Origin of the sequence: Geobacter sp. DSM 9736, assembly GCF_900187405.1 — a bacterium.
Classification (GTDB): Bacteria; Desulfobacterota; Desulfuromonadia; order Geobacterales; family Geobacteraceae; genus DSM-9736.
Window position 1 is genome coordinate 1,782,565 of the sequence record NZ_LT896716.1, and the last position, 57,671, is coordinate 1,840,235.

General features: G+C 57.2%; 49 protein-coding genes and 1 pseudogene (1 of these 50 running past the window's edge). 24 read left to right on the forward strand and 26 right to left on the reverse strand.

The features are described 5' to 3' along the window. From CFB04_RS08060 to CFB04_RS08075, 4 genes are all read left to right on the forward strand, one after another. A protein-coding gene (locus CFB04_RS08060; RefSeq protein WP_088534798.1) for a glycogen/starch/alpha-glucan phosphorylase crosses the window boundary here: on the forward strand, positions 1-2,126 show its 3' portion. It extends 394 nt beyond the left edge of the window; the window shows 2,126 of its 2,520 coding nt (coding positions 395-2,520); the start codon falls outside the window, past its left edge; it ends in the stop codon at positions 2,124-2,126. An 8-nt stretch (positions 2,127-2,134) separates the two neighbouring features. Beyond that, positions 2,135-3,451, forward strand: a complete 1,317-nt coding sequence (locus tag CFB04_RS08065) for a replication-associated recombination protein A (protein ID WP_088534799.1) — start codon at positions 2,135-2,137, stop codon at positions 3,449-3,451. 104 nt (positions 3,452-3,555) lie between these two features. Then, the gene (pfkA, locus tag CFB04_RS08070; protein ID WP_088534800.1) at positions 3,556-4,515 is read left to right on the forward strand and encodes a 6-phosphofructokinase; all 960 of its coding nucleotides are present in this window, start codon (positions 3,556-3,558) and stop codon (positions 4,513-4,515) included. Between the two features lie 302 nt (positions 4,516-4,817). Beyond that, the gene (locus tag CFB04_RS08075) at positions 4,818-5,072 is read left to right on the forward strand and encodes a hypothetical protein (protein ID WP_088534801.1); all 255 of its coding nucleotides are present in this window, start codon (positions 4,818-4,820) and stop codon (positions 5,070-5,072) included. A gap of 35 nt (positions 5,073-5,107) precedes the next feature. Here the strand turns inward: CFB04_RS08075 and CFB04_RS08080 are convergent, their stop codons facing one another. Then, positions 5,108-6,997, reverse strand: a complete 1,890-nt coding sequence (locus CFB04_RS08080; protein ID WP_088534802.1) for an ATP-binding protein — start codon at positions 6,995-6,997, stop codon at positions 5,108-5,110. 18 nt (positions 6,998-7,015) lie between these two features. Then, complete coding sequence (locus CFB04_RS08085; RefSeq protein WP_088534803.1) at positions 7,016-8,008, reverse strand: ABC transporter substrate-binding protein; 993 nt, start codon at positions 8,006-8,008, stop codon at positions 7,016-7,018. 229 nt (positions 8,009-8,237) lie between these two features. Between CFB04_RS08085 and CFB04_RS08090 the strand changes: the two genes are divergently transcribed. After that, the gene (locus CFB04_RS08090; RefSeq protein ID WP_088534804.1) at positions 8,238-8,594 is read left to right on the forward strand and encodes a hypothetical protein; all 357 of its coding nucleotides are present in this window, start codon (positions 8,238-8,240) and stop codon (positions 8,592-8,594) included. Positions 8,595-8,624: 30 nt separating this feature from the next. Here CFB04_RS08090 and CFB04_RS08095 read toward each other — a convergent pair whose 3' ends face one another. Then, entirely contained in the window at positions 8,625-9,089 is a 465-nt protein-coding gene (locus tag CFB04_RS08095) for a YaiI/YqxD family protein (protein ID WP_088534805.1), read from the reverse strand. Position 9,090: 1 nt separating this feature from the next. Beyond that, a complete protein-coding gene (locus CFB04_RS08100; RefSeq protein ID WP_088534806.1) occupies positions 9,091-9,570 on the reverse strand; it encodes a GreA/GreB family elongation factor in 480 nt (159 codons plus the stop codon). Between the two features lie 375 nt (positions 9,571-9,945). On the opposite strand from CFB04_RS08100, the gene CFB04_RS08105 reads away from it, so the two are divergent. Continuing rightward, a complete protein-coding gene (locus CFB04_RS08105) occupies positions 9,946-11,238 on the forward strand; it encodes a DEAD/DEAH box helicase (RefSeq protein WP_231934444.1) in 1,293 nt (430 codons plus the stop codon). 220 nt (positions 11,239-11,458) lie between these two features. Then, positions 11,459-11,956, forward strand: coding sequence for a rubrerythrin family protein (locus CFB04_RS08110; RefSeq protein ID WP_088534807.1), 498 nt, complete (start codon positions 11,459-11,461; stop codon positions 11,954-11,956). 287 nt (positions 11,957-12,243) lie between these two features. On the opposite strand, the gene CFB04_RS08115 is transcribed toward CFB04_RS08110, so the two are convergent. Continuing rightward, positions 12,244-13,878 carry an ABC-F family ATP-binding cassette domain-containing protein gene (locus CFB04_RS08115; RefSeq protein ID WP_088534808.1) on the reverse strand — a complete coding sequence of 545 codons (1,635 nt, stop codon included), beginning with the start codon at positions 13,876-13,878 and terminating at the stop codon, positions 12,244-12,246. 256 nt (positions 13,879-14,134) lie between these two features. Between CFB04_RS08115 and CFB04_RS08120 the strand changes: the two genes are divergently transcribed. Both CFB04_RS08120 and CFB04_RS08125 read left to right on the forward strand, forming a co-directional pair. Next, positions 14,135-14,464 carry a hypothetical protein gene (locus tag CFB04_RS08120; RefSeq protein WP_088534809.1) on the forward strand — a complete coding sequence of 110 codons (330 nt, stop codon included), beginning with the start codon at positions 14,135-14,137 and terminating at the stop codon, positions 14,462-14,464. A gap of 27 nt (positions 14,465-14,491) precedes the next feature. After that, on the forward strand, positions 14,492-15,106 hold the full coding sequence (locus CFB04_RS08125) for a hypothetical protein (RefSeq protein WP_088534810.1): 615 nt from the start codon (positions 14,492-14,494) through the stop codon (positions 15,104-15,106). Between the two features lie 11 nt (positions 15,107-15,117). On the opposite strand, the gene def is transcribed toward CFB04_RS08125, so the two are convergent. The 12 genes and pseudogenes from def to htpX all read right to left on the reverse strand — a co-directional run bounded on the left by def (position 15,118) and on the right by htpX (position 27,815). After that, positions 15,118-15,648, reverse strand: a complete 531-nt coding sequence (gene def, locus CFB04_RS08130) for a peptide deformylase (RefSeq protein WP_088534811.1) — start codon at positions 15,646-15,648, stop codon at positions 15,118-15,120. Between the two features lie 101 nt (positions 15,649-15,749). Beyond that, positions 15,750-16,049: a helix-hairpin-helix domain-containing protein gene (locus CFB04_RS08135; RefSeq protein WP_088534812.1), complete on the reverse strand. Its 300-nt coding sequence runs from the start codon at positions 16,047-16,049 to the stop codon at positions 15,750-15,752. A gap of 85 nt (positions 16,050-16,134) precedes the next feature. Next, complete coding sequence (locus CFB04_RS08140; RefSeq protein WP_088534813.1) at positions 16,135-18,966, reverse strand: ELWxxDGT repeat protein; 2,832 nt, start codon at positions 18,964-18,966, stop codon at positions 16,135-16,137. Between the two features lie 145 nt (positions 18,967-19,111). Beyond that, complete coding sequence (ccsB, locus tag CFB04_RS08145) at positions 19,112-19,960, reverse strand: c-type cytochrome biogenesis protein CcsB (RefSeq protein WP_088534814.1); 849 nt, start codon at positions 19,958-19,960, stop codon at positions 19,112-19,114. Continuing rightward, positions 19,954-21,339 (reverse strand): cytochrome c biogenesis protein ResB, encoded by a 1,386-nt coding sequence (locus CFB04_RS08150; protein WP_088534815.1) that lies wholly within the window; start codon positions 21,337-21,339, stop codon positions 19,954-19,956. The genes ccsB and CFB04_RS08150 overlap by 7 nt, the downstream gene beginning before the upstream one ends. Before the next feature lie 29 nt (positions 21,340-21,368). Beyond that, on the reverse strand, positions 21,369-21,743 hold the full coding sequence (locus CFB04_RS08155) for a hypothetical protein (protein ID WP_157698759.1): 375 nt from the start codon (positions 21,741-21,743) through the stop codon (positions 21,369-21,371). A gap of 67 nt (positions 21,744-21,810) precedes the next feature. Then, on the reverse strand, positions 21,811-22,089 hold the full coding sequence (locus CFB04_RS08160) for a zf-TFIIB domain-containing protein (RefSeq protein WP_088534817.1): 279 nt from the start codon (positions 22,087-22,089) through the stop codon (positions 21,811-21,813). Between the two features lie 210 nt (positions 22,090-22,299). After that, on the reverse strand, positions 22,300-24,972 hold the full coding sequence (locus CFB04_RS08165; protein WP_088536750.1) for a UPF0182 family protein: 2,673 nt from the start codon (positions 24,970-24,972) through the stop codon (positions 22,300-22,302). Between the two features lie 16 nt (positions 24,973-24,988). Beyond that, positions 24,989-25,396: pseudogene (locus CFB04_RS08170) on the reverse strand (Tim44 domain-containing protein); the annotation flags it as partial. A 72-nt stretch (positions 25,397-25,468) separates the two neighbouring features. After that, complete coding sequence (locus CFB04_RS08175) at positions 25,469-26,407, reverse strand: TerC family protein (protein WP_088534818.1); 939 nt, start codon at positions 26,405-26,407, stop codon at positions 25,469-25,471. Positions 26,408-26,721: 314 nt separating this feature from the next. Continuing rightward, positions 26,722-26,964, reverse strand: coding sequence for a PGPGW domain-containing protein (locus CFB04_RS08180; RefSeq protein ID WP_088534819.1), 243 nt, complete (start codon positions 26,962-26,964; stop codon positions 26,722-26,724). Beyond that, positions 26,958-27,815: a zinc metalloprotease HtpX gene (gene htpX / locus CFB04_RS08185; RefSeq protein ID WP_088534820.1), complete on the reverse strand. Its 858-nt coding sequence runs from the start codon at positions 27,813-27,815 to the stop codon at positions 26,958-26,960. The genes CFB04_RS08180 and htpX overlap by 7 nt, the downstream gene beginning before the upstream one ends. Positions 27,816-28,113: 298 nt before the next feature. Between htpX and CFB04_RS08190 the strand changes: the two genes are divergently transcribed. From CFB04_RS08190 to CFB04_RS08205, 4 genes are all read left to right on the forward strand, one after another. Continuing rightward, positions 28,114-28,443, forward strand: a complete 330-nt coding sequence (locus CFB04_RS08190) for a hypothetical protein (protein WP_157698760.1) — start codon at positions 28,114-28,116, stop codon at positions 28,441-28,443. 91 nt (positions 28,444-28,534) lie between these two features. Then, a complete protein-coding gene (locus tag CFB04_RS08195; RefSeq protein WP_088534822.1) occupies positions 28,535-28,921 on the forward strand; it encodes a hypothetical protein in 387 nt (128 codons plus the stop codon). After that, positions 28,922-30,085, forward strand: a complete 1,164-nt coding sequence (locus CFB04_RS08200) for an ABC transporter permease (RefSeq protein ID WP_088534823.1) — start codon at positions 28,922-28,924, stop codon at positions 30,083-30,085. Then, positions 30,078-30,758, forward strand: coding sequence for an ABC transporter ATP-binding protein (locus CFB04_RS08205; RefSeq protein WP_088534824.1), 681 nt, complete (start codon positions 30,078-30,080; stop codon positions 30,756-30,758). Before CFB04_RS08200 ends, CFB04_RS08205 begins: the two co-directional genes overlap by 8 nt. A gap of 130 nt (positions 30,759-30,888) precedes the next feature. On the opposite strand, the gene CFB04_RS08210 is transcribed toward CFB04_RS08205, so the two are convergent. The 3 genes from CFB04_RS08210 to CFB04_RS08220 form a co-directional block, all read right to left on the reverse strand. Next, a complete protein-coding gene (locus tag CFB04_RS08210) occupies positions 30,889-31,824 on the reverse strand; it encodes a pirin family protein (RefSeq protein WP_088534825.1) in 936 nt (311 codons plus the stop codon). Between the two features lie 151 nt (positions 31,825-31,975). Then, a complete protein-coding gene (locus tag CFB04_RS08215; RefSeq protein ID WP_231934445.1) occupies positions 31,976-34,648 on the reverse strand; it encodes an ATP-binding protein in 2,673 nt (890 codons plus the stop codon). Positions 34,649-35,051: 403 nt separating this feature from the next. Then, complete coding sequence (locus tag CFB04_RS08220; RefSeq protein WP_088534826.1) at positions 35,052-36,023, reverse strand: ATP-dependent 6-phosphofructokinase; 972 nt, start codon at positions 36,021-36,023, stop codon at positions 35,052-35,054. A gap of 193 nt (positions 36,024-36,216) precedes the next feature. Here CFB04_RS08220 and lon point away from each other — a divergent pair, with 193 nt between their 5' ends. From lon to CFB04_RS08235, 3 genes are all read left to right on the forward strand, one after another. Next, the gene (gene lon / locus CFB04_RS08225; protein ID WP_088534827.1) at positions 36,217-38,619 is read left to right on the forward strand and encodes an endopeptidase La; all 2,403 of its coding nucleotides are present in this window, start codon (positions 36,217-36,219) and stop codon (positions 38,617-38,619) included. A gap of 729 nt (positions 38,620-39,348) precedes the next feature. Beyond that, complete coding sequence (locus CFB04_RS08230) at positions 39,349-39,564, forward strand: GSU3473 family protein (protein ID WP_088534828.1); 216 nt, start codon at positions 39,349-39,351, stop codon at positions 39,562-39,564. A gap of 122 nt (positions 39,565-39,686) precedes the next feature. Next, positions 39,687-40,100 carry a YidB family protein gene (locus tag CFB04_RS08235; RefSeq protein WP_088534829.1) on the forward strand — a complete coding sequence of 138 codons (414 nt, stop codon included), beginning with the start codon at positions 39,687-39,689 and terminating at the stop codon, positions 40,098-40,100. On the opposite strand, the gene CFB04_RS08240 is transcribed toward CFB04_RS08235, so the two are convergent. Next, positions 40,097-40,327: a DUF2917 domain-containing protein gene (locus CFB04_RS08240; RefSeq protein WP_088534830.1), complete on the reverse strand. Its 231-nt coding sequence runs from the start codon at positions 40,325-40,327 to the stop codon at positions 40,097-40,099. The genes CFB04_RS08235 and CFB04_RS08240 overlap by 4 nt on opposite strands. A gap of 153 nt (positions 40,328-40,480) precedes the next feature. On the opposite strand from CFB04_RS08240, the gene CFB04_RS08245 reads away from it, so the two are divergent. Next, entirely contained in the window at positions 40,481-41,953 is a 1,473-nt protein-coding gene (locus CFB04_RS08245) for a PLP-dependent aminotransferase family protein (protein WP_231934447.1), read from the forward strand. 6 nt (positions 41,954-41,959) lie between these two features. On the opposite strand, the gene CFB04_RS08250 is transcribed toward CFB04_RS08245, so the two are convergent. Next, positions 41,960-42,808: a L,D-transpeptidase gene (locus tag CFB04_RS08250; RefSeq protein ID WP_088534832.1), complete on the reverse strand. Its 849-nt coding sequence runs from the start codon at positions 42,806-42,808 to the stop codon at positions 41,960-41,962. 137 nt (positions 42,809-42,945) lie between these two features. Between CFB04_RS08250 and CFB04_RS08255 the strand changes: the two genes are divergently transcribed. Further along, positions 42,946-43,446: a DUF421 domain-containing protein gene (locus CFB04_RS08255; protein WP_088534833.1), complete on the forward strand. Its 501-nt coding sequence runs from the start codon at positions 42,946-42,948 to the stop codon at positions 43,444-43,446. 26 nt (positions 43,447-43,472) lie between these two features. Here CFB04_RS08255 and CFB04_RS08260 read toward each other — a convergent pair whose 3' ends face one another. Together CFB04_RS08260 and CFB04_RS08265 are read right to left on the reverse strand one after the other, a co-directional pair. Continuing rightward, a complete protein-coding gene (locus CFB04_RS08260) occupies positions 43,473-43,889 on the reverse strand; it encodes a bacteriohemerythrin (protein WP_088534834.1) in 417 nt (138 codons plus the stop codon). A 137-nt stretch (positions 43,890-44,026) separates the two neighbouring features. Next, positions 44,027-44,689, reverse strand: a complete 663-nt coding sequence (locus CFB04_RS08265) for an exopolysaccharide biosynthesis protein (RefSeq protein WP_088534835.1) — start codon at positions 44,687-44,689, stop codon at positions 44,027-44,029. A gap of 577 nt (positions 44,690-45,266) precedes the next feature. On the opposite strand from CFB04_RS08265, the gene CFB04_RS08270 reads away from it, so the two are divergent. From CFB04_RS08270 to CFB04_RS08285, 4 genes are all read left to right on the forward strand, one after another. Then, positions 45,267-45,629: a DUF1428 domain-containing protein gene (locus CFB04_RS08270; RefSeq protein ID WP_088534836.1), complete on the forward strand. Its 363-nt coding sequence runs from the start codon at positions 45,267-45,269 to the stop codon at positions 45,627-45,629. A 484-nt stretch (positions 45,630-46,113) separates the two neighbouring features. Beyond that, positions 46,114-47,586, forward strand: a complete 1,473-nt coding sequence (locus tag CFB04_RS08275; RefSeq protein ID WP_088534837.1) for a hypothetical protein — start codon at positions 46,114-46,116, stop codon at positions 47,584-47,586. Between the two features lie 295 nt (positions 47,587-47,881). Next, positions 47,882-49,132, forward strand: a complete 1,251-nt coding sequence (locus CFB04_RS08280) for a Fic family protein (RefSeq protein ID WP_231934453.1) — start codon at positions 47,882-47,884, stop codon at positions 49,130-49,132. Between the two features lie 734 nt (positions 49,133-49,866). After that, entirely contained in the window at positions 49,867-50,388 is a 522-nt protein-coding gene (locus CFB04_RS08285) for a hypothetical protein (RefSeq protein WP_088534838.1), read from the forward strand. A 95-nt stretch (positions 50,389-50,483) separates the two neighbouring features. On the opposite strand, the gene ltrA is transcribed toward CFB04_RS08285, so the two are convergent. After that, positions 50,484-51,824, reverse strand: coding sequence for a group II intron reverse transcriptase/maturase (gene ltrA / locus CFB04_RS08290; protein ID WP_172825463.1), 1,341 nt, complete (start codon positions 51,822-51,824; stop codon positions 50,484-50,486). Positions 51,825-52,460: 636 nt separating this feature from the next. Between ltrA and CFB04_RS08295 the strand changes: the two genes are divergently transcribed. Then, positions 52,461-53,768, forward strand: a complete 1,308-nt coding sequence (locus CFB04_RS08295) for a diguanylate cyclase (protein ID WP_088534839.1) — start codon at positions 52,461-52,463, stop codon at positions 53,766-53,768. Between the two features lie 942 nt (positions 53,769-54,710). Continuing rightward, positions 54,711-55,451: a DUF3108 domain-containing protein gene (locus CFB04_RS08300; RefSeq protein WP_088534840.1), complete on the forward strand. Its 741-nt coding sequence runs from the start codon at positions 54,711-54,713 to the stop codon at positions 55,449-55,451. A gap of 11 nt (positions 55,452-55,462) precedes the next feature. On the opposite strand, the gene CFB04_RS08305 is transcribed toward CFB04_RS08300, so the two are convergent. Then, positions 55,463-57,322 carry a PAS domain-containing protein gene (locus CFB04_RS08305; RefSeq protein ID WP_088534841.1) on the reverse strand — a complete coding sequence of 620 codons (1,860 nt, stop codon included), beginning with the start codon at positions 57,320-57,322 and terminating at the stop codon, positions 55,463-55,465. Positions 57,323-57,671: the final 349 nt, after the last annotated feature.

Here is a 57,671-nt window from a genome sequence, read left to right on the forward strand (position 1 = left end):
TGGCCGCATGCTTCCTCGATTCCATGGCCACCATGTCCATCCCCGCGTACGGTTACGGCATCCGCTACGAATACGGCATTTTCAGGCAGAAAATAATAGATGGCGCGCAGGTGGAGATTCCCGACAACTGGCTCCGCTACCGCAACCCCTGGGAGCTCGATCGCCAGGAGCACCTTCACCCGGTCAAGTTCTACGGAAGGGTCACAACCAGGGTGGACGACAACGGGAAGATCGTCTACGACTGGATCGATACAGAGGATGTCATGGCCATGGCCTACGACACGCCTATTCCGGGGTACGACACCACCACCGTCAACACGATGCGCCTCTGGAGCGCCAAATCGACCCGCGAGTTCGACCTGAACTTCTTCAACGAGGGAAACTACATAAGATCGGTCGAAAAGAAGATGCTTTCGGAGAACATCTCCAAGGTCCTTTATCCTGCCGACGACATCCCCGAAGGGAAGGAGCTGCGCCTCAAGCAGGAATATTTCCTCGCCTGCGCAACGGTCCACGACGTGCTATACCGCTTCAGGAAGAAGCATGACGACCTGCGGATGCTCCCGGAAAAGGTCGCCATCCAGCTGAACGACACCCACCCGGCTCTGGCGATTCCGGAACTGATGCGGGTGCTCATGGACCAGGAAGGGCTCGAATGGGACGATGCGTGGCGCATCACCGTCGCCACCTTCGCCTACACCAACCATACGATTCTCCCCGAAGCGCTGGAACAGTGGCCGGTCTGGTTCTTCGAGCACATCCTGCCGCGCCACCTTCTAATAATCTACGAGATCAACAACCGGTTCATGGAGGAGGTACAGCGCCGCTTCCCGGGGGACGTAGCCCGGCTCCAGCGGATGTCGCTCATAGATGAGCACTGGGAACGTAAGATCAGAATGGCGCACCTTGCGGTGGTGGGAAGCCACTCGGTGAACGGCGTCGCCGCCCTGCACACGAATATCCTCAAGCAGGAGGTCTTCCGCGACTTCTACGAGATGTTCCCGGAGCGGTTCAACAACAAGACCAACGGTATCACCCAGCGCCGCTGGCTCAGGGCTGCTAATCCCCCCCTTTCGCGCCTTGTCGATTCGCGCCTGGGAAACGGCTGGGCAAAGGACCTCTTCGAGCTGAAAAAACTCCGCCCCCTGGCGGACGATGCCTCCTTCCGCCAGGAATGGCAACGGGTCAAACGTGAGAACAAGCAGCGGCTCGCGGACTACATCCTGCGGCACAACTGCATGGAGGTCGATGTCGACTCGATGTTCGACTGCCAGGTCAAGCGCTTCCACGAATACAAGCGCCAGCTCCTCAACGTGCTGCACGTCATCACCCTCTACAACCGCATCAAAGCCGACCCGAAGAGGGAGGTGGTCCCGCGGACCGTCATTTTCAGCGGCAAGGCCGCCCACTCCTATGTCATGGCGAAGCTGATCATCCGGCTCATAAACGGAGTCGCTCATGTGGTCAACAATGACCCGGACGTGGCTGGGCGCCTGCGGGTCGTTTTCCTGGCAAACTACAGCGTCTCGCTCGCCGAGCGGATCTTCCCCGCCGCGGACCTCTCCGAACAGGTATCCACTGCCGGCACCGAAGCATCGGGTACGGGAAACATGAAGTTCGCCCTGAACGGAGCCATTACCATCGGCACCCTTGACGGGGCAAACATCGAGATAATGGAAGAGGTTGGAGAAGAGAACATTTTCATCTTTGGGCTCAAGGCACAGGAAGTGGCCGAACTGAAGGCTCGGGGTTACAATCCGTGGGACTACTATCACAGCAATCCTGAACTGAAGCAGGTCCTCGACATGATCGCCGACGGGGACTTCTCTCCCGAAGCTCCCGACCTTTTCCGCCCTGTTGTCGACTCCCTCCTCAACCAGGGGGACCGCTACCTGCTTCTCGCGGATTACGCCTCCTACTCAGCATGCCAGGAACGGGTGAGCGAACTGTACCGCAACCGGGAGGAATGGACCCGCAGAGCCATCCTCAATACCGCCGGCATCGGCAAATTTTCCAGCGACCGGACCATCGCCGAGTACGCCATGGATATCTGGAAGGTGCAGACCCTCGCCGTCGCCGCCAACGCCCGCCACTGCCTCCATGACAAGGCGTGCAGGCCTGAGTAGGGAAGCGCATGGACCTCTTCGATAACCGGGCGGCAGCAGAACGGCTGCGGGAAGCGCCCCTTGCGGAACGGATGCGTCCCCGCACTCTGGAGGAGTATGTCGGGCAGGAACACCTCCTCGGGCAGGGAAAGCTCCTGCGGCGGCTCGTGGAGTCGGACCAGCTCACATCCCTCATCTTCTGGGGGCCACCCGGCTCCGGCAAAACCACCCTCGCCCGCATCATCGCCAACGCCACCCGGGCCCATTTCATCTTTTTCTCCGCCATCCTTTCGGGGATGAAGGAGATACGCGAGGTGATCAAGGAGGCGGAGGATGAACGGAAGTTCCGCGGCCGCCCCACCATCCTCTTCATCGATGAGATTCACCGCTTCAACAAATCGCAGCAGGACGCCTTCCTCCCCCACGTGGAAAGGGGAACCTTCACCATCATAGGCGCCACCACCGAAAATCCCTCCTTCGAGGTGATCGCGCCCCTTCTATCACGCTGCAAGGTGCTCGTCCTAAACCCCTTGACTGAGGAGGAAACGGCATCAATACTTTCATCAGCCCTGCGCGACGAGGAGCGGGGGCTCGGGAGTCAGCGTCTCGCCATCGCCCCGGAGGCTCTTACCTTTATCGCAGGTCAGGCCGGTGGGGACGCGAGGGTGGCCCTTAACACCCTGGAAACGGCGGCGCGGCTGGCAACGGAGGGGGTGATAACCCTGGAGTCGGCAAGGGAAGCCGTGCAGAAGAAGCCGCTCCTATACGACAAAGGCGGGGAAGAGCATTACAACGTCATCTCGGCCTTCATCAAGTCGATGCGCGGCAGCGATCCGGACGCCGCCCTTTACTGGCTTGCGAGAATGCTCGAATCGGGGGAAGACCCTCTCTTCATACTGCGGCGGATGATTATCCTGGCCTCGGAGGACATCGGCAACGCCGATCCGCGCGCTCTCCAGATGGCGGTGGCTGCGCTCCAGGGATTTCAGATGGTGGGGATGCCGGAGGGACGGATCATACTCGGGCAGGCGGCGACATATCTGGCTACGGCTCCGAAATCGAACGCTTCATACGTCGGGATAGACGAGGCGATCGCCGAAGTCCGGCAGTCGGGTGCCCAGCCGGTTCCGCTCCACGTCAGGAACGCCCCTACCAGACTGATGAAGGATCTCGGATACGGCAAGGGATACCTCTATGCCCATGCCTATGACACCGGTTACGTGGCACAGGACTACCTACCCGACCAGCTCGCCGGAAAGAAATTCTACCGCCCCGCGGGACATGGGTATGAGAAAACCATCAAGGAAAGGATGGAATACCTGAAGGGCAAAGAGGAGAAGAAATAAAGGGGCGTGGCGGAATGTCGAAGAGAAGGAAGAGAGTCGAGACAAGCTTCCCGTCGTGGCTCTCACAGCACCTGATTTGAATATCCTTTCCCCGGAGGAGATACATGAAACGAATCGGCATACTGACCAGCGGGGGTGACTGTTCCGGCATGAACGCCACCATCCGCAGCGCCATGCGCACCGCCCTCGGAAAAGGGGTCGAGATGCTCGCCTACCGCAAGGGTTTTCTCGGCCTGATCAAGAATGACCACTTCCTGATGGACAACCGTTCCGTCTCCGGGATCCTCCAACGGGGGGGCACCTTCCTCCAGTCGGCCCGCTGCGAAGAGTTCAAGCTGGAGACGGGGCGGCAGAAAGCCCTTGCCAACCTTCACGAAGCAGGTGTCGAAGGGCTCGTGGTGATCGGAGGAGACGGCTCGCTCAAAGGCGCCCTGACCCTACATGGTATGGGCTTTCCGGTGATAGGAATCCCCGCCAGCATCGACAATGACATCCCCTTCACCGACATGTCGCTCGGTGTCGATACCGCCCTCAATAACATCATCTACGCCGTGGACTGCATCAAGGACACCGCCAGCTCACACGCCCGCGCATTCGTCATCGAGGTCATGGGCCGGAATTCGGGCTATCTCGCGAGCGTCAGCGCCATCGCCTGCGGAGCCGAGTACGCCATAGTCCCGGAGGTGCAGTTCGACCTCTCCGACATCTGCGCGCACCTTCGCCACCGTTTTCAGGAGGGACGGGACAACGCCATCATCATCGTTGCGGAAGGGGCAGGAGAGGCCAAGACCATCGCCGACGCCATCAAGGACGCCATCGGGTTCGAGACACGGGTCACCGTACTCGGCCACTACCAGCGGGGAGGGGCTCCCTCGGTCTTCGACCGGCTCCTGGGGAGCCGCCTCGGAAAACGGGCGGTGGAACTGCTCGTCGAGGGGGAATCGGGGAAAATGGTTGGGCTTTCCTGTCACAGCATCGTCGCAACCCCTCTGGAAGAGGTTGTACGCTCCGCGAAAATGCCGCAGGAAGATATGCTGCGGCTGGCCGAAATGCTGGGAATCTGATTAAATTAAGAAACCGGGGCAGATTTACGACTCTGCCCCGGTTCCGACTTCTCTTCAACCTTTTCAAGCCCCCGTGGGCTTGAGATGCTGCACAAACCACAGAACGGCCGCCTGCGAACACTCCTCGAAACAGCCCCCGCATAGGCATCGAAATGCCCCCCCCTTGAACACCACGAGCTTCTTCGGCTCCTTCGCCTGCTAGACCTTCACTTCCCCCGCAGGGCCCATTGCCCCTCCGGCACCGACTGGTATAGTTAAGATAACGTCAACAACGATCAGTCGCCGCACGGCGGGAGGTATACATGCAGCGTGTGAGGTCAAAGTTCATCGTGGTTGAAGAGGCTGCCGCCTTCGAGAAGAGCCTCCTCGACAGAGGATTTCTTCACGTAGTCAAGGAAGATCCCGAAGAGCTTCATCCTAGAGAGTTCCTGAAGCTGCGGGCGACGCGCAAATCCCCTGAAGGAACGCTGCTTGCCAAGGGATTCACTTTTGTGTGGGTGGAAAAGGAGGTGCCGGAAGAACCTCCGCATCTGGCGCCGAGGAATCATTCCAGATAAGAGTGCTTTTAGCCATGTACTGACTGGGACTGCAGCTATTCCCCCTGCTCCGGCTCTCTTCTGAGAACCGGAATGGTGAAGAAGAAGGTGGAGCCTTCTCCAGTTCTCGACTCCACCCACATGCGCCCGTGATGCCGTTCGACGATACGCTTGCAGAGGGCGAGGCCGATGCCGGTTCCCGGATATTCCTCCCGTGTGTGCAGCCGCTGAAAGATCAGGAATATCCGGTCGCTGTACTCCGGTTCGATGCCAATCCCGTCGTCAGATATCGCGAATACCCACTCGCTCCCCACCCTCTCCGTCGAAACATGCACCGTCGGCAGGGTATCGGGTTTCCTGAACTTGATGGCGTTGCCTATGAGGTTCTGAAGAAGCTGCGTCAACTGCAATTCGTCTCCGAAAATGTTGGGCAGGCCGGCATTCGTGACAGTGGCGCCGCTATCACGTATTGCTACGGTGAGATTGGTAACGACACTTTGAAAGACAGCATCCATTCTGACCAGTCTGAACTCGCCCCCTCCCGTTCCGATTCGGGAGTAAGCCAGCAGCCCTTCGATCAGCTTCTGCATGCGTTTCGCTCCATCCACCGCATACCCGATATATGTCATACCTTTTTCATCCAGATTTCCGCCGTAACGCTTCTCGAAGAGCTGCATGAAGCTTGCAACCATCCTCAACGGCTCCTGAAGGTCGTGTGACGCCACGTAGGCAAACTGCTCAAGCTCCCGGTTCGATCGCTGCACTTCAGCAAGGAGGCGCTCACGCTCTTCCTCCGCCCGTTTCCGGTCGGTGATGTCGACGTTCATCCCGATCCACTCCCGGACCGTCCCATCGGCGTGCAATACCGGGGCTGCCTGCACCGACATGTGCCGGTATTCTCCCGTGTGGTGAAGCATCCGGAACTCAACCCGGTAGGGACCGCCGGTGGCCACGGCAGTACCCCATGCCTCCGAAAGCCCCTTACGATCATCCGGATGGACCACGTTCAGCCAGTTACGGCCTGCCCACTGCTCATAGGTACGGCCGGTGAAGGCGCGCCAGGAAGGTGAATCCTCTACCGCCTCACCACTGGAGTCGGTCACCCAAACGATCTGGGACGAGACCTCCACGAGCCGCCGGAACCGCTCCTCGTTTATACGCAATGCATCTTCGACATTTTTCCGCTCGGTTATCTCGTTTTCAAGAGCGACGTAAGAGCGGCGCAACTTCTCGGACATGGAGTTGAACGCCGACACGAGGTCTGTGAACTCGTCCTCCCCCCTGTCTTCCAGACGATAATCGAGATCTCCCTCCCCGATCATTGCGGCCCCCCGGCTCAGCGAGCCGATACGTTTCATAATAATCCGAAGCATGGACCAGGAATTGAATCCCGCCACCACCGTTACGAGCACGAGCAGCCCCAGTATGCTCCAACTCGCATGCGTCATTTCGGCTGAGAGCCGTTTTCCTGCAGCATCCCGCAATTCCCGGGCGTAGAAGGCTTTGTCGTAGACCCGCATGTCCAACAGGCGGATCAGCCTGCTCTCGGTTTCATCCGCAAGCTCCGTTGACCTGTCCCCCCCAGCTTTCTCACGATTGGCCACAATGGCGGAAAACAGCTTTACCACCGCCTCATGGTTCTGAATGATGTCATCGAGCAACTTTTTGTCGTGAGGATCGGTAAACGTTGTGGATGCAGAGCTGAGAAGTTCTTCGATCTGCCTGCTCTTGGCAAACCACTGTGCCCGCGCCCGCTCATTGCCGGTCCGCAGATAATCTGTCCGCAGCGCGGTTCTCTCGAATGCAGTGATGATGATTTCACCGGCGAGTTCGGACTGGCGCCTTGCGGTGTTGACCCTGTTGAGCATGAAGATGACGATGATACCGACGAACAACACCGTCAGGACCAGAACCGCAATGTTCACCAACAGTTTTCTTTTAAGCATTCCAGCGCGCCCTCAGCTCTATCGAAGTATTCTTACAGCTTCCGGCCTTACCGACTTCATGCCGTCGATGTAAAGGAAGTTCCAGTAATCGGGCATCTGTCTTTTCTCTGTCAGCCTGTTGTGGATCGCCCATTGGGCAACGTCCTCGTAAGTAAGAAGCAGTGTCTGGTCGAGGGAGAGATCGAATCGATAGTCATCCCAGGTCGTGTCTAGGAACTTTCTATCCAGATCGAGTCTCTTAGCGATAGTTCGTATAGATTGTTCCCTGTTGCTAAGGATAAAAGCGTCAGCCCTTTCGACGGCCTTCAGGATTTTCTTCACCGTTTCGGGATGACCTAGGAGATAGCTTTTCATCGCGACGAGACTGAAGGTTTCCCTCAGAAGTTCCGTTTTTGGCAGGCGCGCCGACTTCTCAGGCAATTGCGCCAAGGTCGAATACCCATAAGGCTCGAACACCGAAACAGCATCCACCTCCCCCCGCGCCAGGGCGTCGGGCAGATCCTTCTGGGGGATATCTAACAGTGTGACTTGAGAAATCAGCATACCGTAGTAGTTCAGGTATGCATCGAGATAGAAGTGCGCCGAGGTGCCTAAAGTTGTGCCTACTCTCTTTCCCTTAAGGTCGGCCACTGTCTTTATGCCCCGGTCGGTGCGAACGAGTATCTTCGAGTCGTCATAGTTATGAACGAAGGTCCCGACAACGGCATAATCCGTCCGGCTGAAGCTGTTCATCACGATGGGAGTTTCCGCAGCCGTCGCAAAATTTACCTGCCCGGCAAAAAGAGCTTCAAGCGCCAGTTTCCCGAAAGTGAACTGCTTCAGTGTCACATCCAGCCCCTCGGCAGCGAAGAATCCTTTTTCATGTGCCATTAAGATGGGGGTGGAGAGCACCTGGGATCCGATGCCAATTATTACGGCCTCTCTTGAGACATCCTTTTTTTCCGGCCCTCTGTCGCAGCCGGAAAGAACAAAAGCCATAACCATTACGAGAACGGCAGCGTTATGTTTCAAAGTACACACTCCCTATTGATCGGCCATATTCATCAGGCCGAAGCGGCGCTAGCCCCCGCACCACAGGCCGCAGACGATACGAGAACACCAGGAAAACCCCGATACTTTAGCAGCAGAGAACCATAGCGTCCAGACCTAGATGAGATGCCTCACATTTTACTGCATAAGAGCATCTCGCCACGGATGAAATCGTACTGAAAATGTGTATCCTGAAAGGAAGGAGAAAACCATGGAACAGCCGGAAATGGAACCTGTGGAACTGGATCGGGTAAAGCGGGATGCCGCCTGCGTCATTATCCGCGTGGGCCTCGGAAGCTACGACCTGCAGGGGCCGGCCGAGAACGTCCTAGTGCCGGAATCGCACGTGGCTTGGTCAACCGTTATCAATGACCTGCAAGGTGAGGGCTACTTCTTCGTAACACCGGGAGAGTATGCTGATATGGAGGGAATATCGGAAGACGAGGTACACGACCGGGTCGAAAAGGAGGGATGTCTCTTCGGCCTGATGTACCGCGACTCGCTCGTAGTGCCTCTCCCTCGGAGGGAAGCGCTTCTCCCCCATATCGACGTTCCCGGACGATTGTGAACCATAGGGGCGGAAGCGGAGGGAAAGTCGCTATGAACGAACGTTCTCCCGCATCATCTTCGTCAGAGTGCGGTCCAGGGCCGATGCGAATTTCTGCCGGTCCGTAAGCCCCATTTGGGCAGGCCCGCCTGTTACCATCCCCGACACGCGCAGTTCGTGCATCAGGTCGCGATAAGCCAGCTTCTCCCCCACATTATCCTCGGTGTAAAGCTCTCCGCGCGGGTCCAGCGCCACGCCCCCTTTTGCAACCACCCTGGCGGCGAGAGGAATATCGGCGGTGACGACCAGGTCTGCGGCAGTGGCATTCTCCGCAATGTGATCATCGGCAACATCGGGTCCTTCCGGGACGATCACGGAGCTTACGAGCGGCGTGTGATGCTTCGTGAGCCCCGTGTTCGCCACGAGAATCACCGGAAGCTTCAGCCGTTCCGACGCACGGAAGACGATCTCCTTGATGATGCGCGGGCAGGCGTCGGCATCGATCCAGACCTTCATCTCACTTCCCGTCCGGGCGCTTCGACGTGATGTCGAGGATGGTCACGGTGAGCGGCCCCGAGGGGCGTACGATCGTCACCTCGTCATCGATCCTTTTGTTGAGCAGCGCCTGCCCTACCGGCGAGTCGATGCTGATCTTCCCCTCAGGGACATCGAACTCGTCCGGCCCGACAAGCTGCCAGGTCCGCTCGTTCCCCTCTTCGTCTTCGTAGGTCACCCAGCAGCCGAAAGAGACCTTGTCCGGGTTCGCCGGGGCCGCTGCCACCTTCAGCACCTTCAGCCGCGATCCCAGGTGCTTCAGCTTCCGGTCGATCTCGCGCAGCCGCTTCTTTCCATAGATATATTCCGCGTTCTCGGAACGGTCCCCCTCGGCTGCGGCATCAGCCACCCCTTGAACGACCTTCGGGCGTTCCACGCGAAAAAGGTGATCGTACTCGTCCTGCAGCTTCTTAAGCCCTGCGGCTGTTATGAGATTGGTCATGGAATCCTCCGGCACCACAGGGGAGATTGTTGAAAAACAGGCATCTCACAGCCCTCCTCGAAAGCCACTTATGCGCTCTCTGCTGCGGGTGCGAACGATCTGTCTATTTTTGAACAACCTGAATCGGGTGCATTAAATAGCTTGTCAGAAAATAGAAACCACAGGAGGATGCCCCCCTGTGGCGGACGTACGGTAACAGTTATACCTTTTTGTTGCGGCGGCGGCAAGTGCTCTTGGACCTGAACGGGCACCTCCCATCGGAATAACTGGCACATCAGCGTCTTTATGTGATACCGTACGCACAGCTTGAAAGGAAACCCGGAGCCTTCAGAAGCTCTCCGGGTTTTTGTTTTTTAAAGACAGAGGGAGAAGATATTGGCATTTGAACAGTTCAATCTAGACAAGAGGGTGATGGAGGGGGTCCGAAAGGCCGGGTATACATCCCCCACACCCATCCAGGAGCGTGGAATCCCCGCGGTCCTGGCAGGCGGCGACATCATGGGCCTTGCCCAGACCGGTACCGGCAAAACAGCAGCTTTCCTCCTTCCCATCCTCCAGCGGCTGCTGAAGGGGGAACGACGCCGGGTGCGCGCACTGGTGGTCGCTCCTACGCGGGAACTTGCCGCGCAGATCGACGAAGCAGCAAATACGCTGGGCGCCGCTACGGGCTTGCGAAGCACCGCCCTTTTCGGCGGGGTGAACATCAAGCGGCAGATCGAGGAGATCCGCAAGGGTGTGGAGATAGTCGTGGCCTGCCCCGGACGGCTCCTCGACCACATCGGCCAAGGGACCATCGACCTCTCCCATATCGAGGTGCTTGTCCTCGACGAGGCCGACCAGATGTTCGACATGGGATTTTTTCCCGACATCCGCCGTATCCTTAAGCACCTCCCGGCGAAGCGGCAGACGCTCCTCTTTTCCGCAACGATGCCGGACGAGATCCGGAAGCTGGCGAGCGAAGTCCTGCATAGCCCGAAAGCGATCCAGGTCGGCAGGACCGCCCCTGCAGTCACCGTGAGCCATGCAATCTACCCGGTGGCGCAGCACCTCAAGACACCGCTCCTGCTGGAACTCCTGAAGAAGAACGACGGAGAATCCATTCTAGTCTTCACCCGCACCAAGCACCGCGCCAAGAGGCTTCATGAACAGCTCTCGAAAGCGGGGCACAAAGCGACTTCGCTCCAGGGGAACCTTTCCCAGAATCGCCGCCAGGAGGCGATGGAAGGTTTCCGCAACGGCACGTACCGCATCCTGGCAGCAACCGATATCGCCGCCCGTGGGATCGACGTCTCGCAGATTTCGCACGTCATCAACTACGACATCCCTGATACCCCTGAGACCTATATACACCGGATCGGCCGTACCGGCCGCGCAGCCCGTACCGGCGACGCCTTCACATTCGTCACCACCGACGACACGGCGATGGTGAAATCCATCGAGCGGCTGCTCGGGAGCGCAATCGAACGCCGGATGGTAGAGGAATTCGACTACTCGGCTCCGGCCCCGGAAGTGACGCAAGCTCCGCGAACCGCCAGACCGCCGCGAGCTGCCAAAGGCCCGGCCCAAAAAGAAGGCGGGCCCCGACGCCAGCCCCATGCACCTGAAACGAAACATGGGTCGGTAAAACCTCGTGGTACAAGGCGTACTTCTCCGCGAAAGCAGGGATAGTCTCGACATCCACACTCGTCCCTAGGTCTCATCCCTGAACTGCCAACCGGATATGACCCTCTTCTAACCCCGTCTTCAAAGGCGGGGTTTTTTTGTTGCCGGACTGAAATATCTCTGTAGTATACTTTCTTCCTCCCGATATGCAGGTACGGCACGGGAGGCCGATTCGGTTACCGGACCGGGATGTTTCCCGGCACATTGCCCACAGGAGGAGTCGTCGATGTCGAAGTCGGAAGAATATCTGAAAGAGGCGTTCGCGGGAGAATCACAGGCTAACAGGAAGTACCTGGCCTTCGCGAAGCAGGCGGAGAAAGAAGGGTTTCATCAGGCAGCCAGGCTGTTTCGCGCTGCCGCCGAGGCGGAGACCATACACGCCCACAATCACCTCAGGGCACTGGGGGGAATCAGAAGCACCAGGGAGAACCTTCAGGAAGCGGTGGCGGGAGAAACGCACGAATTCAAGGAAATGTACCCACCCATGATCGAGGCGGCGGTCGCCGAAGGGGCCACCCAGGCGGAACGCTCCTTCCGCTTCGCCAATGAAGTGGAAAAGGTCCATGCAGAGCTCTACCGGAAGATGCTCGACTCCCTCGAAGTCGGGGCCGAAACGTGGGACTACTACATCTGTCCCGTCTGCGGCCATACGGTAGAGAGGCAAGCGCCGGAAGCTTGCGTGGTTTGTGGCGCCAAAGGATCGGTCTTCTTCAAAGCTCCCTAGAGGACGCCATATTCGCGCCCTTCCGCCGCCGGCTCCTCCTCAGGCTCCTCGACGTAGCGCTGCTACGCCTGCGGGCCATCGTTCAGCGCCGACGACGGAATCATCGCGAATCTGACGCCGCTATCGACATCAATGGGTGGGGGTGCTACCCGGTCTTGCCCACTGCTCAGCGCAGAGGCTGTTTAGAACAACCTTGGTTTGCAAACCCGAGGCTGAAAGATCCTCGGGAGCAGTTCGAAAAAAGCCCCGTCCGCAACGAAGAACGTTGCGGCGGGCTTTTCCATTTGCTACAGGCTCAGTTCGGCATGTCCCTGATACATCTCGTCCCTGAGCGCCGTTATCTCGGCGTTCTCCAGGTAGTCGTCGAACTCCATCACCCTGTCGATGATCCCCAGCGGCGTGATTTCCACTATTCGGTTAGCTACGGTGGAAACAAGCTGGTGATCGTGGGATGAGAAGAGCACCACTTCGGTGAAGGCGATAAGCCCGTTGTTGAGGGCGGTGATCGATTCGAGGTCCAGATGGTTGGTAGGCTCGTCGAGGATAAGGGCGTTGGCGCCCGATAGCATCATCTTCGAGAGCATGCAACGTACCCGCTCCCCACCGGAAATGACGCTCGCCTTCTTGGTCGCCTCATCGCCGGAAAAGAGCATCCGACCGAGAAAGCCGCGAGCGAATGACTCGCCGTCGCAAGGCGGGAACTGGCAGAGCCAGTCGATGAGAGACAGGTCGTTGTTGAAGTAGGCGCCGTTCTCACGCGGGAAGTAGGAGGGAGTGATGGTAACCCCCCAGCGGAAACTCCCAGCGTCCGGCTCCAGCTCCCCTGCCAGTATCTGAAAGAGGGTTGTCTTCGCCAGAGCGTTCCCACCGACGAAGGCGATCTTGTCCCCCCGGTCGACGGTGAGGGTCAGGTCGTTGAGCACCTTCACCCCATCGATGGACTTGGTGAGCCCCTTGATCTCGAGAATCACGTCGCCGCAGGTCCGCTCAGGCTTGAAGACGATGTAGGGGCTCTTCCGCGAAGAGACTGGCATTTCTTCGACAGTCAGCTTCTCCAGGAGCCGCTTGCGCGAGGTCGCCTGCCTGGCTTTTGAAGCATTGGAACTGAAGCGCTGGATGAACGCCTTGAGCTCCTCCGCCTTCTCGGAGCTCTTCCGGTTCGCCTCCTGCTTCTGGCGCAGCGTGAGCTGGCTCGCCTCGTACCAGAAGTCGTAATTCCCCACGTACACCTTGATCATTCCGAAGTCGATGTCGGCGATATGGGTGCAGACCTGATTGAGGAAGTGGCGGTCGTGGGAAACTACGATCACGGTGTTCTGAAAGCGGGAGAGAAAATCCTCCAGCCAGGAGATCGACCTGAGGTCCAGATGGTTCGTCGGCTCGTCGAGCAGCAGCACGTCGGGGTTCCCGAAGAGTGCCTGCGCGAGCAGCACCCGGACCTTCTCGCCGCTCTCCAGTTCTTTCATCTTCCTGTGGCGAAGGTCCTCGGGAATCCCGAGACCGTTCAGGAGCACCGCCGCCTCGCTCTCAGCCTCGTACCCGTTCATCTCGGCAAACTCAGCTTCCAGCTCTGCGGAACGTATGCCGTCCTCCTCGCTGAACTCACTCTTCGAATAGATCGCCTCCCGCTCCGTCATCACCCTGTAGAGCCGCTCGTGCCCCATGATGACGGTATTGAAGACCGTTTCCTCGTCAAAGGCGAACTGGTCCTGCTTGAGAACGGCAATCCGCTCGCCGGGAGAAACTGTGATCTCCCCCTTGTCGCACTCCACCTCCCCCGCCAGGATCTTGAGAAACGTGGATTTCCCCGCGCCGTTGGCCCCGATGAGCCCATAACAGTTGCCGGGGGTGAACTTTATGTTTACGTCCTTGAAGAGGACTCGCTTCCCGTACGATAGTGTGACGTTGTTTGCTGCGATCATTTCTGACTCTCTTTCCTATCCTCAAGTTTGGGGGCACTTCACCAAGCATGAAACTTGCTTTGCCCAATAAAAAACCACAGGGATGTCCCCTGTGGCTCATCTTCCGCCACTACTCTATAGCATGTTCCTGTGGCAGAGGCAAGGGGTCGGGCTTCTGTGTGGAAAGATACCCTCTTCCCCCATGAAATTCACCGCATCTATGGACCTGTCCCCTCTCTGCTATACTTTATAAAAAAGTTCCACAAGACGGTATCGCATGAAAGTAACCATCCACAAATTCATCCAGGGAGAGCGCCTGCCACACCTGGTCCCCCCTGCGTACCGTGAAGAGGTGGCCCGTCGCACACGGCCGAACTGGATATACTCCCTCCTGCTCTTCGCCCACAACAGGCGTGACGTGGTGCCCTCTCCGCCTGTCCGGAGGGGGCTGAGGAGACTCGGAGAAGCCGCGCCCGACGGCATAGTGCTCGTAGGCGCTGTCTTTACCGAGGAAGCGCGCCACCTGGTGGAAGGGATGAAGGCGACGATCGTGACAATGCACAGGACATACTGGACCGATGAGTCGGCCCGACTTCGCCAGCATTGAGCGGGGAATGAGACCCCAGGGGATGGAATGAACGTGAAACGGTACCACGAGAGCTTTCCGGCCATACTCGATATCTTCAACCTGGAGACCCTGGAAAAGGACCCGCACTCTATCTATGGTCTGGGCGAAGACATGACCTTACACTATCTGAACCCGGGATGGTTCAGGTTCGCTGAGGAAAACGGCGGGGAACCGGCGATCTCCGAGAGGTTCAAGATAGGGACCAGCATTCTCGATGCCATCTCTGGGCCCCTGAAGGATTTCTACCACCAGGCGTTCCGGATTCCCCTGCAAACCGGAGAAGTCTGGAACCACGACTATGAGTGCTCCTCTTCCGAAACGTTACGAGTGTTTCATCTCTCTGCATATCCGTTGCACAACAGGAAGGGGCTGGTCGTCGTAAACAGCCTGATCAGGGAGCAACCCCACGACCGTAAGGCATTCAACCCTATGTATGAGCTGTACACCCAGAAGTCGGGCATGATAAGCCAATGCAGCAACTGCCGTCGCGTGCAGCGTCCCTCGGAGCCGGAAGTGTGGGACTGGGTCCCGGCGTGGGTACAACGGATGCCGGCCAATGTGAGCCACGATCTCTGCCTGATATGCTATGAGTACTACTACGAATTCAACTTCAGGAGATGAAGGGGGTCACTTCAGCCCTGCTCCATCAGTCTCGCGTACTCCTTCTCCGTAACCAGCTCTCTCGAATCCTGCACCCGGTCTACGAATACCACCCCCCGCACGTGATCGTACTCGTGCTGGAAGACGCGCGCTGCAAAACCCTCGAACTCCTCCTCGACCAGGTCGCCCGCACGCGTCAGGTACCGTACCCTTATCCGGATGTGCCGGGAGACTGGGGCACGAAGGCCGGGAATGCTGAGACACCCTTCCCAATCCTTCTCCATCTCGTCCGACGCCCAGATTATCTCGGGATTGATCATAGCCGTCGGCGCCGTCCGGGGTGCGTTCGGATACCGCGGACTCGGGCGCGGCGCGACGATGAAAAGGGAGAGCGGCTCGAAGACCTGAGGGGCAGCTATACCCACCCCCTGCGCTTGCTCCATCGTTACCTGCATATCGTCTATGAGCCGCTGCAGCACAGGATCGCCAGGGTCCGCAACCCTTCCTGCCACCTCCCGCAAGACCGGCTGCCCCAGTTGCGCTATTTCCCTCGATACCGGCATATACCGCTCCTTGTAAAAAAAGCCGCTTTCCCCACGGAAAACGGCTCATCGGTATCCTCTCGTTCTTGAAGTATCGTGCCGGAAGTTCCTCCCACAGAGGGTCAACCCATCCCCCTTCCTCCGGACTGCTGATATCCTCTCCGCCACTCCCTCTTCTCCAGGCGCCGGGGTTCCTCCTCGTCGCTGACGGATATCTGAACCGTGTCACGAAGAATCATTACTTCGTCGGCAGAGAGCTGGGGTATCCGCATCAGCTCCTCCATCGACCTTATCCAGGCGTGCCGCTCGCGATACCGGACAATCGCATCCACGGCCTCCCAGCTCAATCCTTCTATAGTCTCCAGCTCCTCACGCGGCGCAGTATTCACATCCATCTTCTCTTCCAGGACCCGTTCCGCCATACCAACCTCCCTCACCGGCCATGGCCGTGTCTTATTTATATTAAATTCTACGGTCCGCAGCCGCAAGGTCAACCATGGAGCTTGTTCAGCGCACGGAAACGCTGCTCAAGGCAAGATTCCCGCCCTCAACGGTAATCGTACCAGACACTTCCACATTTTCGATGGCGGTCGAGCCGGCAAGCACTCTGACGCTGCCGGTAATTGCCGTAGTTCCCAGGATTGCGCCGTAGTTTCCGGCGTATCCGCCGCGAATTGTCAGGCTCGTTGTGCGGGAAAAGATTATGCTTTCTGCAAGGGGGGCACTGAGCTTGATGAGGTCTCCCTCCTCGGCAGCGCCGTAAGCGTGCTGCAGAAAGCTGTAGTACACGGGAACGCTTCGCTCCACCATGACCGGCCCACCGTTGGAATTATCATACCTGCCTGCGGGGATGTGGGAAAGATTTCCAGCATTGTCCCGCAACCAGAGCGGTCCTCCGGTTCCAGGCCTGGTGGTGGCCTGCTGCCACTCCGAACCGTCACGCGACATCTCCACAGGGCCGCATATCGAGGGGTAGACGAGAAAACATGTGTGCCCGTTATCGGCTGCATTGAGCGTCCACTCCCCGTAATAGAGTGCCAGCGTCCCCTGCGGCGGAGTCCGATCGACACGTATCGTGACGCCCGTTCCCGGTGTTTCTACATGCAGGTCGGTACTGGCCCTGCTCCTGATCGTGTAGCTTCCCTCCTGATTTGAGAGGGGGATATCTATTGTCCACATGGAGGTTCCCGCAGCTGCGTACCAGGTGGTACCGTCGTCCACGGAAACCTCTACCAGGACAACCGTCCCCCCAGCAGGACCGGGACTGGCCGTCCCAGAAACGGAGAGTACGCTGCCGTTCGTAGCAGAGCCGGTTCCCGGGCTCGTTATGGTGGAGGTAGGAACATCGCTGGTATCGAGTATGATCGTATCGCCGAAGAGGGCGGTATTTCCTGCAAGGTCCCTCAGTTCCGCGTATATAGTCTTCTCCCCGTCCCCCGTGGAGAGGGTCCAGTTTCTTTCAGGCTGGGCCGGTTCCCAGTCGGACCACACAGTAGCGTCGTTGCTGAACCGGATGAACAGCTCGCCGCATATGCGGGGATATATGCCGGAGCAGCTTACTCCGGGGTCCTGGGCGGTGGCGTGAATGGAGATCAGCACCCCGGTCGATGAAGTCGTTGCCGCATCGTTGTCGATCCTGACCGTTCCCGCAGGTGGGGCGGTATCGACGGTCAAACGGATGCCCGGGCCGGGTATCTCCTCTGTGCCCGCAGCGTCGGTTCCCCGCGCCAGAAGGGTGTAGATCCCGTCGGCGGATGCCTGGAAAGTGTAACTCCAGGCGGCAGTCCCCCCTGCACTGTTCCAGGAGATGCCGTTATCGGTGGAGACTTCGATGAAGGCCAGCGGCTTGCCGGTATCGGTGTGCGACTCCCCGGTTATGAGGACCGTGGGACTCGACACCACTACACCGGTAGAGGGAGAAAGGATGAGGGAATGTGGAGCCGGCGCAAGGGCAGCCGCAAAAAGCTTGTAGCGGCCACTGCCGTCATAGGCGCTGAAGAAAAGGGTATCCCCGGCCTGCGTGAAGCTGCGTGCCGCGGAGTGGCTACTGCCCGGATTGAGATCGGCCAGAAGGAAGGTGGTCTCAGTGGTGCCGTCCGTTACCCATACCTCTTCACCGTGAACCGCGTTGGAAGCTGTGAAGGCAAGAAGAGATCCGGCAACTGTTAGATCGCCTGGATAGGATGAGCCGCTTCCGGGAGATATCTCCTTAACCATGCTTGTGCCTGTATCGCTGCCGTCGGAGACCCAGAGCTCCGAGCCGGTTCCGGGGCCGGAGGCGCTGAAGAAGACCCTGCCGTTCATCGCCTTTATTCCCCACGGATAGGAACCCGGCGCACCGGGATTGATATCTTTGACAAGTATGGTTCCGGCACCCGTCCCGTCCGACTTCCAGAGTTCGGTGCCGCTGGAGGGCTCGCCGGCACTGAAGTAAAGCGTGGAGTCCCCGCAGTGAAGACCGCTCGGGGACGATGAACCTCCGGCATAAATATCCTTGACCATAACCGTGCCGCTTTCGCTGCCGTCGGTGACCCACAGTTCCTCGCCATAAGGTTCGCTAGAGAGGCTGAAAAAGGTCCTTCCTCCGCACGGTGTCATGTTTTTCGGCTGCGACAGGAAGCTGGATATCCTGTCTGTTGTGCCGATCACCGGGTCAACGCTCCAGATGGTCCAGGTCCGGGTGATTCCGGAGAGGTAGCTTGCCACAAGGAGCTTCCCATGGCCGGACGTGAAGGAATCGATGCCGGAAACACCTCCTGTGGGGGTAAATTCCGTGGCAATCCTCGTTCCCGCAGGTGTGCCGTCGGTTCTGAACAGCTTGTTGCCGGTGGGAGTGGTAGCGCCGAAGTATAGGACATCTCCCACTACGGTAAATCGCACAGGATTGGAACCGGTAGCTCCCGGATTTATATCCGCCAGCATGTAGGTCCCCTCAGGTGTCCCATCCGTCACCCACGGCTCCATACCATGCCCCGTATCTGCGGCCCTGAAAACGATCTTTCCGTTGAGACGGATCAGTCCGGAGGGATTCGAACCTTCCGGACCTGGGAGGATATCTTTCATAAGGACTGTTCCTTCTGCAGTACCGTCGCTTTTCCAGAGCTCGGTTCCGGTTGCTCCGTCGCCGGCTGGAAATACGACGGAGCCTTCTATCGCCACCAACTGGTTTACCTTGTAAGGATCGATCGAATTCCCGGCTGAGTTTATCTCACGGGGCACGTAGGGATGACCGGCTGCTCCCGCATGAACGGGAATAACTAACAGCAAGAACAGGCAGACGCGGATCAACTGGAGCAACTTCGAAGCGATGGTGCGGGTGGCGGTGAACGGAATCTCCATACATGGTCCTCCCGGATCACAATGCAGAAAAATGAGCTGCACCTATACCATCACTTATTATTAAATTCAAATTATTTCATACAAATGCCGCAGCAGGCCGTTCCCGAACACCTGTGCCGGGTGATCATTCGATCCGCATCGTACATCAACTACCTCCGTAACTGTGCAGGCCCGAGAGAAGCAGGTTCACCCCGAGGTAGCAGAAAATGGTCGCCCCGAAACCAACGATCGAAAGCCACGCGGCCCTTCGCCCGACCCAGCCGCGGGTGAGCCGGGCATGGAGAAACGCGGCATAGACGAACCAGACAATCAGGGACCAGGTCTCCTTCGGGTCCCAGCTCCAGTATGTACCCCACGCATAATTGGCCCAGGCTGCACCGGTGATGATCCCCAGGGTAAGGAGCGGGAACCCGATCATGATTGCCTTGTAGTTGATGTCGTCCAAGACCCTGTCGGGAGGAAATGCCGCCAGCATGCCGGTTCGTCCGCTACCACCGCCAGCAGCGGTGCGGGTTGCAAGGAGATACATGATCGAGACGCCGCAAGCCACTGCGAAGGCAGCATACCCGAGGAAGCAGGTGATAACGTGGTAGAGGAGCCAGTTGCTCTGCAGCGCCGGAACCAGAGGCTCGATACCGCTGTTCAGCCCCAGCTGCGCCCACGCCATCCCCAGCATGGCGAATGGGACCACGAAAGCACCGATGATCCTGTATCGATACTTCAGATCCACAATCGCGAAAATGAGGATTATCGTCCACGCGAAGAAAACCACCGACTCATACAGGTTCGACAGCGGTGCATGCCCCATTCCCAGATCGTACGACTCCTTCCACCTGAGCAGGATCGCAGTTGTCTGGACCAGCAGCCCCGCGTAAGCGGCATAACTCCCGAGAGCCCCCGCCTCCCGGTTCCGGGTGGCGAGATGCACGAAAAAGCAGAGCATGGAGATGAGATAGGCAAATGTGGTTATGTTGAATAACAGCGAGCTCATAATTTGTCAGCCTCCCCTGAAAGATGAGTGCGTACGGCATCGGCAAACTGCTCGAATGTCGTCTCGAAAGCCGCCTGGTTCTTGTTTGCATGACCGGCAACGGTGATCGCGGTATCGGTGATCTTGATCCACATACGGCGGTGGGACATGAGAAACGCCCCATAGATGCCGAGGATCAGCAGGATGCAGCCGATCCATACCACCCATACCCCCGGATCCTTCGTAACCTGCAGGCCGGTATATTCCCTTTGGCCCGAGACGCCGCTGTATCCGATGACGGGTCCGCCGCTCCGCAGTGCGTCACGCAGGTTCTCCTCCGGGTGATCGGCGAAGACGACTGTGGTCCTTTTCTCCCCTCCGTCGGCAGAAAGTATGTCGATCTGCGCGGCCGCCCCCCGTTTCCCCGGAATATACAGTGAAACATCCGGCGTCGACTCGGCCACGCGAATGATGCTGCCGTCGGGAAGACGGCCGGCTCCGTGGGAAGGGACCACCACCGTATCTGTTACTTTTCCGTCGGCGCCGGCCACCGTAAACGAATGATCCCCGGTAGTGCCGTAGCTCGACTGATAGAAGGTGATGCCTTTGTATGTCAGGGGATCGTTCACGATCACCGGCACCCGCGTGAAGCCAGGAACGGCCTCTCCCTGCTTTCCGACCACCGTCAGTACGCTCTTGAACTCCTTCGGCGCGCCGTTGGGGTAATGACTGACATCGAACTCCTCACAGCGAAGCGAGAAGCCCAGGTCCATCTTCCTTCCATCCCTTGTCTCGACGGTGGAGACGATCCCCCCTTCCGGGATCGACACGTACCCTTTGTACCCGAACAGGGACCCGATGATCGAACCGGCGAAGATGATGACGATGCTCAGGTGTGTTACATAGACTGCCAGGCGCGACGTTGAGTTTCTCTCGGAGAAGAGGTGAACGGCACCGTCGGCTTCAGTTACCGTCACGGTGCCTAATGCCTTCCCCATCAGATCCTGCAGCCTTTCGCAGGAAATGGGCCTCCCCTCCAGGGGGATCACAACCCGGTTCGTCAGTCCGGCGATGAGCGGCTTGTCGAGAATTGCCGATGGATGCGTTACGTAACGCCATGCGTACGGGAGCCTTTTCACCGAACAGACGATGAGGTTGATGGTGAACAGCGCCAAAAGCGTTATGAACCACCAGGAGTGGTACATGTCGAACAGGCCTAGAGCCTGATACATTTTGAATTTCGTCTGACTGATTCCGTGTAGGTATTCCTGGGACAGATCACCCTGAGGAATGACCGTACCGATAATCGACACGACGGACATAATGATAAGCAGAACTATGGTAAGGCGGAGCGACGTGAAGAAACGCATCGCCCGCTCCCACGGACTTTCGGGGTGCGGCATGTTCGTCTCCTTCCAGAGTAGAAGTTGGTCTACTGCAACGGGGAAAGAAACGGGTTCTCAGGAGGGACGAAAATGGAGAGAAAGACGTCGGAAAGTCGGTCGGTATGTTCCGGCGGATAGCTTTGCTGCCCGCAGGCGGCTGCTTCGGCATGGGATGCAGTCGGAGGCTCCGCAACCTCGGGAGACTCGGGGCTGTCGCAGCAGTCTTCCCTGTGATGTTCCGGACCGGAGACGGGTGGACTCCCGGGTTCATGATCGGCGCATGTCGCCGTCATCACCGCGTGAGGAGGTGCGGACTTCACTCCACCTGGCGCCGTATCCTCTGCGGACAAGCAGAGCGGCGCCAGGAGCAGTGCGGCAAGAAGGATCAGGCCGGCAAGCTGAAAGCGAAGGAATTCCGTCATGAGATATGACGGCCTTGTGTCCGCATGATGTTCATTCTTATGCTCTGCCATGTATCTGGGGGCGAGGTTAGTCGAACAGTTCTTCCAGGAAAGACTTCTTCCTGTACGGCTTGTGCCCGTGGGGGTACCCGTGTCCGTGCCCCTGGGGTGGCTGTGGTGCGTACTGCGGCGGCGCGTATTGGGGTTGAGGTGGAGGTGCTGCCTGCTGGGGAACGGCGCGCTCGATGATCTTGTCGAGTTCGCCGCGGTCAAGCCACACGCCGCGGCACTGCGGGCAGTAGTCTATCTCGATTCCCTGCCGCTCGGACATTACAAGGTCGCTGGTGGTGCAGACGGGACATTTCATATTGATGCTCCTTTCAAGGAAGAGGTTGTTGATGCAACTCAGCTATAGTTGTGGGGCGGCTGTTGAAAACCCAGGTTGTTCAAAAATAGTTGGATCGTCGCACCCGCAGAAAGCCCCGCGGAGGCGTAGCTGCGCTACGCCGCACACGGTGGCTTTCGAGGACGGCGGCGAGATGGCTGTTTTTCAACAACCTCACCCAGGTTTTTGCTGCTACTGCGCCATCCGCTTCAGCACCTGCTCCAGCTTCCGCAGTTCCTCGCCGTAGGCGGCCCAGTTCCCCTGGCGCTGGAAGTTTATCGCCCGCTGGTAGATGCCCATCGCCTCCCTGGCGAGACCCGACCCGGCGGGAGCGGTTTCGGCGTCTGCCGCTGCTTCCATGACGGCACCGGTCACTGCTTTCTTTCCTTCGAAAAGCCGTTCCAGGGCAAGCTCCAGGTTTTCCTCCATCACCACCTCGTCCCCGAAGGCGACTATGACCCTCTTCAGCTCGGGAAGGCCGGCCTTGTTGGCTGCCAGGAAAAGCGGCTGTACGTAGAGGAGTGACTTTTCTATCGGGATCACGAGCAGGCTCCCCCGGATGACTTCGGACCCGCGCTGGCTCCAGAGAGTCAGTTGCTGCGAGATGAAAGAATCCTGGTTGATGCGGGCGTCGATCTGTTTCGGCCCGTAGATCAACCTGTCACGGGGAAAGGTATATGCGCGTATCTTCCCGTAGTTGGGGGCATCACAGCGCGCAGCGAGCCATGCCGCAAGGTTGTCCCGGTTGGAGGGAGTGAAGGGGAGCAGCAGAACGTATTCCTCAGCCTTTTCCCCTGGCAGCTTCATTATGGTGTAATTGGGCTCCATCGGCTTTTCTCCCAGCGCCGGCACCTGCCACAGGTTCTCCTTGTTGTAGAAGACCTTCGGATCCATCATGTGGTAGGCGGAGAACATCGCCGCCTGCACCTGGAGGAACTGGTGCGGGTACCGGACATGCTTCTCCAGGCCGTCGGGCATGGCAGAAAGAGGGCTGAAGAGGCCGGGGAAGATGCGGGAGTAGGCCTGGATGAGGACATCCCGGGGGTCGCTGACGTAAAACCCGACCGTACCGTCATAGGCATCGACCACTGCCTTGACGGAGTTCCGCATGTAGTTGGTGCCCCCTTTTAGAGGCCGTGAGTACGGAAGCCGGTCCGACGAAGTGTAGGCATCGATGATCCACTTGAGCCTCCCCCTGTCGTCCAGCACCATGTAGGGATCGCCGTCGAAGCGGAGAAACGGCGCCAGCGCCTTCACTCGCTCATTTATGTTGCGATTGTAAAGGATGCGGCTCTCCGGGGTGATGTCGGAGGAGAGGAGGATCTTCTCAGTCCTGAACCGCGCCGCGAAGAGCGCCTTTTTCAGCATCGAATCGACAGGTACGCCGCCTTTGCCCGCATAGGTCGTATTGATGTTGCCGGTGGCGGTGGGATAGCTGAACTCGGGAATCTTTGTTTTCACGATGACGTAATCGTTGGACATCTCCCCGTAATAGATCTCGGGCCTTGTCACCTTGATGTCCGCCAGACTTACCGCCGGTATGTCCTTCACGAAGAACTCAGGCAGCCCTTCCCTGCTTATCCGGCTGACGGGACCGAAGGTGATGCCGTTGCCGTGAGTGAAGATTAGGCGCTCGTTGATCCAGTTCCTGCTGGGCAGGTCGGCATAGGAGAGTTCCCGCGGCGAAAGCATGACCTGAGTATAGCGGCCGTTCACCATGTAACGGTCGTTGTCCACGTCGAAAAACTTGTAGTAGGTCCTGATCTGCTGCAGCTGGCTGTAGGTCTTCAGAAGCGGCGCATGGTCCCAGAGCCGGATGTTTTTTATCGTCGCGTCGTTTTTGGCGATATCGGCCGCAGTAAGTTTCGCGTCCACATCGAAGGGGACCGTCTCGATCTTGTCCAGATCGTAGCCGAAGCGGGTGAACTTAAGGTTGTTCTGGATGTAGGGCGTCTCCAGGGCCAGTTCATTGGGGGCGACCTTGAATTTCTGAACGGCGGCGGGATAGGCAACTATGCCAACAACGTACACCACCCCGATGACGGCCGCAGGCAGCGTCATCAGACGCCTGCTCCCCTTCCATATCCCGAACGCCAGCATCGCGCCAGCCAGCGGCGTAAGGAAGGTCAGTGCCCTGTATGCCGGGAACCGGGCGTGGATATCAACATACCCCCGGCCGGAAAATGCGCCTTGCCCCGAGAGGAGCCTGAAACTCTCCAGATAGAAACCGGCCGCGACAGCACATCCGAATATCAGGACGAGCACCGCCAGGTGCCGGCGGACTCTCTCATCTATAACCACGCTTCGCTCCGTCAGGATCACACCTCCCCGGACGAAGTAGACCGCCCCCGCCATGAGAGCAGAGGCTATAAGCGAGAATCGCACGAATCCGTGGAGCATATCCAGGAACGGGAGACTGAAGAAATAGAACCCGATATCTTTGCCGATGACCGGATCGCTCATCCCGACTGAGACCCTGTTGGTGAAGAGGAGGACATCCTCCCACCGCATGGATCCCCAGTTGCCGACGAAGAAAGCCAGTACTACCGCCGCTGTCATCGAAAGCGGCGCCACCAGCCAAGCCAATTCCTCCATGTTCAATCTCACTCCACCCGGGAGGAAGATGTTGGCAGCGGGGATTCTGGCTCTCCTTGCAACCTGTATGTTAGCCAAGGCAAAGAGCAGAAACATAATGCCGAAAAACAGACCGGCCCCCAGCTTCGCCGTCAGAGCAGTCATAAACACGGCAGTGAACCCTGTCTCGGCAAAGAAGAGCCAATCGCTGTACAGCGCGAGCAGCGTTGACCCGAACAGCAGGATGACTACCGCGACCGCAAGGATGATGCTGAATCTGTTTTTCCGCAACATGAGCTCCCCCCTATTCCCGCGCCCGTTTCACGAACCGGTAGATCAGATAGCCTCCCCCTGCCAGCAGGAGGATCTCGAAGAGTCCTATCCCGCCCCCGCCAGTGCCCGGCCCCATGCCTGCCCCGGCAAAGCTGCTGAAGAGCATGCTCCCGAGCATTCCTCCCATGATCCCGCCGGCCATGCTCCTCATGAACCCGCCCCCCGCCGACTGATTATACGGGGACGTAGCAGGAGCCATCTGCTGACGCGGCTGGCCTGGCTGGGAATAGGTCATGGCGGGCCTCGAATAGCTTCGCCCACCGCGGCTTCCGGAAGAGCGGCCTCCTCCGGCACGGGCGTGGGCCGTAAGTTCGAGGACCGTGATGCTCAGAAACATGACGGCTGCAACAATTGCGAATGCCTTTACCAGATGCTTTTTCATGTTACTGCTCCTTATAGTAGATTGTATGCAAATCAGAGAGTGTCACAACTGCAGCATCGTTCCCTCTCTTTATCAAGCACCTTCCGGCACATCCTCCACCTTCCCCCTTCCGAAGGCGACCGAAGCAAGGACGGCGACGGCCAGCGAAGCGAAAATCACTCCCAGCGACAGGCCGGTCGGGACGTGGAATCCGCCTGCACCCGCCAGCATCTTCACCCCTACGAAGGCGAGGATGAACGAAATGCCGAACTTGAGGTAGACGAACATCCCCATGACGTTCGCCAGCAGGAAGTAGAGCGCCCTCAGCCCCATGATGGCGAAAATGTTGGACGTGAAGACAATGAACGGATCGAGGGTCACTGCGAAGATTGCGGGGATCGAATCGAGAGCGAAAATAAGGTCGCTCCATTCCACCATGAGAAGAGTCACCAGGAGGGGGCTAGCAACCAGCATTCCGCGCTTTCTTGTAACGAACCAGTCCCCCCATGTGCGCCGCGTTACCGGCAGAAGCTTTCTCGCACCCCTCACCACCAGATTCTTTTCCGGCTCCACCTTCCCCTCTCCGCTGAAAGCCATCTTGAACGCCGTGACGATTAGCAGGCCGCCGAATACGTAGAAGAGCCAGTGAAAACGCTCCAGCAGCTCGACCCCCACGAAGATGAATATCGCCCGCATGACTATAGCGCCGATGATCCCCCACTTCAGAATGCGGGCCTGGTGATGGCCGCGGACGCCGAAGTAGGAGAAGATCATGATGAAGACGAAGAGGTTGTCCACCGAGAGTGACTTCTCGATGACGTACCCGGTGAAAAATTCCAGCGCCTTGCCGCTCCCCAGGGTCAAATAGATCCCGACGTTGAAGGCGAGGGCAAGCCCGATCCAGACGATGCTCCAGGTGAGAGCCTCACGGAATGAAACTTCATGGCTTTTACGATTGACGCCCAGGTCGACGGCGAGCATCACTCCGAAGAGAATTGCGAAGACTACCCACATGATTGTGGTTTCGGTCATAATCTGTGTTCCTTTTAGGATGTTGTTGAAGACGAAGTTTCAGCGGCAGCTACAAACAGTCATTTCGCCGCCTTTCTCGAGCGCCGCCGTGTGCGGCGTAGCAGTCTTCATGCCCCAGAGGTACTACGGCTCCGTGGGACTTTCTGCGGGTGCGACGAACTGCCTATTTTGAACAACCTGAGTTCTTCAACAGCCTGCCGGCATTTGCGGCAAGCACTGAAGGCAATGCCTCTCACCTTTTGGAGAGAGGTATGACGGTGACCACGTCCGGAGCAGGAGCGGTCTTGAGCCACGTGAATATCTCCTCTACCTCGCTATGCCTCTGGTTCATGCAGCGGTTGCCCCTTATGCGCCCGAAGACTGCAGAGCCTCTCCTTTACGAGCTTCAGCAGACTCTTCGCCCAGACGAATTCGGTAGCGAGGATCCCCAGCCCCACCGGAATAACAGCTATCGCAGGGCCGGGGAGGACGATCATGGCGACACCTACGCCAAGGACTATAAAACCAGCAGCGGCAACAACTATCCGCTTAGCCTTGCGCAGCGTCGAGGCTACCACCCGCCCCTCGCCATCCCTTCAAGCCTTGCAATACGCTCTTCCATCGGCGGGTGCGTCGAGAAGAGCTTCAGGAGGGAGCCCCCGGAAAGGGGGTTCACTATGAACATGTGGGCGGACGCCGGCTTGGCTTCTTGCATCGGAATCATGTGCGAAGCTGTGTGAAGTTTCCGAAGCGCATTGGCAAGGGCCAACGGCCGTCCGCATATCCGTGCGCCGGTCTCGTCTGCCAGATACTCGCGGGAACGGGAAACGGCCATCTGAATTAGCATCGCGGCAATGGGTGCGATGATGGCCATGACCAGGGAACCCACGATGCCTCCGGCGCCTTCTTCATCATCGTTTCGCCCGGCGCCGAGCATGGCGCCCCACTGGAGCATGCTGCCCAGCATCGAGATTGCCCCGGCAAAGGTGGCGGCTATGGTGCCCACAAGGATGTCCCGGTTCTGCACGTGGGCAAGCTCATGGGCCATCACCCCTTCCAGCTCTTCGGGAGAGAGGATGCGAAGGATTCCCTCGGTGGCAGCTACAGCCGCATTGTCGGGGTTGCGTCCGGTAGCGAACGCGTTGGGACTTTCAGAAGGGATGATGTAGACGCGCGGCATGGGAAGTCCCGCCTGGATGGCAAGTCGCCGGACCATACCGTAGAATGCGGGATGGTCGTGCTCGCCTATCTCCTGGGCGCCGTACATCTTCAGGACGATCTTGTCTGAAAACCAGTAGGAAAAGAAGTTCATGGCGGCCGCCATGAAGAAGGCGAAGACCATGCCGGTCTTGCCCCCGATGGCGCTCCCCATGAGCACCATCAGCACGGTGAGGAGAGAGAGGAGAAAGGTTGTCTTGAGTCTGTTCATTGCTGTTACCTCCGACGATTCTTGGTATCGCCGGGGGGTAACAAAAAAGACCTTTACCCCCGGCGCGGTTGCCTGGATAAAGGTCTTGTCGGCATTATCTGCCCCGGCCCCGGGTCTTTCGACCGTATTGACGGAAACCGGGTCGGCCTTTTTGGATGGCCGCTGACTACTCCCCTTTACGTGTAGGAAATGTAATTTCTCCCCACGCCGATGTCAAGGCTTTTTTCTTTCCATGCCGTCATCGGCTCCGCACATTTTAATGTTGACACAAAACAACGATACCACCTAGAGTTGCACCGTGAAGGAAATTTCTCCCCGTATAGGCCCCATCATCATGCTGTTGGTGGCGATCCTGGCCCTGAGCGGCATTGCAGCCACTGCTGAAACACTGGCGGATGCAAACGACCGGATCGGATGCTGCGACACCGGCTCGGATAGCGATGAATCCGGCTCCCGGCCCTGCTCCCTCCCCGATTGTCCCTGCGCCTCCTGCCTCACCGTCGACCACGATCCGCCTCGAACCCTTAACGTCACCGCTTCGGCTGTGACCGCTTTCCATCCCCGGCAACAACTCTTTCCCCCGTCAGAGTTCATCTGCTCCATAGATCACCCACCAGAACAGGTATAGACAGCCATACGGCTCAAATGTGCAAGCGTTTCGGGGAGCCGTGCGCCTTCCCCGTCCGCCAATTTACATTATTAACCCAAGGAGCATTCAAATGAAAAAGGTCGTCATCATAGCAGCACTTGCCGTCGGCATCATCGCAGGACTCGTTTTCGTAAAAAGCGGCCCCAAGGCCCTCAACATCAACGAAGTCGGCGCCGACCCCGCCGCCTACACCGGAACCATCACGGTAACCGGAATCATGGGGGGGAGGTCCCAGCAGAACCCGGACATTATCGGGATAATGGATATAAAGGAGCTGCAGTGCAAGACCGCCAACTGCAACAAGGTGTTCCTCCCGGTCAAGTTCTCCGGAAAAGCTCCCGTCATCGGTGATGAAGTGCGGATTACCGGCAGCTTCGTGGATATGGGCCAGGGGCAGGGCTACCTCTTCATGGCCCAGAGCCTGAAGGTGGTGCGGCACCACAAGATCGGAGGGTAAATGACCCTCTCCAGACTTGTGGTAAGGAATATCACCCGACGCCGGGGAAGATTCGTCTTCACCCTTCTCGGCATAACCATCGGCATCGCCTCGTTCGTAACCTTTCTCTCCCTCGGAGGAAACCTGAAGCAGGAGATCCACCGGGAGACTGCCGCTCTCGGAGCAAACCTGCTCGTCATACCGAAGGGCTCGTGCGGGTTCGAGCAGCTTTCGATCCTCACGGGCGACCAGATGCCAACCAACATCACCTCCGAAGAGGTGGCCAGAATCAAGGCTGTACAGGGGATAACAGCTCTCCCTTTTCTGGCTGTGAAGACCGCCATAGCCAACAAGCCGGTGGCGGTGAACGGCATCGTTACGGGAGAAACCGCCAGCTTCAAAGGGTGGGAAATGGACCGGGGAAACTATTTCTCGACGCCGGACGATCCGGGCGCGGTGATCGGCGCCGCCGCTGCCGATCAGATGAAGCTGGCCCCCGGTTCCGTGGTGACGATACGCGGGCAGCGCCTTTCCGTGAAGGGAGTGCTCAAGGAAACCGGCGGCAAGGACGACTTCACCATCTTCCTATCGATGCCGGTGGCCCAGCGCCTCTTCAAGGCTGTGGACCGGGTCTCCTACGTCGCGGTGAAGGTTGACGACCTGGCGCTCACGGATGAGTACGCCGAGAAAATAAAGGAGGCGGTGGGTCTGGGAGTGGTCTCCGACAAGCAGATGCTCAAGTCGGTGCTCGGCATCGTAGGCTCAGTCAACATCACTCTGCAGATGATAGCGGCGGTTTCCGTACTGGCAGCGGCCTTCGGAATAGTCAACACCATGATGACCGCCACATACGAACGGAAGCGGGAGATCGGCGTCCTCCAGGCACTGGGGGCAAGACAGAGCACCATCTTCACGCTGTTCGTGCTGGAATCCGGGTTCTACGGGACCATCGGCGGCGCTGCGGGGGTGGTGGCCGGAACCCTTACGTCGGTACTGGCCTCCCCCTACATAAGCGAAAACGCCTTCACTGCGATGGTCAGGGGTTCAGGCAACAACAGCGCACTCGACCTGAAGGTCATCATCGGATCGATTCTATTCTCAGCGGCGGTAGCCGTCGTTGCAGGGCTCTACCCTGCATGGCGGGCGGCACGGCTTTCGCCGGTGGAGGCGATCAGCTATGAATGACGCAATTATCCGAACAGAAAATGTCTCCAAAACATATTCCTCCGGCGACGTCCTCACCTCCGCGTTGCGAGGCGTGACCCTCGAAATAGCAAAGGGCTCCTTCACCTGCATCGTCGGCCCTTCCGGCCATGGCAAGAGCACGCTCATGCACCTGATCGGGGGCCTCGACCGCCCCACCGAGGGCGCAGTATATCTGGACGGGGTCGAGATCAGCCGCCTCGACAACAGCTCCCTGGCAAGGCTCCGAGGGAAGAAGATCGGCTTCGTGTTCCAGTTCTTCAACCTGCTCCCGGGACTCACGGCAGCGGAGAATGTGGAGACAGCCATGATGCTGGCCGGCATACCTGAAAAGGAGCAGGCGGCCCGGGCGCTGGAGCTTCTTTCGATGGTGGGGCTCTCCGAAAAGGCGGGGGCGAGGCCGTCGCAACTTTCGGGCGGGCAGCAGCAGCGGGTCGCAATAGCCCGGGCGCTTGCCAATGACCCGGACATCCTGCTCATGGATGAACCCACCGGAAATCTGGACTCGGCGGCAGAAGCGGAAGTCATGGAGATCCTGCATGCACTTCACCAACGGGGAAAAACAATCGTCATCGTGACGCACAACAACGAGATCGCCGCCAATGCACAGAATGTGGTCCACGTAAAGGACGGACAACTTGCAATGGCGGCGTGAGCCCATGCGGGCCTGACGGCACGCGCAGACAGATCAAGGCAGGGAAGAAGGCGGCCTCTAACGAAGCCGCCTTCTTTTCGGATCAACTCCGGGATCTTCGAACCTGCTCTATTCGAGGAGACGGGGGGAGTTACCGGGTTCCCGATATTTCGACATTTTTCTGCTTGATGAAGGTCCCCTTGTCCAGCTCCTCGAAAGCGTTCTGCAGTTCTTCCTGCGTGTTCATAACGATGGGGCCGTACCAGGCCACCGGCTCTCCTATCGGTTTTCCGGATATGAGGAGGAACCGCACCGGAATCCCCCTCGTGCTGACGAAGACTTCATCCCCGTCACCGAACAGGACAAGGTCTTCGGTCGTGCAGACGCACTTCCTCCGCTCGAAGTCGAAGTAGTTCTTCCCTATCACCTCGTGACCGTAGGCGTTGCGGTCCGGATCGAAATACCCCTCCCCTTCGATCACATAGGCGAATGCGGTATAACCCCGGGTGACCGGATGCGTGAATGTACTCTCCGCCGGCACCGAGACGTCCAGGTACTGGGGATCGACGACGACGTCCGATACCGGCCCCCTCACTCCGTCCACCTCTCCGCAGATTATCCTGATCGCGGCACCCCCCTTCCCGGTGACCTCCGGTATCTCCGCCGCGCCGAACCCCTGGTAGCGTGGATTCATCATCTTGTGCGAGGCAGGGAGGTTCGCCCAGAGCTGAAAGCCGCCCATCACTCCATCCTGGTCCCCCCGCGGCATCTCCTGATGGATAATGCCGCTGCCGGTGGTCATCCACTGGATATCCCCCGGGCCGATCACCCCAGTATTTCCCATGCTGTCGCCATGCTCGACACGGCCGGCGACCATGTAAGTGATCGTCTCGATGCCGCGATGAGGGTGCCAGGGGAATCCCTTCAGGTAATGGGCCGGTGTATCGGACCGGAAATCGTCCAGCATGAGAAACGGATCGAACTCGGGTACCTGGTAGTAGCCGAATGCCCGCTTCAGATGGACCCCGGCTCCTTCGATTGTCGGCCTGCTTCTGGAGACTTTTCTGATTCTGCGCACGGAACTCATGGGCTTCCTCCCTCCTGATGCCGCACTTGCACGGCTTGTCCCTTGATTGTACCACCTCAACTCTGATGCGAAAGCGCGGGCATGCCCGGTTTAGATGAAGTGGAGCTGGTGCGGTAAAGCAGGAGAGGGGCTAAATAGAGTGTGAGTTGGATCAGGAAGAAGTTCCGGCCGTTAGGATTTCGGTAATCCTTTCCGCCATGACGCTGAGGGCGAAGGGTTTCTGGATAAAGTTGTATCCCTCCTGCAATTCCACGTGTTCGACGGCGAAGCTGTTGGTATAACCCGACATGAACAGCGCCTTTATGCCGGGATGCCGCTCCTGAAGAGCGCGGTACAGCTCGGGCCCGCTCATCCCGGGCATGACGACATCGGTGACCAGAAGCTCGGGGACCGGCCCCTCCGACACCAGCTCCAACGCACGCAGCGGATTCTCCGCAACGACGGCGTCATGTCCGAGGGCAATCAGGAGCTCGTGAACCATCTCCCTCACCATGTCGTTGTCCTCGACCAGCAGGATATTCTTCTTTCCCGCGGATGGGAGCGGAGAGGGCACGCCGGAAGATTCGTCCGTTATCACCTCCGCCTCGGCGACCCCTTCGAGAGCTGGAATGTACACTTTGAACATGGAGCCGTTCCCCGGTTCGGAATGAGCGACGACGTGCCCCGAATGCTGCTTCACCACTCCGTAAACGGTCGCCAGGCCGAGCCCCGTGCCTCCGGTGGCGGACCGGGTGGTGAAGAAGGGCTCGAAGATATGATCCAGCACATTCTGATCGATCCCTTTACCGTTGTCGCTCACGGAGAGCATGATGTACTCCCCCGGCGCCACATCGGCATACAGCGCCGCATACTCGTCATCCAGCCCTACCCGCCTCGTCTCGATCAATATCTCCCCCGTCACATCGATGGCGTCCTGCGCATTCACGACCAGGTTCATGATCACCATCTCGATCTGGGTCCTGTCGACCCTGATCCAGGCGGGCCTCTCCAGGAGTTCAAGGCGTATCTCGATGCTCTCCCTGACGGTCCTGCGCAGGATGCCGACGAAGGAAGAGACGACCGCATTCAGGTCGAGCACCTGCATGTTGAGGGGTTGCTTGCGGCTGAAACTCAGCAGTTGCCGTGTCAGGTCCCGCGCCTTCATGGCAGCGTTGATAATATGGCCGATCCGGTCCACCCGGCCTCCCAGGGATTCGAGCTCTCCCCGTACCAGGTCCGCATACCCGAGAATAGGGGTCATCAGGTTGTTGAAGTCATGGGCCACACCGCCGGCCAGCTTCCCCACCGCCTCCATCTTCCGGGCGTGAAGCAGCTGCTCCTCCATGATGCGCTGCTCGGTGACGTCGATTCCGATGCTGGCAGTTCCCACAACATTACCGTCGCTCCCCCGCAGCAGGGTGTTGTCCCATACAATCAAGCGTGATTCACCCCTGCGCGTCTTTATCGGGTTCTCGTGATGCGGCAGGAAAGCGGATTGCCTTACACCCTCATCGAACACAGACTGAACCGATTGCAGGTCATCCTCCGGAATGAAGAGATCGAACCAGTTTCTCCCCAGCACCTCTTCCCTTGTCCATCCGGTTACCTTGAGCAGGTAGTCGTTGCAGAACGTGATGTTTTTCTCCCCATCCAGGATCACCGCGACAAGGTGCACGTTTTCAAGAAGTTCACGCAGGCGCCGCTCCGACTCCTGCAGCTCCTGCTGCATCCGGCGTTGCTCCGCCTCCGCCAGCTCCCTCTCGCGCCGGCGCACCTCAAGTGCTTCCGACATGGAATCGATGGAATGCGCGAGCATTCCTATTTCATCCTCGCTATAGGAAAGATCGGTGCGGGATGAAAAGTCTCCTTTTTTTGCAGCCTGAGCGACATGAGTTATACGTTCCAGGGGTACGAAGAGGTAGCGGGCGGCAAGCCTGCGTGAGAGGAAGAGCGCAATCCCCCACGCCAGCAGGAAGAAACTCAGTGACAGGATTATGAAGTTGCGGGTAGCGCTGAAGGCTTCCTCCTCCGGTATGGAAACCCTCGCGTAAAGGTAAGGCGCCTCGTCCGAATGGAGGCGCAGCCTCTTGAAAGCCAGCAGCCGCTTTACGTTGTCCCTGCCGAAGTCGTTGAACGCACCCTCGTCATGGGCACCAGTCATGTGCGCCTGAAGATCCGGCCTGTCGACTGTGCCTGGCCTGACTACGGGATGGGGAGGATACCTGTGAATCAGTACGCCGCGGTGGTCGGTGATATTCAGGGCCGAATTCGGCGGGAGTTTCTGCGAGGCGAAGATGGAGTTGAAGGAGTTCAGGTCGTAGGCGGCGTAGATAACCACGCTCACCTCCCCCCGCTCGTCCAGCACCGGCTGTGCGAAGTGCAGCGCCGGCTTCCCGACGGCGCGGCTCACGGTATACTCCCCGACGCTGAATCGCTTGGTGCGAACTGCATCCCTGAAGTACTTGCGATCCCCTATGCTGAATTTGCCGCTCACTGCCGAAGCGATAATACTACCCTGAACATCCGCGATGCCTATGTTGTAGCTGGTGGGAAGTTGGCGAAGGACCTTCTTGAGGAGGCCGCTGCACGCTGCGGGGTCTTTCTGCTTCACCTCGGGGAATTGCGCGAGCGTGCCCAGGAGGTTCTGGATACCCTCCACATTTGCCTGGTGCTGATAGGCAATGGCCGCCGCAGTCACTTTGATGGCGTGCTCGGCTTCGTAGTAGTCGGAACGATAACTGGCATAGAGCTGAAAAACCGCCACCAGCATGACGGGCAGGCCGCCTACCAGCGTGATCGTCAGAATCTTGCTGCGGATGCTGCTGTGCTCGATGAACTTCAACAAGATACCCCGGCCGTGAAAGTGTGGGCGCACGCTGCCGCGTCTTTGCCCCTTCTCTCATATCGACAGCGGGTATGGAGCCCTTTACCTCTTTCGACCACAGAAGACGGAGCAACGCCGCCGAGCCGAATGTGGCGCTGCACCCACGATGTGCAGCGTCAGATTCGAGATGATGGCCAGGCAGCGACTGAAGGGGCTCCGCAGGCGTACCCTGCGGTACGTCGAGGAAGCCCCTGACGGAGCAACGCCGCCAGCGCTCGAATGTGGCGCTGCACCCACAATGTGCAGCGTCAGATTCGAGATGATGGCCAGGCAGCGACGGATGGGGCTCCGCAGGCGTACCCGCGGTACGTCGAGGAAGCCCCTGACGGAGCAACGCCGCCAGGGCTCGAATGTGGCGCTGCACCTACTTGGCAAGGACTTGTGCGAGTTCCAGCATTCTCAGATCCACCGGCTTCTTCTTCCCCGCCACTTCCTCCAGCGGCGTCGTTGCGATCTCCCCCTTGATGAGGCCTACCAGCACGCCATGCTCCCCCCCTTTGAGATGATATGCCGCCGCCGCGCCGAGCCTGGTGCCGAGAAGCCGGTCGAAGGCGGTGGGATTGCCTCCCCGCTGGGTATGGCCGAGCTTGGTCGCCCGCACCTCGAACCCGAGCCGTGCCCGGTTCGCCCGGAAGTGCTCCGATATCTTCTCCGCATCGTAATTCGCTCCCTCGGCGACCACCACGATGGCGTGCTTCTTTCCCTTATCGTATGCGGCGCGCAGTTCCGCGGCCACCGCCTCCGGGTCCATTTCCTTTTCCGGAAGGACGATGACCTCCGCACCTCCGGCAATCCCGGCCGTAAGAGCCAGATAACCGCATTTCCGCCCCATCACCTCCACGAGGAATGCCCGGTGGTGGGAGGATGCCGTGACCTTGAGCCGGTCTATGGCCTCCAGCGCCACATCGAGAGCGGTGTTGACACCTATGGTGATATCCGACCCATAGAGGTCGTTATCGATGGTGGAAGCGACACCCACAACAGGAAAACCCCTGCGCGAGAGGGCGCAGGCGCCGGTCTGGGAGCCGTTACCGCCGATCACCACGAGCCCTTCGATACCCTTTTGCCGCAACTGTTCCAGCCCCTTCAGCTGCCCTTCCTCCGTTTCGAATTCCCTGCACCTGGCACTGCCGAGAATCGTCCCTGCCATCTGGATTATTCCACCGACATCCCGGGCGCCCATGCTGTAACAGTCACCCTCCAGAAGCCCCTTGTAGCCGTTGCGGATGCCCATCACCTCCATCCCCCTGTCCAGTCCCACCCTCACAACCGCGCGTATCGCCGCGTTCATACCCGGAGCGTCGCCGCCGCTTGTCAACACAGCTATTCTTTTCATGTTTCTCCTCGTGCTCGTCGGGATAGTCATGCTATATGCCCTAATAGTATAGCAGCCGGATTTTGCGGCGACAGGGACAGGAAGAGTATTGTCAAAAGAGTAACCGCGGCACCTCCATCAATCATGATGGTCCTTTCGGGTTGACATGGGCCCTGGGGATGCTTAGCTTCTCCTGAAAGACAAAGGAGCCAACATGAACGAACAGCATGATGACATAGTTGATGACGACATGAACGGCAAGCAGAAGGAGGACTCCGGGCTGGTTCTCGCCAGTGAGGTCCTTCCGGCAGGTCTGCCGATACTACCTTTGCGGCCCCGGCCTGCCTTCCCCAGCGTGATCGTTCCGATGGCCGTAGCCGACCGGCACCAGGTCGAACTGGTCAAGCGTGCCATGGAGAGCCCCTCCCGCGCCATCGGGCTGGTCCTGGTAAAGGACCCCGAGGAGACGGACCGGCCGGACAACCTTCATTCGGTGGGGGTGGTAGGGAAGATAGTGAAACTGATCCACTCCGACGATGAGAATGCCCATTTCCTCATCAACGCCCTTGAACGATTCAGCATCGAAGAACTGACCGAGACCGGGGAGGGCTTTTTCGCCCGGGTGCGTTACCACTACGGGACCGAACTTTCGGTTAACCCCGAGTTGAAGGGTTACTCGATGGCGGTCCTGGCGACCCTCAAGGAGCTGATCCAGATCCATCCCCTGTATTCCGAGGAGCTGAAGCTCTTTCTCACCCGTTCGAGCCTCGATGATCCGGGAAAACTCGCCGATTTCGCGGCCAACCTCACCTCCGCCGTAGGACAGGAACTGCAACAGGTGCTGGAAGCCTTCGATGTGCGGAAGCGCATAGACATGGTCCTCGTCCTCCTCAAGAAGGAGCTGGAAGTATCCCGTCTTCAGTCCAAGATCACCAAGCAGATTGAGGAGAAGATAAGCCAGCAGCAGCGGGAGTTCTTTCTGCGGGAGCAGCTCAAGGCTATAAAGAAGGAACTTGGGCTGGAAAAGGAAGGCAAGACGGCGGAGATAGAGAAGTTCGAGGAGCGCCTCAAGGGGCTGAAACTGAATCCCGAAGCGCAGCGGGCGGTGAATGACGAGATCGAGAAGTTCAAGCTCCTGGAGCCCTCCTCTCCGGAGTACCACGTGACCCGCAGTTACCTGGACTGGCTCACCATCCTCCCCTGGGGGAAGCACAGCAGGGACTCGTACAATCTGGAGAAGGCACGGCGCGTTCTCGACCGGGACCATCACGGGCTCAAGGACGTAAAGGAGCGAATCCTTGAATTCATCGCGGTAGGGAAGATGAAAGGGGATATTTCCGGCTCGATCCTCTGCCTGGTGGGGCCTCCCGGAGTAGGGAAGACCTCGGTGGGGAAAAGCATAGCCGACGCCCTCGGACGCAGCTTCTACCGGTTTTCGCTGGGCGGGATGCGGGATGAGGCCGAAATAAAGGGGCACCGCCGAACCTACATCGGCGCCATGCCCGGGAAGTTCATCCAGGCGATGAAGAGCGCCGGCACGGCGAACCCGGTGCTTATGCTCGACGAGATCGACAAGGTGGGGGCATCCTTCCAGGGGGACCCTGCCTCGGCGCTGCTGGAGGTGCTCGACCCGGAGCAGAACGGGACATTCCGCGATCACTACCTGGACGTCCCCTTCGACCTCTCCAACGTGCTCTTCGTCGCCACGGCGAACCAGCTCGACACCATTCCGGCGCCGCTCCTCGACCGGATGGAGGTGATCCGCCTCTCGGGGTACATCCTGGAGGAGAAGCTGGAGATCGCCCGGAAATACCTCATACCGAAGGCGCTCAAGAACCACGGCCTTCAGCCGGGGCAGGTGACCATCCGCAAGGAGGCTCTCGCCGCGCTCATCGACGGATGGGCCAGGGAGGCAGGAGTGCGGAACCTGGAGAACCGCATCAAGAAGCTCATGCGGAAGGCTGCCCGGGATTTCGCCTCGGGCCGCACTGACCCGATGGTTATCGGCCGGAAGGAGCTCACCGGCCTCCTGGGCCAGCCGGTATTCACCACCGAGGAGATCTTCGAGAACGTCCCCGGCGTCGTAACCGGGCTCGCCTGGACGAGCCTCGGCGGCGCCACGCTCCCCATCGAAGCCACGGCCATGGCGAGCAAAAGCAAAGGGTTCCGGCAGACGGGCCAGCTCGGCAACGTAATGATCGAGAGCTCGGAGATAGCCTATTCCTTCGTGATGGCCCACCTGAAGGAGTACGGCGCACCGGAGGATTTCTTCGACACCAGGTTCGTCCATCTCCACGTCCCCGCCGGCGCCACCCCCAAGGACGGTCCATCGGCGGGAGTTACGATGGCGACAGCGCTCATATCGATGATGACGGGAAAACCGGTCAGGGCGAAGCTCGGCATGACGGGCGAACTTACCCTCACCGGCCGGGTCCTCCCCATCGGCGGCGTCAAGGAGAAGACGATAGCCGCGCGCCGCGCCGGGCTGAAGGTGCTCGTTTTTCCGGAAGCAAACCAGAAGGATTTTGGTGAGCTCCCCGACTACCTCAAAGAGGGGCTGGAGGTGCACTTCGCGAAGGAGTATCGGGATGTGTACAGGGTGGCTTTTTCGAAGTGAGTACAAGAGGACGTGAGGCCGAGTCCCCGCTGAAGACAGACTTTTCATCCTTCGGGGCGTTGCCCCGTACCCCACGTACTTTCTTTGGCTTGGCTCCAAAGAAAGTACGCAAAGAAAGATCCGCCCCGGAACATTCCGTCCCTTCGGGATTCCCTCCCTCGTCAGCCGGGCGGGGAATTCTGCAAAGTCGCTCTGCTCCTGGGCAGCCTCCCCCTTCCCGCCCGGCTTCCTCACTCGGCGGAATGTAATGGGGAGGCCGCGGCAGGCGGCCTAAAGGCTTTAAGGCTAATAGATCTTCGAAACTTTCCCCCTTCGGCATGGCCGAGTGAGAACACCGGCGGCGGGTTTTCGACGATCTCCTGAGCGAAGCGAATCTGATCGTCGCGCCGTCGGTGCTCGCAGCGAGGGAACCGCGTAAGCGGCCAGGTCGCAGGGGTGCCCTTTTCTTTGCTTCATTTCTTTTGGGCAAGCAAAAGAAATGAAGTGGGGGTGAGGGGGCGAGGCCCCCTCTTCACATGATCCCGAACAGTGAATAATCTTTCCTCCGAATGCCTTGCCGGAGCCCCACATTAATTACACCCCTTTCATTACTAACCCCGCAGCATCAATGAATTTTACTGAATTTGATTTTCGTTCCAGGAGGTCTGCCATGTGTGCTAACGTGATCTCAGATAGATTGATATGCGCTTTGATCAACAACAGGAGGAGAACAATCATGAGAGAGTGACCATGACTATCAAAGTACTTTATCCGAATGGTGTGGGTTACGTCGAGCCCGCCGAACTTGACGAGCTGATCGAAAAAAACGGAATCCTCGGTTTTTTCCGTTCAAATAAACTCGTGGTAGTAGGCATCCACAAGACGCGTACCCGGAAGACCGAATGGCACGAACCGGAAAGGCGGGGGTGGCATGAACCTGAAAAACGTTCGGGAACCAACGGGTGACGGCAGTAACGACACGTTAGCCGTCACGACGGATATACCTGCCTTCCCCAGGCAGACTTGACATATCTCCCCCCGCTGTTTGAATAGACAGACAGGCAGCGCCAAACAGACAGGAGGTTGTCATGGGAATAGTCGACGACATCACCGGCAAACTAGGCATGGGTAAACAGGGGTCGGAGTCGAAGGAAGGCTCGCTCCTTAGCGGCGTGATGGAAATGTTTTCCGGCAGGGAGTCGGGAGGGCTGCAGGGGCTAATAAGCTCGTTCCAGCAGAGGGGGCTGGGAGACATCGTTTCATCGTGGGTGAGTCGTGGCGAAAACAGGCCCATCTCCCCCGATCAGGTGAAGGAAGGAATGGGCAGAGATCGCGTCCAGCAACTGGCAGCCAGAGCGGGAGTTTCGGAAGACGAAGCCGCCGGCGATCTATCCCGTCACCTGCCAGACTTCGTTGACAGAATGACACCCGACGGAAATGTGCCCCAGAGCGGCTGGATGGAAAAAGGGATGGAGTTCCTCAAAGGGAGATTCTCTCGCTAAAGTGCATTCTGCGGTGGAGGATTCCCCCTCAGCACCTCCACCGCCGAATCCCGCAGGGCTTCCACCACTACCAGCCCTCTCCCCGTCACCAACAGCGTTTCCGGCGCCTTCAGGAAGAAGTCCCGGGGGTCCCCCGTTTGTGTCACCCAAACAATGCCCCTCCGACAGCTGATAATGCATCCACCCGCATCCCGCAATGTTAAATAGCGGCTCTTTGCAAGCTCCATCCGCCACCCCCCTTCCGATGTGTTTCATCTTATCCACCCGAAAGGAAACGTACAGACGCAGAAAAAACCTTCTGTACACGTAACAGTTTGTTATATTGCTAAACTGTACTGGCCGGGAATCGTCGAAGCTGTCACTGTCGGGAGGGTCGGGAAATGGATAGGATTGCGCCCATGGATGTATGGGGAGGGAATGAAAATGGCCGGAAGCGTCCGCTCTATGAGCAGGTCGCCGCACGGGTGGCATCGATGGTGGCTCAGGGAACCTTCCGTCCAGGGGATAAAATTCCTTCCGTCCGGGCGCTTTCACGCCAGTTCAGGGTCAGCATCAGCACGGTCACCGAGGCTTACGGACTGCTGGAGGACAGGGGTCTCATCTCCCCACGGCCCCAGTCTGGCTACTACGTTCGCCCCCGACTCTCCTCTCCCCCCCGCACACCGGAGATATCTCCGTCCCAGCTGAACCCCACCCCCGTCACCCTGAGCGACGTAGCCTTCGCCGTGATGCAGGACGTAATGAACCCCGACTTTCTCCCGCTGGGGGCGGCGATCCCGAACCCCGAGTTTCTGCCGGTGGACACTCTGGCCCGAATGATGGCGATGGAATGCCGACGTCATCCGAAACAGAGCATAGCCTACCACATGCCGCCGGGGTACGAGCGGCTGCGCAAGCAGATCGCACGCCGGATGATGGCTGCCGGATGCAGCCTCAAACCGGACGGGATCATCGTTACCGATGGCTGCACCGAGGCCGTCCACCTTGCGCTTCGGGCAGTCTGCCGTCCCGGCGACACCGTAGCCGTCGACTCACCAACTTTTTTCAATACGCTTCAGGCCATGGAAAACCTCGGCCTGCGGGTGCTGGAAATCCCTTCAGATCCCGAAACGGGCATGAGCCTTGAAGCGCTTCGCTACGCCGCTGACAACAACACGATCCGCGCCTGCATGATCGTCGGCAACTTCAACAACCCGCTGGGGAGCCTGATGCCCGAGTCACGCAAGCGGGAGCTGGCAGGCTTCCTGGCAAGACGTGATATACCCCTCATCGAGGACGACATATACGGAGACCTCTCCCACGACGACCAGCGCCCCACGGTCGTTAAGGCCTACGACGAGAAAGGGCTCGTGCTCCTCTGCTCCTCCTTCTCCAAATCGCTTGCTCCCGGATACCGGATAGGCTGGATCGCCCCCGGAAGGTTTTACCGCGAAATTGCAAGGCTCAAGTCGGTAACTACTCTCGCGGGGGCTGCGCCGACGCAGATGGCGGTGGCGGAGTTCCTTGCCAACGGCGGCTACGACAGACACCTGCGCAGGCTGCGCCGCATTTACGCCCGGCAGGTGCTTCTGATGGGTGAAGCGGTGGCACGAAGCTTCCCTGAAGGTACAAGGGTTACGAGACCCGCAGGGAGCTTCAAGCTGTGGGTGGAGATGCCGGAAGGTTTCGACTCCCTAAAGCTGCATGAAATGGCCCGGGCAGACCGGATCAGCATCGCTCCTGGACCTCTGTTTTCGGCACGGGACCGGTTCCGCAACTGCCTGAGGCTCAATGCCGCCTTCTGGTCCGATGCGGTAGAGCAGGGAATCGACTACCTGGGGAAGCTTGCGAAGGTCTGCCGTGAAGAACGATAGGGCAGCCTACCGGGGCGACACTACCGGCGCCGAACCGGTAATGAGCACCTTCGGCCCGTAGCTGATGGTGTGGAACGTGCCGGGATCGCGCCGGTTGCCGACTACCCATTCGTAGAGGTCCCTCGCCCCTTTGAGAAAGGGCTCCTTCAGTTCCCGATAATATTTGCGGTGAGCTTTCCTGTCATGCTCGCTGTAATACTCGCGCTGCATCTCCTCGTCGTAGAGGCCCACACAGCCGTGGGAGGCGGGGAAACCTGGGAGGTCCCGGCCGTGTATCCAGTACGAAAGCCACCCTTCCCTCTTCTTGTCCACGAAGAACCTCAGCCCGTAATGCATCGGATACGCTCGCTCCAGCTCCTCAAGATCGTAGAGATTGGATTCATGCCGGCGGTCTACCGCATCGATCCGGAATTCCCCCGTCGGCACCGGATGTCCGTCGATCCCCGCCGCCACCGGGTATGAGTCCACCAGCTCGCCATACTGGTAGGCCCCCAGGAACATCTCCGAAAGGTCGACGAGAATGAACTTCTCCTCCTTGGCGGCCTCCGGCAACGTCTCCGGGAGCGGCGAGAAGCCGTCCACATCCTCCAGCCTTTTCGGGACCTTTATCGAAAGCCCTCCCACGAAGTGCCTCCGGTCCAGGCGGTTGAACCGGAGCACGTCCTCCCAGTAATCTCCGAACAGTTTGTTCGGGTCGTCCTTCGGTTCAAGCTCGACACATTCCCACTCGATCCGATCATCACTGGGATAATGGATGTCGCACAGGGAAGAGATGGGGGTCTCGTCGTCATTGCCCCAGGAGGTACCCAGGCAGGGCGCGAGAAGAAAAAACCAGGCGAGGATGAAGATTTTCATGGTTCTCCCTGCGGAAGTGACGATCTGGGGCCGAACCAATTATACCACCGGGACAGGCACCAAAAATAAATCTTGATGTACAAGGGACCTGTCAGCCTGCAGCGGATAGTATGAAATATGCCTGATACAATGAAAGCATGAACCTGTTTCCTGAAAATTGGTCCCAGGTATTCGCGCTCCAGACTCCGCTTCTCGAACTTATCGCGCGGGGCGCTGCCATGTATTTCGGCATCATCGTCCTCATGCGCCTCATGCCCCGTCGCAGCGGTGGGGAGCTGGCCATGATGGACCTGATATTCGCGCTCCTCATCGCAGATGCAGCCGCCCACGCGCTGGGCAGCTACACCTCCGTTACCGACGGCATCATACTGGTCATCACTATCATGGCATGTAACTACCTGATCAACACCCTGAGCTATCGGGTTCGGTTCATTGAGCGCCTGGTTTCTGCGCCCCCTTTGCAGATCATCCGGGACGGGCAGCTTCTGCGGCGCAACATGCGCCGGGAGCTTCTCACCGAAGAGGAACTTATGAGTTATCTGCGACAGCAGGGCTTTGATAGAGTCGAAGAGGTAAAAGCCGCTTATGTTGAGGGAGAAGGAAAGATCACTGTTATCAGCCGCAAGAGCGGCAAATAGAGATAGATCGCGGGCGCTGCACCGCCTCAACCTGCAGCCTCGGTCTTCATCTTGCTGAACATCATATCCTTCTCCAGGATGTGGTTCAGCAGCCACCCCACCACGAAGTCCCTGATATCTACAGCGAGGCCGGCATCTGATCCCTGCAGCAGGAACCGTTTCTTGAGCATTGTGAAGTCGCGGATGAATTCCTCGTGGTGTTTGCGGTGACTTGCCCGGAATGCGAAATTCATCTTCTCCTGCAGCTCTTCTTCGGCCTCGAAGTGCGCGTGAATGTAATCGTCGAGAAACTGGAGGATCGTCACCAGTTCCTCCTTTCCCTTGCCGGCGTCGCAGGCTTCGATGAACATGTCGAGCCTTCGGATTAGCTCCTTGTGCTGGCCGTCCACCACATCGTTTCCCGTCGCCAGATTATCGTTCCATGTGATTCCCACGACAGTCATCTCCCCTCTTCATGCGCGACCGCTCGAACATACCTAATTCTACCCGCAGCACGACAGGTTTGAAAGACCTGCTTGCCCGAACGTTCCCGGGACGGGCACTTCCGCCTGAAGTCGTGACTGCGGAAAAGAGTCAGGTATCAGATCAACTGGTATATCAGCGATCCGCAGGCCGTCGCGGTAACTGCCATGGCGACGAGGGCCATCAACCCGTCACGCGCTATGAGCGAAAGTCCGAAGGCTGTTACGGCAACCCCGGCGACATGTGCCGACAGGGGGACGAGCTCCATGAAGGGGAGGACAGAGGCAATGAGAATACAGAGCAGAGCGATGACTGCGAGACCTGCACTCTGAATCAGTCCCGGAAGACGCGGCCGGACCCGGCGGTCCACGGCACGTGCAGGTTTTCGGAGCCAGGCGATGGATTTGACCAGCCTCTCCCGGCCGATCGAACGCCTCAACAGCCAGCGCGGCAGCCACAAATGCCGCCTCCGCAACAGCAGCTGTCCCGCCGTCAGCAGCAGTAGGCTTCCCACCGTCGTAGGCATCCCCGGAATGGCGCTCAGAGGCGAAGCCAGAATAATGCCGGCCACCAGCAGCAGCGGCCCGAAAGACCTACCCCCGACCGCCTCCAGGATCATCCCCAGCGACACACGATCCTGATCGGCCGCCGATTGGTCGATCAGATCGAGCACCTGCTCGAAGGTTGAGATCCTCCCTGCGTTCACCGAGGGGCCCCCGGAGCTTCCGGCGCCCGATGAGGCATTTCCTCTGCGTTTATCCCGGTCGGTAAAGATGCTCATGATCCCTTTATTCTACCACGTGGGGAGGAAGGCAAATGGGAGGTACCTGAGGCGGGGAGAGTGAGTTACTAATCATTAAATAAAGCCTGACCGGAAACGACTGCAAGTGCTAAGTAGAATCTTTTGACGCCACACTTGAAAGGCTAATTATACAAAGTAAAATCGTAGCAATATATTTTAATAATAAACTAATTATTATTTGCCTTTCCGGCCGTTGTTCAGGATTCTGAGAATGTGGTAAAGCATCAACGTTTCAGCCACATGTATATGCAAGGAGGTCAATTATAGAAAAATTACGATGACGACGATGATTGAAGGCAGAACAGCAGTCATGAGGTCTCCCAGGCACCTGTTTTTCCGGCGCCACCGACCGCAGCTCCTCCACGCCAGAAGGCCATCCGGTAATTTCCCGGGTGGCCTTTTTCTTCCAATTTGGAGCTGATGGTCTTAACACATATTCGGCGTCTGGAAGCATTGGACTGCCGTCTGCACTTCGAGCTAAAATATATATGAATAATGCTGGCGGTAGAGGCTGACGCAATGTTCAGCCGCTGCTTCAGCGGACAGGAGGATAGTCATGGAAAGATACATTGACGGCTTCTTGATCCCTTTGGCTAAGGAGAGGTTGGAAGAATACAGAGCAATGGCAGAAAAAGCCGGTAAGGTGTGGATGGAGCATGGCGCACTGGAGTACATCGAGTGCATCGGCGACGATCTGGATCAGAAGGAAATGGTGTCGTTCAGGCAATCGGCCGGGGCCTCTGACGGAGAAACCGTGGTGTTCTCCTGGATCGTTTATGAGTCGCGGGAGCACAGGGATAAGGTGAACGCGGCAGTAATGAACGACCCGAGGATAAAAGAAATGATGGAGTCAGGCGCCAGTCCCTTCGACTGCAAGCGCATGGCATACGGAGGCTTCAAGACACTCGTCAAGCTGTGAAGTAGAAGGACCCACGAAGAGTAGTTCCGGGGACACCATACCTATTTAGCTATATCAGGTATGGTGTCCATCTCCGGGATCATCCCCAGCGCCCCCCCCTGAGCCCCACGCGGTCGGTCGATCTGACCGTACCTGCTAAAGTTCGTTATCCTCCCTGCGTTTACAATGGCCCCTGGAGCTGCCGGCGCCCGATGAAGTATACCCTCTGCGTTTATGCTCGTCAGTAAAGCTGCTCATGATCCCTATGTCCTACCACGTGGTGATGCGGGAAAAATGAAGTGCATGACCTAACCTCTTAGACCGGCTCGACAGCTCAACGACTTGATCCGGTCGAACCCCGAACATGAAACGACCGTATCATATGAGCAGAAGGTTATTGCTTTTTCTTATTTAAAATCAGCTTAAATTTACTTGACAACCGATCATTAGAGGATGCATAAGGTTTGGCATGTTTTATAATCCATCGAAGTGATTGGGGGGACTTATGGGCAAGAAGAGGAGCTTTGCGATTGCGACACCTTTATTACTGCTGTCGCTTCCCGTTTCAATACATGCAGCCGAGCTGGTGATAGGGGACACGGTAACTACAGGCGGAAACTGGTCGACAACAGGAAACGTAACCGCATTATCGTTCACCGGGAATGGTTCCGGACTGAGTAACGTTTCCGCAGCAAGTCTTTCCTGCGTGAACTGCATCGGACCCGGGCAATTAAGCTTCAACCCCGGCACAATCATGGGAATCGTCACAGGCACTGGATTGACCGGGGGAGGCAACAATGGCGAAGTAACGCTTTCTGTCGCACCCGGAGGAATCGGAACCGACCAGATCAACCCTGCCCAGGTCCAGACGAGGGTTTCAGGAACGTGTACGTCGGATCAATATATCCAGGCAATCAACCAGAACGGCAGCGTGACCTGCGGCAGCGGACTATCGGGAGGGATCAGCCTGGTGAACTCCGGTGCAGGTTTGACAGGAGGCCCGATAACTTCCAGCGGAACTCTGAGCGTAGACTTCGGAGGTTCCGGTTCAGCAACTACCGTCTCGAGAAGCGATCACAACCATGACAGCATTTACCAGAAAAAATATGCAAGGGTACTCGCCGTTGAAGGGGATCACTCCAGCCTGGTTTCCGCGATGAATTCAATTACCGACGCTTCGGACACGAAGCGTTACCTGATCAAAATCATGCCGGGAACATACGACCTGTCCTATGCTGCCGGCAGTACTCTTGAGGTCAAGCGGTATGTGGACATAGAAGGTTCCGGAGAAGGCAACACCAGGGTTATCAGCACCAATCCTCTGTATGGGGTGTTTATTGCCTACGGCGATCAGGAGATAAGGTCTCTGTCCATAGAATCTAGAAACAACTACAATCAGTGGGGACCATCCCAGGGAGACGGGATCTACGCCCTGGGACCAAATGTGGAAGTCAGCAATGTGAAGATTACCCTTACCACTGATGCCTTCAACGGTTATCATTCCGGGATATCCGGCGCAACCACCTTGAACAATGTCTCTATCAATGCGACTTCGACAAATTACTCCCAAGTCAACGGCATTAGGATCAGACACAGTGGAATTGAAGCGAATAACACCGTCATCAACGCCTCTTCCTCCGGGACAGGCGAGGCTTACGGGCTGTACCTGGAGGGTGGATCGGGCAGATTTGCGAATCTCACCGTAAATGCAAGTGCAGCCCAGTATGCGGTATTGGCAACCGGAGGAGCCATGATCGACATACTCTCCTCTTCCGTGACGGGAAACGTTGAAAGCAGCACATCGGGGGGGACCTTGCGGATAGAATCGTCGTCAGTAACCGGAAACACATCGGCACCCGGAGGTGCCATTAAGTTGGGCAATTCCAGAGTGTCGGGAATAACGGCCTCGGGCGGACGCATCAAAGCCGTCAACTGCTACAATGGAAGTTTCGACCCCATTGCAAATGGTTCGTACTGATTCTCCTTTGTAAATGAGGGATAAGCGGGATCGGCAGATGGAGGAATAGTCGGGAAGCAGAGAGGACGCAACGGGTGGAGGTTTGAGTCTCGCATACCTGATCCGAAACAATCGCAGCAGAAGCAGGTGGGGAGTTGAAGGAGTTTCAGGGAGTGTCGTTGGAGCCGGGGCGGATCAGGGAATCTGCCCCGGCTTTAATTTATGATGGCATTAATGCTGGAAAACATGGTATATAAATCCAGAACTATTGCGCCTATAAATACAGACAGGGTTGGCGTTTAACACGGAAGAATAGATGGCATTAATGTCGGAAAATGAAGCTAAGGAGCTCGGCCTCTACACCCGGGTCAGTGAGATGGAGCCGATGCTCGTTGAAAATGGGGAGCTGGAAGACTTGGCAGCTTCGATTCTTGAGGGCTCTGCTGCTCTCAGTGCCATCTTGCCGGACCAAACGCGGTCAGGGCTGCAAGAGATGCTACGAATCGTCAACTCCTACTACTCCAACTTGATTGAAGGGAACAGCACCCACCCTATAGATATCGAACGTGCAACAAGGAAGGACTATTCGGGAGACCCTGCCAAGCGCAACCGCCAGATAGAGAGTGTGGCTCATATCGAGTGCCAACGTGCAATCGAATCGCGCCTTGCCGCCGAACCGGAGGTACCGATCACATCACCTGATTGGCTATGCTGGGTACATAAGTGTTTCTATGACCAGTTACCGGACGAATTACGCCAGGTAAAGAACGAAGAGACCAGTGAGACGCTCGAGGTCGTCGGTGGCGAGCCCAGGGAGCGGGATGTTCGCGTGTCTCGTCATGTTGGCCCCGCAAGTGCCTTCATGCCTCGCTTTCTGGACCGATACCATGAAGTTTACGGGCGCCGGATGCACGGGATTTCCCCCATCATTGCTACCGCGGCGGCACACCACAGGCTGATGTGGATCCACCCCTTTCTTGATGGGAATGGCCGTGTCGCCAGGCTTTGTACGGATGCTTCTTTCCGCAAATTGCTCAAGGGGTACGGCGTCTGGAACGTTAGCCGCGGCCTTGCCCGGCGGCGAGATGCCTATTATACGGCTCTCGCCAATGCTGATGCCCCCCGGCAAGGAGATCTTGATGGCCGTGGGAATCTGTCCAAAAAAGGCCTGGAAGACTTCATAAAGTTCTTCCTGGAAATATGCCTGGACCAGATTGAGTACATGCGAAGCGTGCTGCGTATCGACGGACTGCTTGACCGCTTGAACGGCTATGTCACCCTTCGCCAATTAGGAATGGCGCCCTACCCTCCTGATGCGCAGAAGCTCCGCCCACAGGCTGCATATCTGTTACAGGAAGTCCTGATTCGTGGGGAGGTTTCTCGCGGTGACGTAAGCCGGATTACGGGACTCGGTGATCGCCTTGGGCGCAGCCTGGTTTCATCTCTCGTCAAGGAGCGGCTGTTAGTCTCTCCCATGCCGCAAGGGGGGCTCCGCCTCGGATTTCCGTCACACGCTGTCGAGTATTACTTCCCGGGCCTGTTCCCACCAACTGGCGGTGTAGCTTGAAGGTTCATCGACAACCAAATTACAAGAGATGAAACTGCAATTCACAACAATCGCGACGATCGGTTGCGATAAACCCGCGCCCGCCACAGCACTCTCGTACAGGGAGTCAGGCCGGACACCTTCAGCCTGTTGAATATCTACGACAGGATCGCCGAGCTGGAATCTGATCCGTGGGAGGGGTTCGATGAAGCGGGGAGGTCGCAACGGGTTGAGGTTTCAGTCTCGCATGCCTGACCCGAAACAATCGCATCTCAAGCCGATATGGAGTTGAAAAAGTTTCAGGGAGTGTCGTTGGAGCCGGGGCAGATTGAGGAATCTGCCCCGGCTTTTTTTGCTTATTCACAGTGGCTGCTGTTTGCGCCGGTTTATCTTCATTTTTTTAGCTGATCCACTTAGGGCGGAATGGGCAGGATACGGAAAGGATCGGCTTTACATTGGTCGGAAGCGGCGTTATAGTGCGGGCTCATTGGCGGGAGTCAAGGGCGGTAATGTTTTTTTACTTCATTGGCCGGAATCGCGGCAGAGATGGGAATGGGAGCATTGCGCCTACTGTCATATCATAGAATAAGGCTACACCGTCCGACCCAAAAAGCATCTTGTATAGGATGCAAAACAGCGACTGTAGGTACCTTGTTTGAGATGCCAAAAGCATCCTGCACTAGATGCCGCATCTTAAAATGAGATGCTTTCTAACTATTCAATAATGAGTTATACCAATAAAAAAGGAGTCAAAGATGATTTCTGAATTTTCGGCAGCGGTACAAAGCGTAAAAGCACTAAAAGAGGTGCTTACAGCCGCCCACGAGCTTAAAGATTCGACGGCACTTATCGCCGCGGTCAATGAGGTTCATGGCAAGCTCGTCATCGCCTACGAAAATGTCATCAATTCCCAAGAGCAGCGCCTTTCGGCGCAGCAGAAAATATCGGAGCTTGAAAAGGAAATAACAGAAATCATGAACTGGAAACAAGAGACTGAACGTTATGCCCTTGCTGAAATAGGAAAGGGGGTCTTTGCCTTTGTTGTTAAGACAGATCGACAGAATGGAGAACCGTCTCATAAACTTTGCACTGCCTGCTTCGAGAAAAGACAAAAAGGCTATTTGAATCTTTCTTGCAAAGACGGAAGAGGGACTTTTTATAAATGCAATGTCTGCGGAAGTGAAATCTGTTGCTTTGCTCAAGACTACCTCCAAGATTTAGGCCCTTCTGTTCACCGTTATGATTACAATCCGCTCGATCCTGAAGCCGGATATTAAGGGAAAGACGAGGTATAATCGGGTAGCCGGGGGTCTTAGCCCCCCAGCCCCCACACCACCCGGCATGCGGGTCCGCACCGGGCGGTTCGAAGAATCTACCGGGCCGTAACCGGGTAATGAGCCTTCACCCACAGTTCTTTGACAGATACAAGACCTTGATCCTTCAGCCACTGGTTGGTCATACCGTGCTGCGCGGCAAGCCTGCGGGACATGGCCCACGGGCCGCCACGATTCAGCCCTGCTCTTATGGAAGTCCCAAGCTGAACTCCGAGTTTGAGCAGGTTCCGAATCTTGGTGCGGCACCACCGCCACTGTTTCCAGTAGCACAGCCGCACCCTGCGCCGTATCCAGCTGTCTATTTCCGGGATATAGTGGTACGCCTCAGATATACCGAAGTACCCCATCCAGCCGCGGATGTAGGTTGACAGCTTGTTCAGCCGGTACTCCATGGAGACGAACCAGCTTCTTCCGGTGTATTTCCTGACGCGGCGCCGGAACTCCTTGTATACCTTGTCAGACCAGAGGATTTTGGTTCCCTTGAAGACGAAGCCAAGAAAGCTGATGTCGCCGCTTTTGGCGACCTTGCTCTTGTCTTCGTTGACCGTGAGCTTGAGCTGGTGCGTGAGATAGTGCCTCACGCTCTCCATGACCCGTTCGCCTGCGCGCTCGCTCTTCACGAGAATGACGAAGTCGTCGGCGTAGCGGACGAACTTGTGGCCACGTTTCTCAAGCTCCTTGTCCAGGTGGTCGAGGAGGATGTTGGCAAGAAGCGGAGAAAGAGGACCGCCCTGGGGAACTCCCATGCGGGTCTTTTCCAGCCGCCCGTCAACTTCCACCCCGGCTCTGAGATATCTGCCGATCAGGGCGAGAACGCGTTTATCGCGGACCTTCCTCCCCACCATCGTCATGAGGAGGTCGTGATTGACCGTGTCGAAGAACTTGGCAAGGTCGATGTCCACGGCAATGCGGTAGCCCTGCCGGAGATACTCCCGCAGCTGCCGCACGGCATCGTGCGCCGAGCGGCCGGGGCGGAAACCGAAACTTGACCCGGAGAAGTCGGGATCAAAGATCGGTGTGAGCACCTGGGCAATGGATTGCTGGATCAGCCGGTCGAGCACGATGGGGATACCCAGCGGACGGGTGCCGCCCGTCGGTTTCGGTATCTCCACCCGAAGGACCGGCTTAGGGTGGTAACTACCTGCTGCAAGCGATGCACGGATGTCGGCCCAGAAAGGCCGGAAGCGGTCGGGGAAATCTTCGATGGTGGTACCATCGACGCCGGGTGCGCCCTTGTTGGCTCGTACCCGTTTCCACGCCAGTTCCATGTTCTCTGTGGACAGAATCCGCTCCAGTAGGTGCTGCTCCGGAGTTTGCGGTTCAACGACGCGCTCCATCGGCACTCCCCCATTCGGGTTCACTGTGTCGTGAAAGCTCATTGGTGCTACCTCCTCTTCATCGTTCGGCCCTTCAGCGGGGTAAGGCTTCCCGGCTGTCTGTTACGACGCCGGGCTTGTTTCCAGTCATTGCATCGCTTGGCAACGACGTCCTGCGCCTACTATGGCTTCTGCTGACTCCTGCCCCATCACGGCAGCTGTTGCCAGAGGCCGCGCCATTGGGAAACAATGGCATGTGGGACAGGTCTCCCCGGATAAGAACGTGAACTGTCGCTACACAACCGCAGCATTTACCGTTTCTCCTGAATCCGCGGGACTTCGTCATGTTGTGCTGACTTGCCCGGATGACGGCCTTGTATGCTGTTTCTGTTCGTCGGCTCATAGCTTTGCGCTCCGGCTTCCTCCAGACCCCTCCTCGCGGAGACGCCCTTGCCTTCGGCTAGTACTTTGTTACCCCGTCTCACGACGGTGATTGGATTCTACGTACAGGGGACTTGCACCCATAAGTTCACGCCCATGCCGGGCGTACACCACGTCCATAGACGCGGACGCTGACGCGCCGGTCATGGCCGTCCCCGTTGAACAATTGAGTGAAAGCAGATTGTATAAAAATAGAACATATGAGTAATTAAATCTAAAAACTACAATTGCATCAAAATAAACCGTAAAGGAGCAATTATGACTACATCTTACCACAAGGAAATGTCTCTTAAAAATTGGCAGAATATGTTCAAAGACATTTACTATCCTGCACAGAATTATGGGCGTTCTAAATTTGAAATTTTAGCTTATCTATTTAAAACTGTTGGCACATGCTCATACTATCTATTTCGTGTACAGGATTCACAAAAAACTCAGGAATATGTATCTAAAATTTTTTCTTGGTATTGTGCATTAGCAACACGTATGGAAGTTGACTTGGAGGATGCTATCTGGCAGAAGTATCCTCTTGTCTGTCCACGTTGTTTACTTAGAAAGTGTGAATGTTCAAGCAGTCCTGTTCCGGTTGACCCTGTGAAACTTTCAATGATATCACTTGAAAATTCACATAATCGACCAGAAAGCCTAAGAGATTGGCAAACCATGTTCGGCCAACTTTATAGGGGACCAAATGGAGTTGCGAACATACCTCATTCTAGAGAGAGACTAGCATTAATATATACTAGGATTGTTGAGGAGATCGGTGAGGTTTCTGAATCCATGCGACTTGATCCAGTTGTTGATGCTGATGCACGCCTAATATTGAAAAACGAAATTGCGGATTTAGGAGCCTGGATATTTTCTTTGGCTAACAACCTTCATTGCATGGATTCAACAGCAAACGGTGCCAATTTAGCGGATTTATTATGGAGATTATATCCAGGGAAGTGCAATAGATGCAATGAACCCAAATGTGCCTGTATTCGTGGAGCCTATTCTATCGAGTTAGCAGAAAAGGGGGCCATGTCACCATCACATTGGGATGATTTGACAGGACTTGCGAATAAAAAAGCGTTGAAGACCTATGTCAACTATGCTTCCAGGGAATTTGCAAACGGTGACTATTCATGGTCAATTATTTTCCTGGACTTAGATGATTTTGGGGAAATAAACAAGACTCATAGTCACCAAATAGGAGATGAAATATTAAGAGAAGCAGCTAAACGTATGGAGCGAATAGTAGATAAGAGCGGTATAGTATTTCGAAGAGGCGGAGAAGAGTTTGTTATAGTTTTACGGCAGAGAAATGATCAAGCATTAATCACTGCAGAGTTAGTAAGGAGAAAACTTGAATATAAGTCTTTCAAAACAGAATCTGTATCTGATGGTGTTATTATTAATGTCACAGCTTCGTTAGGTGTAGCATCATGTACAACTGATGCTACAGCGCCTGAACACCTTGAAAATATAGCTGAATCAAGATCAAGAGAGGCAAAAAAAGCTGGGAAAAATTGCGTGGTTCCAGCACCATCCCAAGAGAGTTTGAGGCTAGCTCGTTTAGCCTAGGGGGGACATAATATAATTAACCTGTCAAGCAGAAATAGCGTTGTTTGAACAACTTGCGGCTAGTTGGTGATTCAGGCAAGACATAGGGCAAGATATAGGTGACAGGCCGCCACTCACTAAATATTGTCACGTGGAGGTCTGACACCATCGCTTGAATTTGTAACTACCACAACTACCTGCTGCCGGAAAACTGCCGCCGAAAGAAATTGCTCTGCCGACGCGATAAATAAAGAAATTTCAATCGGGTAGCCGGGGGTCTTTAACCCCCCGCCCCCACACCACCCGGCATGCGGGTCCGCACCGGGCGGTTCGTTGAACTTACCGGGCCGTAGCCGGGTAATGGATCTTCACCCACAGTTCTTTGACAGATACGAGACCTCGATCCTGCATGCACTTCTTGGTCAAACCAGTATGAGTGGCAAGCTTTCTGGACATTGCCCACGGACCTTTTCTGCGTAAGCCCGCGCGGATGGCGGTGTAGAGTTCGGTGCCAAGCTTCAGCAACTCCCGAATCTTGGTGCGGCACCCGCCACTGTTTCGCTTGTGCATGTAGGGTCGGACCAAGCTATCTATCCGAAAAAAGGACATCTAAGAGTGACAAAAGCGAACTGGGCCTATAAACAACACTCCTCACATTTTGTTGACTATTGCCCCGTGTAGCAATGGCCCGGGAATCCTCCCTCTACTCTTCCACCCCCCTGAGCAGGTCAGCAAACCTTATCAAAATCCCCCACCTCCTGTCTTGAGTACACTGAGTACTCCCAGACCGCCTCCACCGGTCATTCAATATCCGTGGAGAGCACATCTCAAGTGAAACTAGGCTGCGGCCGAAGTGGCCGGGAAGGGGGAACTGGCAGGACGTGTCCTCGTACAGATCGTAGCTCCTTCCCTTTTTTATCATAGACCACTCGAAAAACTGCGCGACTGGGATAAGCTGGAAGTATGAAAACCCTCATCCTCCTCGCACAGTCTCTCCTCTTTGTTACGATGATGTGCGCTCCCGCATGGGCACTCGAAATCCCGGAACATCTTGTCTTCGATGTCAAATGGAAGGGCATCAAGGCCGGCACCGCTGAGCAGACGGTTACGGTACAAGGCGATCAAATCGCCATCGTCAACACCCTCCGTTCATCCGGGCTGGTTTCCGCCTTCTTTTCCATCGACGACAGGACCGAGTCGGTGATCCACCGAACGGGGCGGCGGAAGGGATTGCCCGTCGTGTACCGGGAGAATATCAAGGAGGGAAAGCGCCGCAAGCAGCGGGAGGCCCGCTTCAATTTCTCGAACCTCACCGTGGACAGCACCAATTTCATCGAGAATACATCGAAAAAAGAAGCCATCGACGCCAGGACCTACGACAGGCTTTCCAGTATCTATTTCATTCGCTCCACCAATCTGGTGCCGGGTCAGTCCATATTCTTCCACATCTATGACTTCAAGCGGGTCTGGAAAGCGGATGTGAGGGTGGTAAAACGGGAGGAGATCCGCACGCCCCTCGGCAAGTTCAAGACCGTCGTGGTGACTTCGCAGCTCGCCCACGATGGGGTACCGGCCAAGGTCGGCAACGGCACGTTCTGGTTGACCGATGACACTCGACGGATTCCGGTCCGGATACGGACCACCATAAGTGCGGGAGAGATCACTCTTAACCTGGTGGGGGGAAGTTATTGGCCCGATAGATAGAGGCATACTGCTCATTTGCCGATGGTGAAATAGAAGGTCGCTCCTTTCCCGGGCTCGCCTTCGGCCCATATCCTTCCGCCGTGCCTGCTTATAATTCTCTCTACAGTTGCCAAACCGATCCCGAGTCCTCCGACACCTCCCTCGAGCCTGTAGAAGGGATCGAAGAGCCTCTCGGCCTCCGACTGATCGAAACCGACCCCGTTATCCCGCACGAAATAAGCTGTCGTTCCGTCCATGTCACTTGTGCCTACCTCGATGACAGCTTCAGCCTCTTTGCCCGTAAATTTCCAGGCGTTCCCGATAATGTTGCCCAGGACTACGCGCATCAGATCGGGGTCTATTTCAGCCTTCATTCCCGGCTGGATGGTGATGCTGACACGTCGGTCAGGTTCGGCGAATGCCAACTCCGCAGCTACCTCTTTTGCCAGAGCCGAGAGGTCGGTCGTCCTGCGATGGATTTGGAAACGGGTCGCATTGGCGAAATTGAGGAGTGCATCGATGATCCTGTTCATATTCAGGGTACTGTCATAAATGCTCTGAAGATAGGTGCTGCATTTCTCCTGGAGCCGGTCACCGCAAGCCTGTTTCATTATTTGAGCGTAGCCGCTGATTACCGCCAACGGCTTGCGCAGGTCGTGAGCCACGCTGTAATTGAACGCCTCCAGCTCCTGGTTGGCCTGCTCCGTCATCTTGCGCTGCGTAACGTCCCGGCTGATCCCGAAAACGCCGATGACTCGGCTTCTGTCGCTGTTAAAGATCGGCCACTTGTTTGTGTTCACCCATCTGACGTTCCCGTCCAGATCCAGATACGGAGCGGTCTTGTCCAGGACTGCCTGCCCCTGCCCGAAAATCACCGTCTCCTCTTCCATGTAGATTTTAGCCAGTTCTGCAGGGAAGACATCCCTGTCATGTTTCCCGATCATGTCACGCCAGTCTTTGTGGCCGGTGAGTTCCGCGAGGCTTTGGCTGCAGAAGCGAAAACGGCTGTTCTGGTCCTTGAGGTATATGAAATCGGTGGTGTTGTTCAGCAAAATGGTGAAGTCCTCATTCAGCTCCTGGAGAGCGGCCTCTGCACGTTTGCGCTGGGTGATGTCCCGGGCGATTCCGATAGTGCCTATGACCTCCCCCTTGTCATTGTATGCCGGGGTCTTTATGGTTTCTATCCATGTCTCTTCCCCGTTCGCGCTGACAAGCGGCTCTTCGACCGTCTTGCGCTTCCGGCTGCGAATGACCTCCTCATCGTCAGCCATGTATCGTGCCGCCAGCTCAGGGGGCCAGGCATCCATGTCTGTTTTTCCGATCAGGTCTTCGACATCCCTGCCGCACGCCTCGGCAAAAGGCTTGTTGACCCAGATGAACTTCTCTTCTCCATCCTTCATCCACGCTATGTCGGGGATGCCGTCCAGTATCCTCCTCAGGTCCGCCTGTGCGTCTGTTTTTTGTCGTATTGTCTGCGTCACGTCCTTGGTGAAGAGGATTATATGGGTGATTTCGTTGTCTGGGCCGAAGACCGGCACATTCACCGGCGTCCAGAATCGCGTCTCGAACATATTCTTTTCAGGGGTTATCGGAAGGTCGTATCTGACCATGCCCACCGAGTCTGCGCGCCTCTCTTGCAGGACTCTGGCCAGTGAAGCCTTGAATTTACGGACACCGGCAGCATTCGGGTCATAGGGATTGTCGGGAAAAACCTCGAACAGGTTTCTTTTCAGACTTTCCGCCGGTGTCATCATCGTAACTTCAAAAAAAGAGGGGTTTGCCCACAGTATGTTGAAATCGGGGTCGAGTATGAGGCAAGGGTCCGGTACGCTCTCGAAGAACATGCGGAAATCGATATCCGGGATGACATCATCTCGTACACGTTCCTTCATTCGGCCTCTCCGTCAGCGAAATTCAAGCCATTAAAAGTATAAAAAATTATATCACCGCTATCGCCGCCTGCTCTGGTTGCTTTAAAACATGGAGATGGGAGGATCTTCTTGAAAAACCAATTGGGTGGTTATGCAGCATCTTGAGCCGATGGGGAGTTGAAGGAGTTTCATGGAGTGTCGTTGGAGCCGGGGCAGATTGAGGAATCTGCTCCGGGTTTTTTCTGCTTATTCACAGTGGCTGCTGTTCTGCGCCTGTTTATCTTCTTTTATTCAGCTGATCCACTGGGGGCGGGATGGCAGGATACGGGAAGGATCGGCTTTACATTGGTAAGCAGCAACGCTATAGTGC

What these genes read in the sequence shown, in the direction of transcription:
- CFB04_RS08240 (WP_088534830.1), bottom strand. Translation starts at nt 40,327, where the DNA reads ATGGAGCTTGCAAAGAGCCGCTATTTAACATTGCGGGATGCGGGTGGA.
- CFB04_RS08270 (WP_088534836.1), top strand. Translation starts at nt 45,267, where the DNA reads ATGGAAAGATACATTGACGGCTTCTTGATCCCTTTGGCTAAGGAGAGG.
- CFB04_RS08175 (WP_088534818.1), bottom strand. Translation starts at nt 26,407, where the DNA reads ATGACCGAAACCACAATCATGTGGGTAGTCTTCGCAATTCTCTTCGGA.
- def (WP_088534811.1), bottom strand. Translation starts at nt 15,648, where the DNA reads ATGCCGGTATCGAGGGAAATAGCGCAACTGGGGCAGCCGGTCTTGCGG.
- CFB04_RS08155 (WP_157698759.1), bottom strand. Translation starts at nt 21,743, where the DNA reads ATGACGGAATTCCTTCGCTTTCAGCTTGCCGGCCTGATCCTTCTTGCC.
- CFB04_RS08210 (WP_088534825.1), bottom strand. Translation starts at nt 31,824, where the DNA reads ATGAGTTCCGTGCGCAGAATCAGAAAAGTCTCCAGAAGCAGGCCGACA.
- CFB04_RS08280 (WP_231934453.1), top strand. Translation starts at nt 47,882, where the DNA reads ATGGCATTAATGTCGGAAAATGAAGCTAAGGAGCTCGGCCTCTACACC.
- CFB04_RS08100 (WP_088534806.1), bottom strand. Translation starts at nt 9,570, where the DNA reads ATGACCAATCTCATAACAGCCGCAGGGCTTAAGAAGCTGCAGGACGAG.
- CFB04_RS08125 (WP_088534810.1), top strand. Translation starts at nt 14,492, where the DNA reads ATGAACGTGAAACGGTACCACGAGAGCTTTCCGGCCATACTCGATATC.
- CFB04_RS08140 (WP_088534813.1), bottom strand. Translation starts at nt 18,966, where the DNA reads ATGGAGATTCCGTTCACCGCCACCCGCACCATCGCTTCGAAGTTGCTC.
- CFB04_RS08110 (WP_088534807.1), top strand. Translation starts at nt 11,459, where the DNA reads ATGTCGAAGTCGGAAGAATATCTGAAAGAGGCGTTCGCGGGAGAATCA.
- CFB04_RS08305 (WP_088534841.1), bottom strand. Translation starts at nt 57,322, where the DNA reads ATGAAGGAACGTGTACGAGATGATGTCATCCCGGATATCGATTTCCGC.
- CFB04_RS08245 (WP_231934447.1), top strand. Translation starts at nt 40,481, where the DNA reads ATGGATAGGATTGCGCCCATGGATGTATGGGGAGGGAATGAAAATGGC.
- CFB04_RS08230 (WP_088534828.1), top strand. Translation starts at nt 39,349, where the DNA reads ATGACTATCAAAGTACTTTATCCGAATGGTGTGGGTTACGTCGAGCCC.
- CFB04_RS08095 (WP_088534805.1), bottom strand. Translation starts at nt 9,089, where the DNA reads ATGAAGGTCTGGATCGATGCCGACGCCTGCCCGCGCATCATCAAGGAG.
- CFB04_RS08260 (WP_088534834.1), bottom strand. Translation starts at nt 43,889, where the DNA reads ATGACTGTCGTGGGAATCACATGGAACGATAATCTGGCGACGGGAAAC.
- CFB04_RS08090 (WP_088534804.1), top strand. Translation starts at nt 8,238, where the DNA reads ATGGAACAGCCGGAAATGGAACCTGTGGAACTGGATCGGGTAAAGCGG.
- CFB04_RS08195 (WP_088534822.1), top strand. Translation starts at nt 28,535, where the DNA reads ATGAAAAAGGTCGTCATCATAGCAGCACTTGCCGTCGGCATCATCGCA.
- CFB04_RS08285 (WP_088534838.1), top strand. Translation starts at nt 49,867, where the DNA reads ATGATTTCTGAATTTTCGGCAGCGGTACAAAGCGTAAAAGCACTAAAA.
- CFB04_RS08080 (WP_088534802.1), bottom strand. Translation starts at nt 6,997, where the DNA reads ATGCTTAAAAGAAAACTGTTGGTGAACATTGCGGTTCTGGTCCTGACG.
- CFB04_RS08200 (WP_088534823.1), top strand. Translation starts at nt 28,922, where the DNA reads ATGACCCTCTCCAGACTTGTGGTAAGGAATATCACCCGACGCCGGGGA.
- CFB04_RS08065 (WP_088534799.1), top strand. Translation starts at nt 2,135, where the DNA reads ATGGACCTCTTCGATAACCGGGCGGCAGCAGAACGGCTGCGGGAAGCG.
- CFB04_RS08250 (WP_088534832.1), bottom strand. Translation starts at nt 42,808, where the DNA reads ATGAAAATCTTCATCCTCGCCTGGTTTTTTCTTCTCGCGCCCTGCCTG.
- pfkA (WP_088534800.1), top strand. Translation starts at nt 3,556, where the DNA reads ATGAAACGAATCGGCATACTGACCAGCGGGGGTGACTGTTCCGGCATG.
- CFB04_RS08120 (WP_088534809.1), top strand. Translation starts at nt 14,135, where the DNA reads ATGAAAGTAACCATCCACAAATTCATCCAGGGAGAGCGCCTGCCACAC.
- htpX (WP_088534820.1), bottom strand. Translation starts at nt 27,815, where the DNA reads ATGAACAGACTCAAGACAACCTTTCTCCTCTCTCTCCTCACCGTGCTG.
- CFB04_RS08135 (WP_088534812.1), bottom strand. Translation starts at nt 16,049, where the DNA reads ATGGCGGAACGGGTCCTGGAAGAGAAGATGGATGTGAATACTGCGCCG.
- CFB04_RS08160 (WP_088534817.1), bottom strand. Translation starts at nt 22,089, where the DNA reads ATGAAATGTCCCGTCTGCACCACCAGCGACCTTGTAATGTCCGAGCGG.
- CFB04_RS08150 (WP_088534815.1), bottom strand. Translation starts at nt 21,339, where the DNA reads ATGCCGCACCCCGAAAGTCCGTGGGAGCGGGCGATGCGTTTCTTCACG.
- lon (WP_088534827.1), top strand. Translation starts at nt 36,217, where the DNA reads ATGAACGAACAGCATGATGACATAGTTGATGACGACATGAACGGCAAG.
- CFB04_RS08295 (WP_088534839.1), top strand. Translation starts at nt 52,461, where the DNA reads ATGACTACATCTTACCACAAGGAAATGTCTCTTAAAAATTGGCAGAAT.
- CFB04_RS08075 (WP_088534801.1), top strand. Translation starts at nt 4,818, where the DNA reads ATGCAGCGTGTGAGGTCAAAGTTCATCGTGGTTGAAGAGGCTGCCGCC.
- ltrA (WP_172825463.1), bottom strand. Translation starts at nt 51,824, where the DNA reads ATGAGCTTTCACGACACAGTGAACCCGAATGGGGGAGTGCCGATGGAG.
- CFB04_RS08275 (WP_088534837.1), top strand. Translation starts at nt 46,114, where the DNA reads ATGGGCAAGAAGAGGAGCTTTGCGATTGCGACACCTTTATTACTGCTG.
- CFB04_RS08220 (WP_088534826.1), bottom strand. Translation starts at nt 36,023, where the DNA reads ATGAAAAGAATAGCTGTGTTGACAAGCGGCGGCGACGCTCCGGGTATG.
- CFB04_RS08255 (WP_088534833.1), top strand. Translation starts at nt 42,946, where the DNA reads ATGAACCTGTTTCCTGAAAATTGGTCCCAGGTATTCGCGCTCCAGACT.
- CFB04_RS08265 (WP_088534835.1), bottom strand. Translation starts at nt 44,689, where the DNA reads ATGAGCATCTTTACCGACCGGGATAAACGCAGAGGAAATGCCTCATCG.
- CFB04_RS08300 (WP_088534840.1), top strand. Translation starts at nt 54,711, where the DNA reads ATGAAAACCCTCATCCTCCTCGCACAGTCTCTCCTCTTTGTTACGATG.
- CFB04_RS08205 (WP_088534824.1), top strand. Translation starts at nt 30,078, where the DNA reads ATGAATGACGCAATTATCCGAACAGAAAATGTCTCCAAAACATATTCC.
- CFB04_RS08115 (WP_088534808.1), bottom strand. Translation starts at nt 13,878, where the DNA reads ATGATCGCAGCAAACAACGTCACACTATCGTACGGGAAGCGAGTCCTC.
- CFB04_RS08235 (WP_088534829.1), top strand. Translation starts at nt 39,687, where the DNA reads ATGGGAATAGTCGACGACATCACCGGCAAACTAGGCATGGGTAAACAG.